The following is a 56,020-nucleotide window of genomic DNA, read 5'->3' as shown; positions in this document are numbered from 1 at the left end:
TGCGTATCTGGCTAGACCCCGCGCGCATGGCGGCCTTAAGCGTAACCGCCAACGACGTCGCCGGCGTGCTGAAAGCCAATAACTATTTATCCGGTATCGGCGCTACCAAGGGTAATTTCGTTAAAATCGATTTGGGTGCCACGACCGACGCGGTGTCGAAACGGGAATTCGAACAATTGGTGGTTGCCAATCGTCGCGGCGCGCTGGTTCGATTAAACGACATCGCCGACATCGAGTTGGGCAGCGAAGACTACGACACGGTTAATTGGTACAAAGGCAAGACCGCGATTTTCATGGGCATCGAGCAGGCGCCGAGCGCCAATCCGTTGAAGGTTGCGAAATCGGTTAAAGCCTTGTTGAAAGAGATCGAGCGCGACTTGCCCATCGAAATGCATATCTTGCTGCCTTACGACGCCAGCCAGTTCATCGAGGATTCGATCCACGAAGTCTTCGCAACCTTGTTGGAAGCCGTCGCGATCGTGTTAGGCGTGATTTTTTTGTCGCTCGGTTCGTTCCGCGCGGCGCTGATCCCGGCGGTCACGGTGCCGCTATCGCTGGTCGGCGCCTGCTTTTTCATGCTGGCAATGGGCTTTTCGATCAACTTGCTGACGATGTTGGCAATGGTACTGGCGATAGGTTTGGTAGTGGACGACGCGATTGTCGTCGTCGAAAACATCCACCGACACATCGAACAGGGTCACGGCCGTTTGCAAGCCGCACTGGCCGGCGCCCGCGAACTGGGACTGCCTATCATCGCGATGACCACGACGCTGGTAGCGGTGTACGTGCCGATCGGTTTCATGGGGGGCTTGGTCGGCACGCTGTTTACCGAATTCGCTTTTTCTCTGGCCGGCGCGGTACTGATTTCCGGGATTGTCGCGTTGACGTTGTCGCCGATGATGAGCGCGCGCATCTTGCCGGAAGCCGGGCGCGGCGGACGTTTCGAAGCCATGGTCGAACATTTTTTCGAAGGCTTGGCCAGCGGGTACCGGTCCGTGTTGCGCCGAATTTTGGAATTTCCGTACACGGTGCTGATCTTCGCGCTGTTGGTGTTGCCCAGTATCTATTGGATGTACGATTGGTCGGGCAAGGAACTGGCGCCGACCGAGGATCAAAGTTTTTTGTTCGCGATCGCCAGTAGCCCGCAAACCGCGACGCTGCAATACAATCAGACCTACTCCCGCGAATTGATCCGGCATTTCGAAAGCCTGCCGGAGCACGAAGAAAGCTTTTTGATCATGGGCTTCGGCGGGGATACCAATACCGTATTCGCCGGTATGAAAATGCCGTCGAGTTTCGAGCGCCAGCGCTCCCAACAAGCCGTCGTTCCGGAACTGCAAGCCAAGGTAGACAGTATCGCCGGCTTTCAGACCGCCGTCGTATCGCCGCCCAGCTTACCGGGCTCGGGTGGCGGATTGCCCTGCAGTTCGTCGTGACCAGCGACGCCGATTACGCCAAGCTGGATCAGGTGGCCGAGCAAGTGCTGGCGCAAGCGATGCAAAGCGGTCAATTTGCATTTTTGGTCAAGGACGTTCGCTTCGACCGGCCGAAATCGACGTTGGTGATCGACCGGGACCGTGCCGCCGATTTAGGTATCACGATGGAAGACATCGGCGCCAACTTGGCCGGTTGGCTGGGCGGACAGTACGTCAACCGATTCGGCTTGCAAGGCCGCAGCTACAAGGTAATTCCGCAAGTCGGCGACGCAGACCGCCAGGATTTGGCTAAATTGGACGGCTATTACTTGCGAGGCAGCTCCGGCGCCCAAGTACCGCTGTCGGCCTTGATTAAAGTCGTCGATAGCGTCGAACCCGGCAAACGCAGTCAGTTCCAACAACTCAACAGCATCACGCTAAGCGGGATTCCGGCGCCGGGTATCGGTCTCGGCGATGCGATGGCCGCGCTGGATGACATTGCCGAAGAAATCTTTCCGCGCGGGTTCGCCGCGGACTACACCGGCGAGTCGCGCCAATACCGTCAGCAGGGCAACGTGCTGATTCTGACCTTCTTCATGGCCCTGCTCATTATATACTTGGTGTTGGCCGCGCAATTCGAGAGTTGGCGCGATCCGTTGATTATCTTAATTTCAGTGCCGCTATCGATCGCCAGCGCATTGGCATTTTTGATGCTCGATTTCGCGACCGTCAACATCTATACCCAGGTGGGCCTGATTACGCTGATCGGCTTGGTTGCCAAAAACGGTATTTTGATCGTCGAATTTGCCAACCAACTGCAACAGCGTGACGGCTTGAACAAGCCGGCGGCCATCGAACAGGCAGCCGGGATCCGGCTTCGGCCTATTCTGATGACCACGGTCGCGATGATCGTCGCGATGCTGCCGCTGTTGACCGCCACCGGCCCCGGCGCCGCCAGCCGCTTTGCGATCGGTCTGGTGATCGCTTCCGGCTTGGGTATCGGTACCGTATTGACGCTGTTCGTCGTGCCGCCGTTTTACGTAATTTTGGCGAAAGATCGCAGTGCTGAGCAAACGTCCCCGCCCGTCGACGACAATAAAACACGGTAACGGTCATTCGGGCCTCCGCTGTGGCACAATATCCGGATCGGACCGATAAACAGGTCCTGACACCTTGCCATAAACCATAGAATTTGCTCGGGAGCAAACATGCGCATTGTTCGATTGAAAGTGTTGTTAACCAGTCTTGCACTCGGTATCGCGTTCGGCGGCCCGGTTCAGGCGGAAAATGCCGGGCCGCAAGATCATGCCGGCCATCACGGATCCGACAGTTTCGAGTGGCCGGGGATCTACAACGGTTTTCTGCCTTGCACCGATTGCGCCGGCATTAAGACTTCGCTGGCGCTGAACAAAAACAGCAGCTATATGTTGATGACTCAATTCGCCGGCAAGTCGGATCGCGAATTTGTCGAGAAGGGTAAATACAGCTGGGACGACAAGAGTAAAACCATCACGTTGACCCCGAAAAACGGCGGACCCAGCCATGTCTATCTGGTCGGCGAGAACGTGCTGACCCAGCTTGACGAACACGGCAATCGCATTTCCGGCAAGCAAGCTGAACGCTATCAATTGCGCAGGACCGACTTTACCCAGCAAGCGCCGTCTCACGGTGGACATTAAGCCGACTGCCGGGTTGCGGGTGCAGGTGGCGGCAACAATGGGCCGGTCTAGGAGATTCGCTTGACCCATCGATAGCGCACTTCGGAGCGACCGCTCATTCCAAGACAAGATTGCCATTGCAACTTTAGGAATCAGGGATATGCAACTGACTGCTCATACGGATTACGCGCTCAGAGTGTTGATTTATTTGAGCCGTAATACCGATAAATTGGTGACGATTAGCGAATTGGCGGAGTTTTTCGGTATCTCCAGAAATCACTTGGTCAAAGTGGTGCACAAATTGGGACTCAAGGGATTTGTGCGAACCGTGCGCGGCAAGGGCGGCGGCATCCGTTTATCCAGGCCCGCTGCCGAAATCAATATCGGCGCGGTGGTGCGGGAAGTGGAAGGCCGGTTTCAGATGGCTGAATGTTTCAACCCGCAAAAACAAGGGGTTTGCGCACTTCAAAACGGTTGCCGCTTGACCGGTTTATTGAGCGACGCGGTCGAACAATTTCTGGCGGTACTCGACGGCGCGGCGCTGAGCGATATGGCGCTGGAACCCTAAATCCCACTCGGTTAGCGGTAATGATCGCCGACGTATGGGTTGCTTTTGCGCTCCGCGCCGAACGTCGACATCGGCCCATGTCCCGGGATGAATTTTACGTCGTCGCCGAGCGGCCAAAGTTTCAGACGTATCGAGTCCAACAACGCCTGATGGTCGCCGCGCGGAAAATCGGTACGGCCGATCGAGCCCTTGAACAATACGTCACCGACAATGGCCAAACGCGCGTCGCTATCGTAAAAAACCACATGACCCGGCGTGTGGCCGGGGCAATGTAGGACTTGTAAGGTATTGAGTCCAACCTGAACGCTATCGCCGTCCCGCAACCAGCGGTCCGGTTTAAATATCTTGGTTGGCGGAAAACCGAACATCCGGCATTGCTCCGGCAACAGCTGTATCCAGAAATCGTCGTCTTGATGGGGACCGGCGATCGGCAGGCTCAGCTTTTCCGCTAGCGCCGCAACCCCGCCGACGTGGTCGAGATGACCGTGAGTGACCAATATCGATTCCAACTCGGCGTCGTGTTGCGCAACGGCCGCCAAGAGCAGTTCCAGGTCGCCGCCCGGATCGACCAAAGCGGCCTTGCGGCTGCGTTCGCAGACCAGCAGCGTGCAGTTTTGCTGGTAAGCGGTGACCGGGATAATCTGATATCGCATCGTTAAATGTTCAGTAACAAATGCGCCGGAGCCTCCAGGCATTCCTTAATGATGCCGAGAAATTGCACGGCTTCCTTACCATCCACCAAGCGGTGGTCGTAGGACAGGGCCAAGTACATGATGGGCCGGATCACGATTTCGCCGTTCTCCACGATCGGCCTGTCCTTGATCGCGTGCATGCCTAAAATCGCGCATTGGGGCGGATTCAGGATGGGCGTGGACAGCATCGAACCAAATATCCCGCCGTTGGTGATTGTAAACGTACCGCCGCTGAGATCCTCGACACTGATGGAGCCATTGCGGGCTTTTTGTCCAAAGTCGTGTATGCCTTTTTCGATGCCGGAAAAATCGAGTTGATCGGCGTCGCGCAGAATTGGAACGATCAGCCCGCGCGGGGTGGTGACGGCGATACCGATGTCGTAATAGCCGTGGTAGATGATGTCGTTCCCGTCTATCGAGGCGTTGATGGCCGGGAAACGCTTCAAGGCTTCTATCGAGGCTTTGACGAAGAAGGACATGAAGCCGAGCTTGATATTGTGCTTGGCTTCGAAACGGTCCTTGTATTGGTTACGCAAATCGATGACGGCTTTCAGATTGACTTCGTTGAAGGTCGTCAACATCGCCGCGTTTTGCTGGGCGTGCAGCAAGCGTTCGGCGATTTTGGCGCGCAACCGGGTCATCGGTACCCGTTGTTCCGGACGTAGACTGGCCACCGCCGACGTCGACAGCGGGGCGGGGGAGGCTTCGACGGCGGCGTCGACCGGCTTGCTTGGCTGTTGATCCTGCAAATAGTCCATTACGTCGCTCTTCAATATCCGCCCATGTTTGCCGGATGCTGGAATGGCCTGTGGGTCGAGTTCGCGTTCGGCGACGATTTTGCGGACCGACGGGCTCAGAACCGGCTCGACGCCACTAGCCGTCAGCGATCCGCCGGGTTTGTCGGCTTGTTCGTCCAGTAGCGCCAGGACCTGACCGGCGACAACCGTCGAATCGTTCGGGATCAAAATTTCCTTCAGGACACCCGATCGAGGTGCAGGCACCTCGAGAATGACCTTGTCGGTTTCCAGATCGGCCAGGTTCTCGCCGGCCTCGGCCCAGTCCCCGGCTTGCTTGTGCCAAGCGACCAAATTGGCATCGGAGATGGATTCGGGGAGGCTGGGGACCAATATTTCAAAGCTCATGAGTTGTTCCTTCGTTGCTACCGTAAAGTGCAGTGTGAACCACCGCTTTTTGTTCGTTGAGATGGGTTTTGTAATTGCCAACCGCCGGTGCGGCGGAAGCTACTCGGCCGGCATAGCCGATCGTAATCTCCGGGGAAACGTGTTCGATGAAATGGTGTCGGCTTTGGTACCAGGCGCCCTGGTTTTTCGGCTCTTCTTGACACCAAACGATGTGTTCGACGTTGGGGTATTTGTCCAGTTCCTGCTTGAATCGCTCATTCGGGAACGGATAAAGCTGTTCGATCCGGACGATGGCCACGTGATTCAGACTGTCTTGGCGCCGGGTTTCCAGCAGATCGTAATAGACCTTGCCGGCACACAGTATTAGTCGAGTCACATGAAACGGATCGATATCGTCGATTTCCCCGATAACGGTCTGAAACCCGCCGCTGGTCAATTCGTCCAGCGTCGATACCGCCAATCTATGGCGCAGCAGGCTTTTCGGACTCATCACGATCAACGGTTTGCGGTATTGGCGCAGCATTTGCCGCCGCAATAAATGAAAAATTTGCGCCGGCGTCGTCGGCACGCAGACCTGGATGTTTTGGTCCGCGCACAACTGTAAATAGCGTTCCAGACGCGCCGAGGAATGCTCCGGCCCCTGACCTTCGAAACCGTGTGGGAGCAGCATCACTAAGCCGCTGAGCTTGCCCCATTTGGTTTCGCCCGATGCGATAAACTGATCGATCACGACTTGCGCGCCGTTGGCGAAATCGCCGAATTGCGCTTCCCAAATCACCAATTTGTCCGGCTGCGTGGAACTGTAACCGTATTCGAAACCCAGCACCCCGGCTTCCGACAGTAGCGAATTGAAAATTTGCGGCCGGCCTTGCCGATCGCTCAAGTGTTTAAGCGGGATATAGTTCTCGCCGTTGGCCTGATTCAATAAAATAGCGTGGCGATGGGAAAACGTGCCGCGGCCGATGTCCTGGCCGGTCAAGCGAATGTCGTAACCGTCCATCAACAACGTGGCGTAGGCCATATTTTCCGCGAAGCCCCAGTCCATAGGCAAATCTCCGTCGGTCATTTTTTGGCGATCGTCCATCACCTTGGCGACCCGTGGATGCAATTCGAAACCGGGCGGCAAACTTTGCAGCCGTAAATTGCAGAAGCGGATGCGTTCGATGCTGACCGTGGTGTCGATCGGGATATCCCAATGTTTATTCAAGTAGGGTTCCCAACGTGCCGAGTAGGAATACACCTTGTTTTCGATGATCGGCCGGGAAACCGGCTTGCCTTCGTTCAACAACTGCATGTAATTCTGTTCGAGTTGCTGAATGCCGGCCTCGTCGATCACGCCTTCCTGCACGAGTCTTTGACCGTAGATTTGCGGCGGCGTGGCGTGTTGGTGGATGGCTTTATACATCATCGGCTGAGTCGCCGCCGGCTCGTCGGCTTCGTTGTGGCCATGACGGCGGTAGCAGATCAAGTCGATGACGACGTCCTTGTGGAAGGTCATTCGATAATCCAGCGCCAATTGGGTGATGAAGACCACGGCTTCGGGATCGTCGCCGTTGACGTGGAACACCGGCGCCTGAATCATGTTGGCGACATCGGTGCAATACAGTGTCGAACGGGCGTCGAACGGATTGCTGGTCGTGAAGCCTATCTGGTTGTTGATGACGACGTGCACGGTACCGCCGGTCGAAAATGCCCGAGTCTCCGCCATGTTCAAGGTTTCCATGACGATGCCTTGCCCGGCGAAGGCGGCATCGCCATGTATCAACACCGGTAGGATGACGTCGATACCGCCAATGCCGTGCCTATCTTGGCGAGCCTTGACCGAACCCTCGACCACCGGATTAATGATTTCCAGATGAGACGGGTTGAAGGCTAGCGTCAAATGTATCGGACCACCCGGAGTGGCGATATTCGACGAAAACCCCATGTGATATTTAACGTCGCCGGTGAGCGCGCCGGGCATTGAGGTGTGAGTGCCTTCGAATTCGCCGAATAATACCGCCGGACTTTTACCGAGTATGTTGACCAACACGTTAAGACGGCCGCGGTGAGCCATGCCGATCACGATTTCCGTGACCTTGCTTTCGCCGGCGCGCTGGATCAATTCGTCGAGTATCAAAATCAGCGATTCGCCGCCCTCCAGCGAAAAGCGTTTTTGACCGACATATTTACGATGCAGAAACTTTTCCAGGCCCTCGGCGGCAATCAGTTGTTTTAACAACCATTGGCGTTTTTCCGGGTGACTGGAGAAATCCGGTTTGGCACCTTCCAATTTGTTTTTGATCCAGCGTTTGGATTCGTCATCGACGATATGCATGAATTCGCTGCCGATGCTGCCGCAATAGATTTGCTGCAAAGTCTGGATGATCTCCCGCAACGGCAAACGATCCACCCCGCACAAACCGCCGGTATCGAACAGCGTGCTCATATCCGCGTCGGTCAATCCGTAATAAATCGGCTCCAAATCGGCGGGCATCGCCGCGAGTTTGCCCAAAGGATTATTACGGGCGATTTGGTGTCCCTTGACGCGGTAATGGTTGATTAAGCGAGCAACCGCGGATTGCTTTTTGACGCTTTGTTCGGTAAACCCGCGCATTTTGGCGAGGCGACCGGGTTCGGCGATCGCCAGCTTCTCGAAACGCTCGACGATGATGCTGTGCGGCGTATCCTCGGTGGAGCCGCGATGAATATCGTCGAAGCGCCGCCGCCAGACTTCAGAGACCGTACTGGGATCGTGCAGGTATTGTTCGTATAGGGATTCGACGTAAACGGCGTTGCCACCGTAAAGCGAAGATGATTCTTCGAACAGTTTCAAGAGGCTAGTCATATCCGGGGCGGCTGGAATCACAAGTAAGGAGCATTATGGTAGAGCTAAAATGATATATTACCAAGCAGTAAGTGCGGAACCGCGCCGGTCGATATTCCGGCTCGAGCGGTATTTCAGCCCTGGGAAACGTCGGTAAACACATGTCTGAAAATAAAGTCGTTATCAAAATAAACTACGATAAATCCAGAAGCGGTCAAGCACCCCAAACACCGAAGATGGTAACTGTTTGGCATACCGGGCGAATTGCCGCGGTAGCCGGGTTAATTGCGGCGGCTATCATGCTATCCGCGTGGTTACTCATCGACAATAGCGAGCAAACCCCGGCTAATCTTACGCCGAAAACCTTGCCAATGGCCCCGGAAACTAGTATGCGGTCCGACAACTCAATTGTGGCGCCGCAAGTTGAAACGTCGCCGTTGGCGGCGCGAAAATCTCCCGGAGAAACTCCGGTTTCTCCAAGCTCAATCTCGGAACAGAAACGTCAACCGGCCATCATTTACTCAAGGAAAGTGATCCGGGCATCGTTAACCTACGGTATAAAGGATACCGAGCCGACCGAGCAAGTCAAATCGGCTTCCGTTCAGATCAGGAAGGAGCCAATCGAGTTATATTACTTCAACGAGGTGAAAAACTTGAAAGGTAAGACCTTGTTTCATCAATGGTTCAAGGACGGCCAGCCGGTACTCAAAAAGACAATCGAGGTAAAAGATAATAAAGCCAAGGTTTGGACTGCTAAAAACTTGTCGTCCAGGGATAAAGGTCAGTGGCGAGTACAGTTGCTTGGAAAAAAGGCGAACTATACTCAGAGACGGGATTCGATGTAATCCAATGACGGTATTTTATTTATTACAAGTTGATGATAGAATCCGTTGCGTCATTTAATTATCTGAGGAATATATGACTGATTTAACTACTTTATCCGAATCTGAATTGCAAGCAGTTATCGAAAACGCCGAGAAAGTCTTGAAAGACAGACAATCCAGCAAACGCAAGGAAGTAATTGCACAAATCAAGGACTTGGCGACTTCTATCGGCGTTGGCGTTGAAATACACGAACTCGACAAAAAAGCCGAAAGAAAAATCGGTAAAGTTGCCGCGCGTTATCGTAATCCGGCGGACGCCAACCAAACTTGGTCCGGTCGCGGATTAGCACCAAAATGGATGCAGGAATTACTGGCCGCGGGTCGCGACAAAGCGGAATTTGAGATCGCTTAATCGATCGCTTCTGTTCCCTGATTTGCTATCCAGGTCCGCAACCGATTAACTAGCCAGTCAGGGTCGTCCAGCGGTAAGTCGTGGCCAGCCCACGGATGGCTATCATTGGATAATTGCCAGCGTTGGCTAACGGCACTAGAGCAGGCCGGAGCGACCAGTCGGTCGCCGAGGCCGCTCAATACCAACCAAGGCTTGCCATCGGGCGGGGTTTTCGGCCGAAATCGAGCCGCCGCGATCAATTGCTTGGCGGCGTTGCTCGGATTTACCGGGCGTTCGCTTTGAATATCGAGCCAAACCTTACTCAATTCCTCGATATTTCGAGTTTGATTCGAGACCAGCTCCAAAATTCGCCGTTCGCGGCGACCGATTTCCCGCTCCAGTAAAATATTTGCCAACGCCCCATAGCTTTGCCAGCGTAGCCGTCGATAAAACGGACTCACGCCCGCGAAACTCGTATTGATCAAGCACCCTGCGGCTATGTCTGCGGGATAGCGACACGCCCACTCCCAGGCCACCATACCGCCCAGCGACAACGCCAACAGTGTGACGGGGCGTTCAAGCGCGCCGGCTCGATAGGCTCGCTCACGGGTTAGTTCCAGGATGCTGCCTATCGAAGTCGGGCAGGCCTCACGAAAATGACTACCGGTACCGGGTAAATCCACACAGGTGACCGTGGAGGCTGGGAAGGCTGACCGCAGGCGTAAGGGAAAGTCGCCCCAATGCGCGGTTTCCCTCGCTAGACCGCGCAGTAGCAACCAACGACGACCGGCCTCACCCATACCAATTCGCCAAGGCTTGGCCGCGCAAGATTTGCTGCCGTTCCGGGTCCAGAATCGCCCAAGCGCCGGGATGCAGCAAACACCGGTATAAAAAATCGAACAATGTCAAGTGGCGGCGCATGATGCGTTGTTGACGATGCGGTAGTAACGGATGGAATAAGCCATGGCGTTGGAATAAATGGGTCGGATTTTTGCGCAACCACAACCAGGACCCCATTTCCAAGGTCAACGGTAAAAACAATTTGCCTCTGGCACGGCGCGTGACATGGTCGTCGTAAAGGTAATCCCATAAATCGCCGCTGATCACGTATTCCTGACTCATCGGTTCGATTTTGTAAACGTGATGAGGGTAGCAGGCGTCGAACAGTTGCTTCAATGCGCAGGCCTCGGCGATGTCCGGGTACGGGGTATGGTTGGAGGCATACGGAAACCACAGCCGGTCCTGGATCCCGAAGCCGGAATGCAGGTCCACGGCGATCGCTAGCGGAGCAGGAAACAGCTCGTCGTGGACGACTCGGCACAGTGCCTGGGCTTCCTTCTCCATCCGCGATTCGTCGCCTCGATACCAAGGCAAGCGCGCGCTTAGTCGCTGCCCGCTGTATAAGCGGGTTTTGCCGACGCTTTCGATCGGCGAATTGCGCATCAAATCGACCCCGTTCCCGTTGCAGCGCGTACCCCGGAATACGCCGACCGGATTTACGATCGGCATAAACACCAGCCGCGACTTGGTCAAGCGAGTGTTGAATTCCTCGTCCCAGTCCAGCAAAGCCGCTATGGTCTGCATGTAGGCCAGGATTACTTCGGTGCCGATTTTCTCCAGGCCGTGGATGCCGCCAAAAAAGGCCAGTACCGGAGCATCCGGGCGTTCGGAACCGAGGCTGATGCAGTGAATCGGGAATTCTCTACCCTTACAGGCTACGGTTTCGACAACGCGGCATCTGGCACGAGAGCCCAGGCGCGCGACAACCGTCTCGAGTTCGTCGAGTTCGGAAAAAGCACGTTGCATGATTGGCGTTACCCCGCCAAGGATCGCTCTATATAACGTTGGCGCTTTTTCGGCGCAATTTTGTCCACTTCGACCATGATCAGGCTGTCTATGCAGTTATTGAAGTCCGGATCGATATTGAAGTCGATGAAATGACAGCCGTTATCCACGCATAATTCCACGTATTGCTTGTATAAGGTTGGCACCTTGACGCCCAGCTTTTTCAGTTCGGAATTGAGAATCTTGAAGCTGGTTGAATAGTCGCCGGCGAATTCGGCGGCCGCGAAATTCTGACCGGTCTCGGAAATCGTGAACGGCATCCTGGCAATCGCGTGGGGAAGGGTGGCACCGAATTGCTGGCGGTAAAATCCCACGATTAACTCCTTGGCGGCGTAAGGATAGGCGTTACTGATACTGACCGGCCCGAACAAATATTTAATATCGGGACGTTCGCGCAAATATGCGCCGATGCCATACCAAAGATACTCCAGACTATGCTGCCCCCAATAACGCGGTTGCACGAAGCTGCGGCCCAGTTCGAGGCTGTTGGGCAGATAGTCGGCGAACTCGCTTTTCAAGTCGAACAAGGTTTGACTGTAAAAGCCCTCGACGCCATGATTGGCCAAAATGCGCGGACCGTCGCCGACCCGGTAGGCGCCGACAATTTCCAGATCGTTGTCGTCCCACAATACGATATGGCTGTAATACACGTCGAACTTATCCAGGTCCAGCGCCAACCCGGTACCTTCCTCGACAGTGCGGAAGGTCAGCTCGCGCAAGCGGGCGATCTCTCGCATCACCGGACAGTCGTCGCGAAATTCATATAGAAAGATCTTTTTGCCATCGCGGGTTTCGCCCAGCAGACGCGCTTGGAACAAGGCTTTTTTAATCGCCTTGGTATCGGACGGATGCACGACGGTCGCCACCGTGTCGAACAAGGCCAGTTGGTTTTTCTTGCCAAGATTCTGCACGTGCTTGCGAAAGCGCTGGCTCAGTTGTTTATTGGTTTGCTCGGTTTCGGCGTAAGCCGGGTAGGGGATAGGCGCTCCGACCCGAAAGCTGATTTCCTGGCCTTTCTTATTGAACATTTCCTTGACCAACAGAAAGGTACCGAGCGGTTTGTACAGCGTGGACATGCTGTAAAACAACGCGGAATTCTTGGCCTTGATATGGATGGGTAAGATCGGGCATTGGGCTTTGCGAGCCAGCTTCAAGAAACCGGTTTGCCATTTGCCGTCGCGTATGCCCTTGGGCGTGATCCGCGATACTTCGCCGGCCGGGAAGAAGATGATCGCTTCCTCGTTTTCCAATGCATCCAGCATAATTTTGTAGGTATTTTTCAGATTCTTTTGTTCGGACAGTACGTCCACCGGCAAGAATATCGATTGCAGCGGCTCCATGTGGTACAGCACGCGATTGGCAACGATACGCACGTCTGGTCGCACCGAGCGGATCAATTTCACCAGCGCCAAGCCGTCCAAGGTGCCGATCGGATGATTGGCGACGATCAGCAGCCGCCCCTCGGCAGGGATGTTGTTGTAGGATTCGTTACCGACTTGGTAGCTGAACTTAAAATAATTCAGCAATTTATCGAGAAACGCGAAGCCACGCAGATGTTGGTTTTTGCGAATGACGTCGTTGAAGTCGTCTTCATGTATCAGTTTTTTCAATGCCTTCAGCAGCAGTTTGTTGTCCTTGCCGAGTTTCAGGTCGGGGTAAGTCTCGTGCAAAATGCGTTCGGCATCGATCATGGGCGAATATCCTGGTCAAAACGGTAGTTGCCGGGATTCTAATGACAGAATATGTCAGAAATATGTCAACGCTTGGCGCGGCGGAAGCGCGCCGATTTGGATAGACTTGCTACTCGAGCGCGTTTTTCGCGCGCTCGAGTAGCGTGATCGCTTAGGTTTAATTTATTGAATGGCGCATTGCGTTCTGGTGCAGAGCAGGGCCTGGCGGCGGGCGTCCAGCAGGTTGATCACGCCGTTCCGGTCCAGATCGGCTGGGTCTTCGCTACCGCGCGCCGGTCGGTTACGTAACGCGAGCAGGGCGTTCAGATCCTGCTTGTCCACATCCTTGTCGGCGTCCAGGTCACCGGGTACGACCACGTTCTCGCAGCTATCGGGCAGATGATTGGCGTTGGTGTCGCCGGTTAGACGCAACTTGATGTCGCTGACATCGGAGACGCCGTTATCGTTACAGTCCGGATACACATTTAAATAATAGACGTCCTGTTCGCCGTTATAGGTCGCCGAGTACGCCACGTGAGCACCCAATGCGTCCGAAACCAAGTGAGTGTAATCACCCAGTTTTTGCGCTCCCAGCGGATAGGCGATGTGGGTGTTGAACACCGGCGTCACCGGCCGATTCTTGCTCCAGGTCAGGCCGCCGTCCCAGGAGTAGGAATAATACAAGCGCGACAGCGCCGGCCGCAGATTGTCGCGGGTGTCGTACCAGACCGCGTCTATCCGGCCGTTCGGCGCCACGCCTTGCATTGCGAACCACTGGTAGGCGTCCTTGTGCGGCGTGTCGTCGTTGATTTTCACCGGCACGGACCAAGTCAGACCGCCGTCGCTGCTGCGAATGAATTTGACATCCTGGTTATCGGCGCCGGCCGGATCGACCGAGGACATCAAATAAATATTGCCGCGCAGCGGCCCGTCGGATTGATCGACATTTACTTGGAGATCTCCCGGCGGACCGTATTGATTGGGATTGTTCTGAAACTGGAACATCACCGGCGAGCCGCCCATATCGACGGTTTGAGTCGTGAAGCTCGGCAACGCGCCGGGATCGCGGGCGTTCAGCGAGGTCGCCAACAGATACTTGCCGAATACCAATTTGGCGCCGACCAGTTCGCCATCCTCGCTACGGCCGCTGACATAGGTTTGACCCGCGGGGCCCACCGCGATCGTGCCGAACGCCGGACTCTCCGGAATGGCGACCGGCGCCTCGAAGCTGATGCCCCCATTGCTGGAACGCGTAAAACGGCGGTCGTCCAGGCCCTCGCGCCAGACCAGATAGACGTGGCCGTCGCTGGAGGTGCCGCTGCGATCGATGCCGATCCGGCCTTTATCGGCGCCTTCGCCGTAAGCGTGGATCGGTACGCCCCAGCTGATGCCGCCGTCCGTGGACTTAAGGACCTGAACGTCTTGAGCGTAGCTGCCGGTTGCATCGTAGTGGAGGTTTTGATAGTAGAAATCGCCGGCCGAATCGACGTCCACCATGATATTGGTGCGCTGTTCGCCCGGCGTGACAACGCCGGGGAAATGCCAGGATAGCCCACCGTCGTCGCTGTAAGCCCAACCACCTTGGCGGTTACCGGACGCGACCGTCGCAAACTGCTTCCAGCCGGCGACCAATCGTTTGGGGTTATTCGGGTCTTGGGCGATGGTCGGCTCGTGCGCGGCGTCGCCGGTAACATTGCGGCCGCCGGCATCGACGTTCATTTGCACACTAACGAACTGTTGGTAAGTCACGGCGTTTGCATTCGCCAGCGGCGCTTGCGCGCCCAGCAGCAGCAAGCACGCGGCCGCGATCGGATCGAGACGGCCGCCGGTCATCGTTTGACTCCACGCCGGCGGATGCCGGTCAAGCCAATCAATCCCGTGCCGAACAACCAAAACGCCGCCGGCACCGGCACGGCGGCCACTTGACCGCAACCGGCGAAACTGCCGACACCCAAACAAAAGTCACCGACATCGGCTTGGCGGGTACCGCCTAAAAAATCGGCATTCTCCGGGCTCATCAACAAGTCGCCGCTCAATTGCCAGTTATTAGCGTCGGCGATTATCAGACTCAAATTCGCCAAATCGAACAACACCATGCTAAAGCTGATGTTGTTTTGCAGGTACCAGCCGCCCGGTGTGCCGGCCTGTCCCAAGTCGTCCCAAGCGGCTTGCCGGTTGGCGACGCTGTAACGCAAGCTGAAGTCGCCAGTCACCAGCGAACCGTTGTAGTTGCCGCGAAACAATTCCACGCCGGTCATGCCCAGGCTACCTGTTCCGGTCAGAGTTTCGCTATCGATGGCGAAATTGGGCGTCGTCGCTTTTACGTAGCGATTTTGGGCCTGACCACTCGGATTGGCGACACTGATGGGCGTGATGTCGTGAACCAGATTCACCGCCGGAATTTCGGTTCTGCTGGTATTGCCGAGATAGAAGTAGGAATCGCTGAACTGGGTGTAGTCGGATTGCGTCGTGTCGAAGTAAGCGACCAGAAACTCACCCGGCGCGCTGGAGCTGCCGCCCACCAGCACCGCCAAGGCCTCTCGGTCGTATTGGGTCGTAAACGTGCCGCCCAAGTTGGCGTGCAGCGCGGTTGCGTTGGCCAGCGCCGGCATGCCGGCGCTCAACGCGGCTATCGCCGCCGCGCTATACCAGCGCGCTACTGACTGCTCGATGCGCTTAAACATGGCTAGCCTCCGAACCGAATATGGTCATTCGGCGGCCCTTGCCACCCAGAACCGCCAAGCCAGTGCCGAACAACCAAATGGCACCGGGTAGCGGAACCGCGCTCACTTGACCGCATCCGGCAAAGCTGCCCGTGCCTAAACAAAAGTCGCCGACATCGGTCAGTGCGCTGCCCAGCAGCATGCCGGCATTTTCCGGCGACATCGCCAGCTCGCCGCTAAATTGCCAGTTATCGGCATCAATCCAGCTAGTACTTAGGTTTATGAAGTCGTAAATCGCCATCGTGAAATAAATATTGTTGTCCAGATACCAACCGCTGCCACCATGGTTTTGGCGAGCGGCATCGAAACGTACCGCGAAATCACCGTTGACCAAGCCGGCGCCGTTGGGTGGGTAGTTTGGCGCGAAGAAGCCTTGGACGCCCGCCAAACCGACTTGACCGGCGGTGCCGCCGGCCAGATTTTCGGTATCGATGTGAAAGTCGGCCGACGTGGCTTGTTGAAAGCGTTGCGCGGCTTGACCGGCAATATCGCCGCCGATCGCGGTAATCGCGAAGGTTTGGTTCAGCGCCGGAATTTCGGCGGTAGCGACTTGGCCGACCAGGGCGCCGCCACTAGTGGCGGGATCGGTCGGGTCGGCCGCCACCGCGTCCCAATATGTGCTGAGGTAATAGCCACCAGCGTAAGGTGCCAGCGCGACAGTGTCCAGATTCATCGTAAACGTGCCGGAGTTCGGCGCGTTTAGAACCAAGGCCATCGCATTCGGCGACAGCGCCAACGCGGCAACCAAGGGTAGCCCGAGGCGGATTCGGTAAAAAGGCAAAATAGGCATCGCGATTCCTGTAAAAAACGGTGAGCAAGCGCCGCGCCGGCACAATCTGTCGCGGCGCTCTGATCGAACCAGCAAAAAGGTTGGCTTAAACCGCAAGGTTCTTACGGCGCGTCGCACCGACCAAGCCAATCAGACCACTACCGAACAACCAGACGGCGGTCGGCACGGGTACCGCCGCCGGAAGGTTCATCGAGAGGCTGCCGACGACCGTATCGGTGGCGGAAATCCCCAGGAACGATCCCCAGGTCAGGCCGAACGGGCTGGGATACTTATTGCTGCCGCTTCCAAAAATCAGGTCACCGCTCAAAGTCAGTTCGCCGCCGGCGTTCACGGTTTCGCTGGCATTGGTCAGTTGCAAAAAGGTGGTGCCCGAGAAAAATTGGTCGTAAGTCACCAGATTCCACACGCCACCGATTTTTTGCAGACGAAAATCGTAAGGTGTTAATGAGCCGCTACTGGTGCCGGGTACCGACATGCGCATGCCGCCGCTGAGACCGATTTGGCCACTGGCGGTGTTACCGACCTCCATCGTGGTCGCTTGTAGCGTGCGGTTGACGGCGGCGTAACTGACCGTCGTAAGATTGGTGTTAATCGCTAGCGTCATGTCGATGGCCGATGCAATGCCGCCGACGGTATCGGCGGTAATGGCGATCTGGTTGTAGCTGGCATCAAAGAAGCTATCGATCCGCCAACCACCGGTGACGGCGGCTAACGCCGCGTTGTCGATTGAAATGCCGACGCTGCCGGTAACGAGCGCGGCTTCAGCGCTGGCAGGCGCGAGAAATCCGCCCAACATCGCGATGGAAAGAGCACCGGCGGTGGCTAGTTGCAATCGGTAACTGTGTTTTTGTGTCATGGCATGTCCTTAAAGGGTCGAAATAATGAAAATGTCTGGCCGCAAGGCGCACGTTTCCCGTAACGCCGGACCGAGTTTTCGGTCCGGCGCTGGAAGCGAACATGGCAGTACGGGCAACCCGGCGGTCTTTTGGTCCAAAGATCCGTGGTTTTCCGGCTCCGTCTCGCGGCGGATGTGGCGTTTTTGCCGCCGGTCCCGGCGGCTTCACTCTAGTTCCTTAAGTGATCCGTCCTTTAGCTCCGTGTGTTCAGGCGACCTAATAGCGGTACGCGATGTTGAAATACAGTTCGGTATCCGCGCCGGGTGCGACCCGGCCGTCGAAATAATCGAAAGGTCGATAATAATGTTCGCCGCTAAGGTTTTTGACGGTGGCCGCCAATTTCCATGCCGACGTTTCGTACCCCAGACTGGCGTCCACACAGTGGTAGCCGGAGGTCTTGAAGCGGTTGTCCTTGGATAAATAGGCGCCCGCGCTTAAATTCACGCCAACCCCGATTCGCCAACCGGGCAGTAAGGAGGCCGGCAGTTGGTAATTCAACCACAGCCGCCCGGCCTGGTCGGGCACCTGAGGCAAACGGTTACCGGCCGGAACGCCGGCTTTATCGTCCTGGTAGCGCGCCAACGTGTACGCATAATTGCCAAGCAAATCCAGCCCTTCCGATAACCGCCAATTCAAGTCCGCTTCCACGCCCTCGGCGCGTTGACCGCCGGAGGCGGTCGAGCGTAGCAAGGTGTCGTTCCCATCGGTTACCGCTACCCGTTCGCGGTCGATTCGGAATACGGCAAATTGACCGCGCCAGATACCGTCGATATCGAATTTCAAACCGGTCTCGACGTGGCGCGCCAATTCCGGCAACGGCGTATCGGCAAACTCGACGAAGGGCTGGCCGCGCATACCTTCGCTGTAACCGGCAAACCAGGTCCAGGCTGAACCGATGTCGACGGCGACGCCCAACCGGGGCAACCATTTCTCGGTGTCGGTGCTGTTCGAGCGGCCGCTCGCGGTGTTTCGAAAATCGATGGCCACCTTCCCTCTACGCAAGCCGGCCAGCAAATGTAGCCGATTGTAAAAACTGCCCTGCCATTGCAGATAGCCGCCGTAGGTCAGATTACCGATAAACTGGTTTGGCTGCGCCGGTTCGGGGACGGCATACCTTAACCCGAAGTTGGGTTGGGCAAGATCCACCAAACCGGTATTCGCCAAATCGGCGCCGACGAAGCCAATATCGTCGAGTTCGCCGCGGTCGGCACCGATGACCAACGTGTGCTCGCTGTTTTCCGAGGCGAACTTTCCGGTCAGATAGCCGAGCACGCTGAACTCGCGTTGGCCTTGATACAACTCGGCGTTAACCAGCCCCCATGCCGACGCTCCCAATGCGCTCAGCGGCCGATCGGCTATAAAGCCATCGTCGCCGAATAGCGTTTGCACCCGCTGATCGAAACTGGCTCGAGACACCCGGCTTTTCAGCGTGATCGTCCAGTGCTTATCCCAACGATGCTCGAACTCGCCCCAAATCGCTTGGCTGTCCGAACGGCTTTGGGGCGCATCGGCCGGGCCGATAAAGCTGTCCGGTGGGAGCCGAAACCGGCCGGCTAAGGTGCCGGTGGCCGGCAAGCCTTGATACTCGGTTTGCCGCCAATGCGACAATTTCCCGCGCAAGGTAAGCTTGTTACGATGGTTGTCGGTGAAGGTCAGGGCCGGATTCAAGTTGTAACGCTGGGTCTCGACCGCATCGACGCGGTTGCCGGCATCGGTAAATTCACCGGTCATCCGCAGCCAAACCCGGCTATGCAAAGGCTGATTGATATCGAAATTCGGTTGAAAGTAGTCGTGAGATCCCGTTCGGAAGCCGAATTCGCCGAAAGCCTCGGGTCGAGCTTGCTTGGAAATCAAATTCACGACACCGCCGACCGGGGCGCCCGAGCCGCCGGCGTAGAGCAGGGCGTTGCTGCCCTTGAGCACTTCCAGGCTGGCAACGTTAATCGTGCTTTCCCGGTCGCCGGGATTGTAATACTGGGTAAAGCCGTCCAGCAGTTGCTCGGAGGGAAAGCCGCGAATGAGCGTCCCTTCCAGGACCGGCGAATACAAGGGATTGCGCGCCACCACGCCGCTGACGTTGCTTAAGGCCTCGCTAACCGTGACGGCTTGCTGGTCGTCCAGCAGGTCGCGGGTGACGCTGGCGACCGTTTGCGGAATCCGTCGCACCGGCGTGTCGGTCAATGTGGCGCTCTGCATTTGGTCGAGGGTATACGAGGCGACATCGTCGGCCGGTTCGGCAATCGGTTTGCCGATGACCGTGACTGGCGGCAACGCAACCGGAGCCCGTTGCGGGTTAGGGCTGCGCTCCCCGGCCTCGAGCGTGACCGTACGGGCGCCCAGAAAGCGGAACGTCAACCGGCTGTTTTGCAACAGGACGCGTAGCCCTTGTTCCACGCTCATGCGTCCCTTCAGTGCGGGAGCGTTCAGACTGCGTAAGTCGTCAACCGGAAATACCAATTCAAGGTTAGACTTGGCGGCGAATTCGATCAGCGCGTCGTTCAACGACTGAGCGGGTATGTTGTAGTCGAATCCAACCGGCTCGGCCAAAACCGGTATCCAAACCATCGTGCCGCTCAGTGAAGTGACCACGCACAGCAACGCGACTTTGTCGACGCCTGTGGCCGGCGTGGCGACTTGGGCTGAGTGGTAACGGCGGCTGGGTACGGGTCGGTGTTTCAAACGTCTTCCTGTTTTGACAATGACTGTCTTCAATAAGGAAGTCGTTCGAGCGAGAAAATCGACTACGAAAAAAACAAAAAAATATCCGAGAGCAACACAAGCGCCAAGATGAACAGGATTTCGCCGACTCACTATTCGAAACATTGCAGTCATGGCTTAAGTGCAAGCGGGAACGTAATCGTGGTGATCGGGCGGGGGCCGGGCCCGGCGGCAAGCGGGAGAGTAAGCGGGTTAACGATGTAAAACCGTCCAAAACGGTCCTAGCCGAGACGATTTCAAATTCAAGGCCAAGGTTAGCGTTTTCAGCGCGCTATCCGGATCGTCCAAGGCAAACACGCCGCTGACGCGTTGCCTGGCCAATTCGGTATCGCTAAGAAAAATCCTGCCGTAACGATAACGTTCCAATTCGGCAACCAATTCCGCTAAGGGCTTGTCGTTGATGATTAGGCGACGCTGCTGCCACGCGCCGGATTGATCCAGCCGCTCAGGGGCGGGTGCCGCCAAGGGCCGGCCCTCTCGTAGTTCGACGGCCTGACCGGCCGCGACTTCGAGTTTGGTCTCGCGGCCGGCGCTGACCGCGACGGCGTGTTCCTTGACTTCGATTCGGGTCAAGCCGGCGTCGGTTTTATAGACGTCGAATATCGTTCCCAGGGCGCGCACGGTCACATCGGCGGCCGCTACTTCGAACGGTCGCGTGCTGTCCGGGGCCACGCTGAAACTGGCCTGACCGTGATGCAATACAATACGGCGCAGCCCAGCATCGAACTGGACCGAAATCGCGCTGTCGGTGTTCAACATCAGCCGGCTACCGTCGCTTAAGCGGATATCGCGCAATTCGCCGGTTTGGGTACGATAGTCGCTAAGCAGCGCGTCCAGCCAGTGGGCCTGACGCGGCAGAATCAACTGCGTTGCCAGTAACCAGGCCGCGGCGATGGCCGCGGCGCCTAGTAACCGGCGCCAACGGTGTTTGCGAGGTTTGGGAGCGACCGAGCGCATCAAAGGACGTATACTCGAAATTGGGGCGGCACTGCTCGGTCGTGGCTGTTCACGTCCCGCTAGAACCATATCGTGGAAAAGCGCTTCCGCTAGGTTATACGCGTCGGCGTGAGCGGGGTCGCTGGCTAACCAAATCGCGAAGTCTTCCAGATCGGCGTCGGTCAATTGGTCGTCGCGCAATCTGACCAGCCAATTCAAGGCTTGTTGTTTAGGCGAAGTATCGGGGAGCGCGTCGGAGGAATCGGACATGCTGAGTTTAGAAGAGGTGGGTGGTATATGCGGCGTGGCCGATCACTCGGCCATGCGGTCTGCGCAGTGATGCATCGCTTGAGCCAACAGTTTATTAACCAAGGACTTGGATATGCCCAAGCGCTCGGCGATTTGCGAATAGGTGAGGCCTTCGACACCATGCAGCAGAAAGACCGTTCGACATTGTAACGGCAGCTCGGCTAATGAGCTATGAAGCGCTTGCAGACGCTCGCGCCCGATCAGAACACGTTCGGTACTGGAGGCGGGGCAAGCGACGGTTTCGGCGATTGTGTCGAACGCCTCCTCGGCGGTGTGACGGTCACGCACCATCATTTTACGCTGATAATCGACCGCCAGATTCATGGCGATTCTAAATGCCATGGCCCGCGTATTCTCCGGTGCTTGCTGCTCGACGACTCGCCGCAAGCCAAGATAGGTATCGTGAGTCAATTCGGCCGCGATGTCCGGACACTTGATCCGACCAGTCAAAAATCGCAGCAGTTCCGCGGCTAGCGAGTCGCTCCAATACGCATTGCTATCGGTTAGGTTTCTTACAGTCATGGATTTTAAGTAGCGGCGGCATTGGCTCTCGCCAATCCCGGTATCGGTGGCGGGGCATCACCGTCCAGCAAAAATGGGGCCGCTTAATTTAAAAGCCGCAAGATTCGGCCGTTTGCCGTTGTTGTGGAGCCGACAGACTTGCAAAAAACAAGGCAAATCACGGAACCAGGATCTGTCACATAACACAGATTAATTAACGGTAAAAAGTGCGGTGCCTATTTTGCCGCATAGCCAATCCGGTAGCGTTGAAATTGGCCTATACTTTGCCACTTTAAAGCTCAGGAGATCGCTAATGAAAAGCGTGTATTTTGTTCTTATTCCAACCTTAGTAATTGTGTTGCCGAACTTAGCGGTCGCCGAACTGTACAAGTGTAGCGAGAACGGTAAGATCACCTATCAAGCCAAACCTTGTCGGAACAAGTCCGCCGAAAAACAAGTGGATATTGAAATCAGCAATCCCGAGCGTAACGCCAAAGCGTTGGAAAGGCTGAAAGAAGTAGAAGCCGATTACCAAGCTAAAAAGGAACAAGAAGCCTTGCGGGAAAAAGCCCAACACGAGGCCGCGCTTAGGGCCGCCGAAGTGAAGGCACTGGAGCGCAACGCCAACGCCCAGGTCGATCAATCGGAAGCAATGCGCAAACAGGTCAAGGAACTTGACAGCGCCGAGAACGTGCGCGGCTCCATCGTCGGCGAAAAACTGCGCTGAATTCTTCCCGGCCGGACAGCCGCGCGGTTTGACCAGAGAGGCGGCGGGTTTACGCGTATTCGATATGTTGCAAGGTCAATTCGGCCTGTAGCCATTTCAACCAACCGTCCATGCCTTCGCCGGTTTTCGCGGAAACGGCCAACACTTTGATTTTCGGATTAACTTGCTTGGCGTAGCGTATGCACTGCTCGCTGTCGAAATCCAGGTAGGGCAGTAGGTCGATCTTGTTCAATAGCATTAAGTCGGCCGCGTAAAACATATCAGGGTACTTAATCGGCTTATCCTCGCCCTCGGTCACCGACAAAATTACCACCTTGTGAGCTTCGCCGAGGTCGAAGGCCGCCGGGCAAACCAGATTCCCGACATTTTCGATGAACAACAGACTGTGCCGCTCGAGTTGCAAGTGCTCGAAAGCGTGACCAACTCGGTGAGCATCGAGATGGCAACCTTTACCGGTATTGATTTGCAAAGCCTTGACGCCGGTGGCGCGTATCCGTTCGGCGTCTCGCGCGGTTTGCTGGTCGCCCTCGATGACCGCGATAGCGAATTGGCTTTTCAGGCGTTCTATCGTTTCGGTCAACAGCGTGGTTTTGCCTGAACCGGGGCTGGATACCAAATTCAACGCTAAGATGCCGCGCTCAGCCAAATAGTTGCGGTTTTCCGCGGCGTAGCGGTTGTTGCCCGCCAGAATATCCTGTTCGATCTGTACCATCCGCGCCGGCGTTAAGCCGCTGGCGTGCGCGTGCTCCGGACTCTCCGCGGGATGATGCGAGTGATGATGGTCGTGGTTGTGATCGTCTCCGTGACCGTGGCCGTGTGTATGAGAATGCTCGTGATGATCGTGGTCATGCGAGTGATTTAGGCCCTCGCCGCAGCCGCAGACGCCGCACATTATTCTACCTCCAGTTCTTTGATGCGCATTTGATGACCGTCGGTCACCTGTAATTGATGACTGCCGCAAAAAGGGCATTCGTCGTAAAGTTGCTGAACTTCGACGGTTCGGCCGCAGGGCAGACACCAAGCCATTCCGGGTACCGTCACTATTTCCAACCCGGCACCTTCCGCTAAAGAGCCTCGGACTACCAAGTCGAAACTAAATCGCAAGGCTTCGATTTCTACCCCGGCCAGCGCGCCAATTTCCAGCCAAACGGCTTTCACCTTGCGGTACTGTTGAATGGGCGCTTGCTGTTCAAGGGTTTGCAAAATGCTCTCGCAAAGCGACATTTCATGCATGTGTTAATCCGTTGAAATCTCGAACAACTAAAAATAAAGGATTCCGAAACCCGACCATGATTCATTCGTACGACAGGACAGGGCTTCGACCGGAGAACTTCTGCGACAGCCGATCAAGCGGGGCATACGGCAAACGGCTTAACAAGCGTCGGTATCGTAATCCCATTCCAATCGATATTCCACGCACGGATCGATGGCTGCTATCCAAAGTGAGGCTTGACGTTTAAGCGTCTCACTATCGCCGTGCAAACGATACAGTCCCTGGGCGACGACGCCGTCCGGATGAAAATTCCATTCGGTCGGCGCCACGATCCGGTAATCGTATACCCGGCCTTGGCGCAGATCCAATCGATGCAGCAACAATCCACGCGCGGCAACTACTTGGCTCAAGGCCAAGCCATCGGCCACCGGGAAAGGCGGTGGAACGATGCTGGTATCGTCCAACTGTTGAGTCAATGCCGACATTCGAATCGGCAATTCCGCCAGCTCGCGCAATCTGGCTGCGATTCGTACCAGCAAACCATTGCCGTAATGTTGAGATAAGCCGGCAATCGCCGGGCTGGCGGATTGCCGGTTCAGCACCGTGGTTTCCCAGCAACGGGCTTGCCACCGTGGCGCTCGGCAAAATTCCGACGGCGCTTCACCGATCTCCGTCGCCAGCTTGGCCGCAGGCAAGGGCGGTAGAAGTTCGACTGAATTTCGCCCCAAATCCGCCCATCCAAAATCGACGATCTCGCGCATTAGCCGAGCGGCGGGGGCCTGACAGTACCGCCACCAGTCTTTCCAGTCCTCGAAGTCGGCGATTTGCAAAACAGTTGCCAAACTGCCGGCGAATACGGCCTTATCCAGCGTGTATCGCAGATCATCGAGTAGTTCGATGACGTCTCCACTTGCGATGGCCGTGCTGCTTAAACTAAAGGCGTCGCCGTCCTTGAACAGTATGCGCTTCAGTTGGTCGTCGCTCCGCAACAGGGTTGCCATCGCTGCCTTCTCGGCTTTTTCGGCCAAGACCTCTGGCCAATCCAGCAAAATTCGCCAAGCCAGTTCCCGCATGCATTCGGCGAGAACCAATATTTGGCGGGCCGATTCGCTGGCTATGGTCTCTGGGTGATCCAAAACGGCCCGACAAACTTGTCGGGCCGCATAAGCCTGAGCATTGCCGCACACCGAAAACAACACTGGTAGCGTATGCAACAACTCCCGCGCCGACAGGCCGTGTAGAATCTGAGTTGCCGCAATCGGGCGGCTGGATGCTAAGCGAACGCCGCTTATGCTCTCGCCAGTAACGGTTAAATGAATATCGATGCGGCCGGCGGGTGTCACGACGCCGCGTTCTCCGACCATGCGCCACGCAACCAGTCGCGCCGACTCAGAGACGGCGGCTTCGGGCCGGCAAGCAAGGCTAGCAATGCCGATTCGGCGGTTGCTTGCGCGGCGGCTTGATCGGCAAATTCGAACATTGGGGAAAACAACGAGCATAACGCATAAGGGCCAACGCCGTCGGCATGGCTAACCAAAAAGCGGTAATTGCCGTAGGGGAACCGGCGTTCGAACGCAGCGCCCGGTAGGTAATCCCAGTCGTCGCAACTGATCGGCAGCATTGTCAAATTCATGCTCCACGGCGTGATTAATATACCGAGCCACTCGTTGCCGTAACGTTGCAATGCCGAGGTTTGCACGCTTAATAGCGGATTTATAATCGGTAATTCCCGCATTCGGCTTGCTAGTATATTCTCGAACGTTGCGGTCAGCGCGCAACGGATCGATTCTCCGTCTGGGGTAAGCATTTATTCGGCCAGTAATAGAAACCCTTGCTTAGGACTGTCGCATTGGGGGCAGGTCCAATGTGCCGGCAAATCGGCAAAGGCCGTGCCGGGAGGCGTTTGCGACTCCGGATCGCCGTCGGCAGGATCGTAAACGTGCCAGCAGATTTTGCATTCCAGTCGGGCGTCGGCGGGCAGGGTGCCGCAATCGCCGCCGTAGGCTCCACCGAAAAATGAGGCGTTCACGAATATGCTCCGACGATTTCCCGCAAGCGTTGACTGCTATCGGCAATATCTTCGGCTGAGGCTTGGGCCACGCTAGGAATGTCGCAAATTTCCAAGGTATTGAGTATCAGAGTATCTTGCGAATTGTAGTATTGCACCCACCAGACGTAAGTCGTAGCAGTAGCGGTTATTCGACAATTGCCGTAGCCGCGCGACAGTATCGTCACTTTACCGCGGCCGAGACTCTGGTCAAGAAAGACCAGGTCCTGTTCGGTTTGCGGTAGCAAACTCAGGTTGATTACATGCGCGTCATGGCCGGATTGGTAGCTCGCGATGTGAGCGTTGAGTTCGGCGATCAATGGCGGCGCGTTCATGACGCCTTCCGGCAAAGCGGTCATGTTTACATCGAGCGATGGAGCGGCGCCGGCGAAAGCCGTTTCCGCCACCGATGGTGGGAATGCGCCAACTTCGAGACTATCCTTGACCAGTTCGCCAAGTGAGTCGCGATGCTGTAAGCGCCAAACGCCGGCCAATATCGATTCCTGCACCCGGCCGTTGGCGCCTCCGTCAATCAACACCGCGACCTCGCCCTCACCAAGCAGTTCGTCGATGAATTGGCGATTTTCGTCATCCAAGCTCAGTAAATCGATGGTATTTCCGGCAGCCGGAAAGTTGTCCAAGTTCGCTTGAAGTTGTATGGAGAGTTGTCGCGCCGCTGAGAGAGCTGGCGAATTGAGGCTGGTTGAAATCCGCGGCATTGCATACGTCAGCATCTCATTCGGCATGGACAAATAGTCGAATTCAGCGCCGTCCGGTTCTGACGGTTGACTGCCGCGACCGAAAATAGGGAGAGTGTCTGTGGTCATGGATAAATAGGAATAGGACGGACGAAGCCAGTCGTTTAATTTTTGAATACACGCGAGAGACGATTATTCCCGCAGTAGCGCTAAGGTTGTCAGCTAACTTTGCCATAATAGCTGCCGAAGTCAAACTGTTTTTGCCAACCCAGTGACGTCTTTTCCACCGGAATTGGCGACTTAACGAGGGCAGCGCGAAACTGGCTCGACCACAAATGTCATTCATCTGACAAAAGACTTGTCATGTCTGTAAATACCTGTATAATTGCTCAAATCAATCGCGGGGTGGAGCAGCTTGGTAGCTCGTCGGGCTCATAACCCGAAGGTCGTAGGTTCAAATCCTGCCCCCGCTACCAGACAGATTAAAGGCCTAGGTTTAACGACTTAGGCTTTTTTTTGCACGAATTATTGCGTCATCATTGCCTTTAAAAGCAGGATAACGGCTAATAAACTATCGGAAAAACCGCTGATTTAAAAATTACTGGCCACTACAACGAATTCCGTTTCCGTGTTTTTTACTGATCGCCTCGGTTTAAATGAGTTGTGAATGCGCTATATTTGAAGACTGGCCGAAGGAGGAGCATTAGACCATCTGGTCTTCGTCTGAATACAGATTAGCAGCATCAAAAAAACTCAACTGTACAACACTGACGGTTTTGTCATCACTCCGTTTTAGGAAATCCTATGTATTCGTCATCCGATGAAATTGGCATTATCACAGCCTACGTTGAGCAACTGGAAAAGGAGTCGATTCCATATGCTTTGACCATCAAAAAGCGGGTTTCTGCTGGCGACACATTAAATGAAATCGAGATTATGCATTTCGAGCAACTATTATCCGAGGCGCGAATGATGATGCCGATGTTAAAGCACCATTCAGAGTATCAAAAATTAATAGCGGAACTCGCCAGCCTATATCATGAAATCTCGGAAGAAGCCTTGCGAAACGAACTCAACAAGAAAAATAACTAATCGTTGTATTCCACAGATATGGGATGCGGAACTGAATAGTTATTATTTAACATAATATACACACTATAGCGCCGGAAATGCTAGGCGTTAGGATTTTTGCGCTAAGTAATACGCTCGCGGCAATTCCCATGCGCCGCGCCGCCGCCGTCCAGGCTTCTTTCGTTTCTCCGTCGCTTCTCGCCATCGCTGCTGCGATTAGTAGCTCTGCTCTGTCCAGACCAAGATAATCGGCGATTTTTATCGCCGTTTCGTCGCTCATAAGTTCCCTTGAACGTATTTGCGCTATTGCGCCGCTTGATAGTTTTAGCTGTTTAGCGGTTTTGTAGTCGCTTCCTGTTTTTTCCTTTAGCAGGTCGAAAAACTGTGATGGGGTTCTCATAAATTCACCTATCTTACGCGTTGTGAGTGTTTTTGGTTGCTTACATCATGTGAGTTGTTCTAGCCTATGTCAACGACTTACGATTTGTAAGTGATTCTCGACACATAGGGCGACGCTATGACCATTCCAAGACACAAGCGGGCATTTTGGACCCGATCAATTCCAAAGCTCCTACAGCGCTTCCATCGCGAGAATTCGGCGAACCGTCGCCGCCACCCTGCCGGCGTCGCCGTCTTAGCTCCCATAGCGGGGCAGGGTGGCAACCATGCTTAACGACTGCCAAGCCGCCTTGGATACCCTTGCCTCTGCCGAGCAAAGACGAGGGCAGCAACACATGGAAAAGATCATTCACACATTTTCCGAAGTGACCGAAGCCGTTTTCCCGCCCGAGATATTGGCCGCCACGCATTACTGGTTCGTGCCGCTCGTCTGGGTCGGCTTCCTGTTCGCCTTGGTCTTATCGGCCGGCAATCGTCGCGACTAACACCGCAACCCGAGAGGTACTCATGATCGTCTCCGAACGCAACCTAAAAGACACCTGCGAATTCCTGGTGAACGAATACCGCGCCGGCCGTTCCGGCTACCAAGACGCCCGCCAAGCCTTTCGCGGTTTGTCGCTACTACTCGTTGGCCACCGCGAAAAGCGCCATATACAAGCCGCGTTAGACCTTATCGACAACCATCACGCCAAAACACCCAAACCGGAGACGGCTCATGCCTAACGACTGCCAACAAGCCATAGAAACCATTCTGAACGCCGATGTGTTCCTGACGGTGTTCCTTGCAATGTTCGTCTACGACGGTTTGTGTTTTATCGCGCATCGCTTGATTCGTTACGTTGAGCACCGTTCCTGGGGTGCAGCACCGGCTTCCGAGGATTCCGATCATGGCGCATAAACCCCGCAAACAACCCCGTGCCATCGGCCTAACCCATTGGACCCCCGAAGAGCATTGCTTCGTACTTTCCCTGGTCCGCATCGAACTGGCCAGCTTTGAAATCACCCCGTCCGCCAATGCCGGCGAGCGAGCCATTCAAATCATGTTGACCGGCATCGAACACAAGCTGACTTCGACACTACACGCCATGGGGGTGAAAGGATGATTCCTACTTGGACGATCAACAGCCCGTTACCGGTCAACCTCACCAGCTGCGTGCGCTGCCGCGCGTTGGTTGTTCAATCCGATTATCACTGCAAAGGCGCCGGCCATCCGGTCGGCAGTCCCGGCCGCCATGTGCGCCGGGCCGTTTGCCTCTGCCGTTGCTATGCCGTCGATACCTTCTTCATTTTCGACGCCGACAAAATCCGCCCACGAATTACGACCTCCCTCCTGTTCTTGCCCGCCTACGATTGGCGGGCACCTTTTGAAGGTTCGAAACATGGTTACGCTTGATCCCCGCGACTGTATCGCTCACTTAACGCCGCTGATCGACGACTTGGCGAAAGTGCGTTTGTTAATGCAATGGTACGGCGTTCCACTACCCAAGGCCAAAACCGAACAGGGACTCAAGCTGCGGCTGCTATGCCCGATCTGGTGGCGCCGGATGCTAAAGCGCCTGCAAAACCGTGCCGAGGAAAAGCAACAGATCGACAAGGGCCATGTTCGCAAGGGCCGGCAAATCTACGTCAGCGACCGCAGTCAACGCAAAGCCCAGCGGGCCTATCTGCAAGCGCTGACCTTCATGCAACAGATGAGCATGGTTAGCCACGTTGGCGACGTCATCGACATGGAAACCCTGATCGCCCGATCTCTGGCGAATCCCAACAACCGCCGCGCCGAGTTAATGATTCGCATGGCCGGCTTCGAAATCTTTGCCCAAGCCCTTGGCTGGGTCGGCGAATTCGTCACGCTGACGTGCCCGTCCGCCTACCATCGCTACAGCAACGGCCAACTCAACACCCGTTATAACCCGGCCTACACGCCACGCGTTGCCCAGGAATATCTGGTCGACCTGTGGGCCAAAGTCCGAGCCAAGCTGGCCCGCGACGGGATCAAAGTCTTCGGCTTCCGCGTGGCCGAGCCGCATCACGACGGCTGCCCGCATTGGCACATGCTGCTATTCGTGGCACCCGAACACGTCGAAGCACTCCGCGACATCATCCGGCATTATGCCCTGGAGCAAGACGGCGATGAACCCGGCGCCGCTGAGTTTCGCTGCAACTTCAAGGCTATCGATACCGACATTGGTAGCGCCACCGGCTATATCGCCAAGTACATCAGCAAAAACCTGGGTTTCAGCATCGACGACCCGGAACACGACCAAAACGACGACAGCCGCCACTACGGCAAACGCGTCAAAGCCTGGGCCTCGTTGTGGGGTATTCGCCAGTTTCAGCAGATCGGCGGGGCACCGGTCACGGTCTGGCGGCAACTGCGCAAGCTCGGCGAAGGCCAAGCCGACCCCATCTTGGAGCAAGCTCGCCAAGCCGCCGATCAATCCCGTTGGGCCGATTACCTACAGATCATGACCGGCGGCGACCTCCAGATTAAGCGGGTCGATATGGCGGTCCAGCTACTCAAGTTCGAAGAGGTCGGCACTGCCACTGGCGAACTGAAAGCCAACCGCTATGCCGAGATACAAACCGTCATCTACGGCGTATGCACGCTGGCGGCGATGGCGATCACCAAAACGAAATGCTGGACCCTTCAATCCAGCAAATCGGCACTTTCCGAGGTGGCGGGCCAAGTCCGCGGCGGCGAAGCCGCGCGGGCGCCCGCCATCCCTTGGAGTCCTGTCAATAACTGTACGCGGCCCCTAGCCGCGTGATGGCTCAACCACTACCCAACCACGACCCGAGGGGGTTTATATGTCCATGATTACCATGCAAGGCAAGCTTATCAATACCTATCAGGCTAACAGCCGGGTAGACCAGGCCACCGGCCTTGTAACCCAGGGCAAACACAAGATCCAGATCATGGGTCATATGCCCATGGAATCCGGTGAAAGTCGTCTGGAAATGCACGATTTGACCTGCAACGATCTCGAAACCTTCAAGCCCTTGCAGGGCAAAACCATCCGCTTCGCGCTCGGCATCATGTCCAGCGGCGACAACACCATCCTCTTCATCCCGCGCGGCACCAAACCGGAAGTGATTACCGAAGCGCCGCGCGGCGATAAGAACGCCGCCTAAACCATGTCCGCCGCCGTCTTTCAGCCGACCGACCAGGGCAGCAGTTACACGCTTCGCCCCGATCCGGTCCATTACACCGTCAACCCAAGGGAGAAACGCCATGATCGAGCGCCCCGACCATTGTCCCGAGTGTGGCTCGGACGACTTCGCCTTTACTGCCGATCGCTATCGCGGCGGCACGCAATACGCTTTTCACTGTTACGCCTGCGAGCATGAAACGGACGAAAACGTGGACGATGACGACGCCTCGGACGACGGCAATCCCTGGCATGCGGATTGGTACTGAAGTATGGCCAGTTATCTGATCGCCTGCGATCAACCCTTTACCAGCTCGGGCGCCTGCCTGGGCAACCTATCAACGGTGCAGCAAGCTGCGCCCTTTGATCCGACGCTAATCGATCCGGCGTTAGCGTTGGAATATTTTTCAGCCGGACTAACCGTAATTGGCGGCCCGCTCCTGTTCGTCTGGTGTTGCCGCCAGTTGTATTCAAGCCTTTTTCCTTAATAGGTGATTTATGAAAGTAGGACAAAAACACGCGGCCGCCCTGGGTGTGGCCTTGATGATCGTTTCCGGTTTCGCCGGTGCAACCAGTACCTTTGACTCGCTGACGGCGGTCGTGTCCTTCTCGGACTTCGTGACCGCACTGTCCGTGGTCTACGCCGGGATGATAACCACCGGCCTGTTCCTGAAGGGCGGCAACATGATCGCCCGCAAACTGGGCTTCCGTTAATCGGGGCATTGGGGGAGGCGCCGCCCCCCATTCCGATAGGGCTACTCGTTTCCAACCCCTCGTATTCCTGAGGCACTCGTCATGCTCGAACTCTATTACTGGACCTTTTTCGCGGCCGGCATCGTCGTGGCCTACGCCGCCTTCAAACCGCACCGCTAGCCATGAGCGTTTATGCAATCACCGGCAACACCGGCGGCGGTAAAAGCTACATGGCCGCCAAACTGATCGCCGACCAGATTAAGCGGGGCAGGGAAGTCGTGACTAATATCCCGATGCTGATTGAATCGCCCAAGCTCAAGCCGTTTAGCTGGGACGACATCAAAGACCCTAGCAAAGCCTTTGCCGCTGGCGCCCTGTACGTTATCGATGAAGTGTGGAAAGAAATTCCAGGCGGCACCGCCGTTAATAAGATTCACCTGCGGATCATGCACTTCTTCAAGGAACACCGCCACTACAAAGCCCCGGACGGCCAAACCATCGACATCTATTTGGTCACGCAAGATGCCGGCACCGACATTGCCAAAGGCATTCGCCAACTGATCAAACAAACCTGTCTTTGTCACGAGCCGCTTGACCTCGGCCAAAAAGACTTACGCGTGCGCTATTTCTACACCGGGGCCGTTGAAGGCGTGAATCCCGAACTTATCCGGGTCAAGTCCACCAAAACCGAACGCTTCAAGCTCGATTCGGCGGTATTCAAGCTGTATAAGTCCCACACCCAAGCCGAGGCCGCCATCACCGGCGACGTCATTGAACAAACCGGCACCGCCACCATTTGGCAAAGCTGGGAAGCCAAAGGCTGGGCGGCTGCGGTGGTGTCGGCCATTCTCATCGGTGGCTGGGGCATTTATCGTTCGGTGACGGTCATCGCGCCGAAATACCAACAGACGGCGGCTCAACAATTGAATGGTGACGCGGCCACCGATCCGACGGGCAACCTAACGCAATCAGCCAACCCTGTGCCATCGGCAAGCTCGCCAGCGGTCGCCGCCGCGCCGGCCAAGAAAAACGATTCGTTGAAATGGCGGCTGGTCGGCGATCTGACCATTAACGGCCAGCGCTGGGCCTTTATGGCCGACAAAACCGGGCGGGCTAGGCGGCTGCCTATGGAACAGTGCCGCGACGAATGGGACTATCTCGTCTGCGAATACGATGGCGAAACCGTGTCGATGAACACCGGGCCGTTGCCCAACGACAATACTGGGCAAATACCGACCGCCGCAGTATCGGGGTTTAAGTCATGATGGCCCGGTATAGGCCATTTGGCCTAATACTGTTCGGTTTGGTAATGGCATCGAATGCGAGTGCAGGCGCATCGGTAGTGCCAGGTGGCATGACGCCTACCGACTTGGCTTGGTTGAATTCTGCGATCGCTTCTGCAGGTTCGGCGGGTGATGCAATTTTGTCTCGTAGCGTGGATGGTTCGTTGTTGACGAATCAAGGTAAGAAGATTCCGCTCCCCGCGAACTGGTCGGCCGCCATCCCTCGCGCGACCGCTGCCCAAGCCGCCGGCAAGCTCTTGGCTCGCGCGACGCCGATAGGGTTGGCTGGACTTGCGCTTTATGAGCTGTTGCATAACGACGTCGGTCTTAATTCGGACGGCACTCGGACGGTTCAAGCAGATAATTACACGTATTCACAGGCCCCGTTCGGTATATTCAGCTGTCCGACGCATTCCTTCGGTCCCGGCACTACTGCGTCGGTCGGTTCCGCTTATCTCTCTTGGTTGCAGTCGTGCCATCCGGGTTATTCCGACACCGTTTCTGGTAATGTGGTGTCTCAAGGCTCGTATCATGTCAAACTGATGCTTGGTAGCACCAATACCGGCGAATTTACCGTTAATTTTTCGCCAGTGTCCGGTTCTACGACTACTGTTACTCCGACCGAGGCCGATCTCGGCACGGCAATACAGAACTCTTCGGTCCCGACTGCTGACATAGCGAAAGACGTTATTGCAGACGCGAAAACAGCGAATATCGACTTTGGCGGCCTCGGCCTTTTGACTCCTGTTCAGCCGACCACCATCACCGCCAGCCCTGTCGTTGCTGGGGAGGAAACGATAGCGACCGAAATAATCCCGAACGCCGATGGTACAACCTCTACGCGAACAACCAAGGTTCAGACCACCGCAACGCCGAAAGTTACCGGGACGACGGTCGGCGACCAAGCCCTAGAGTGGGAAACGTCCGATAAGCAAACTCGGACGACGACCAACAACGCAACCGGCGTGACGACGACGGAAACCACAACCACCAGCTACGGCACTACCACTACGCAACAAAAGCCGGACTATGGCACCTTCGCCGGCACCGATCCCGGTGACGGATTTACCGATGGCCGTAACAAAGTGAAAACTGCGCTTTGCGGCGGCAACTGTAACCAATCGTTTAACTGTGCCGCAGGTACATGCAGCGTTTCCGAGCGCATGGCAACGCTTAGGACGAAATACTCGCTAGCGCCCACCGCCTCCGGCACGTGTCCCGCCATCACGATGGACCTTAGCGCGGTCGGTTATGGTTCGCACAGTTCGACCGAACACTGTGATCTCATGGAAAGCGTCCGCGTTCAAGTGGGCATCATCATGTCGATTATGATCGCGCTCGGCGTTTTCACGATCATATTGGGGGCGTAAATGGGCGCGATACTCACCAGCTTTTTCAGCTACTTAACCAAGTGGCTGATGTACTGCGCCGCCTATGGCGCCGGTGTGGTCGCCGGCTTAGCTGACGGCATTCTGTATTACCTGCAACTGGTGTTTCTCAAAATTGTCAATGGTGTTATCGATGTTATTACGTCCACGTTGGATGCCTCCGGCGTTGCGTCGGCCATTACCACGATCAATGGCGCCTTCTCCGGCGCTCTGGGGTTCTATGCCGACTTCTTCCATGTCCCGCAAGCCGCCGCTGCAATGGGATCGGCCTATATGATCCGATTCGTCATTCGCCGGTTGCCGGTTGTGGGCTAACAACCGTGAACCGTTACCGACCAGGTAGCTCAAGTCCAGGCGCAGTAACGCCAACCGTTACGCTCCGGACTCAAAAGACGCCGGCGGGGTAACGTGCTGGTACTCTCGTTGTTTCCGGGGATCGGTTTATTGGATCGCGGCTTCGAAGATGCCGGCTTCTGCGTAGTGCGCGGCCCCGACCTGATCTTCGGCGGCGACATTCGCCGCTTTCGCGTGCCGGCCGGCCGCTTCGAAGGGATTATCGGCGGTCCGCCTTGTCAGGATTTCAGCAAGGCCCGCCGTTCGGCACAGACCGGGGAGGGCGGGGAAATGCTCCGGGAGTTCGTCCGCGTGGTCCACGAAGCCAAGCCGCAATGGTGGCTTGCCGAAAACGTCCCCGGCGTGCCGGATATTCGCATCGAAGGCTATAGTTGGCAACGTCTCGATCTGAACGCTGCCGAATTCGGACACGACCAACGCCGTTTGCGTCATGTGCAGTTCGGCTCATTGGACGGCGCCCCGTTACGCATCGATCGCAGAAAAACGCCGGCGAATAACGCCACCGTCTTAGCCAACGACGACCGGCCCTTAGCTGAAATGGCCGTCCTTCAAGGCTTGCCGCCCGATTTCGACATACCGGCGTTTACCCGTGGCGCACTCGCGCGGGCCATCGGCAACGGCGTGCCTTACGGTATGGCCTATGCCCTGGCGCAAGCGGTACGCAACCGAGCGCCCGGTGTTACCCTGTGCGGTTGTTCCTGCGGACGTCCGGTAACGGGGCGGCGCGTTTACTATGACGGCGCCTGCCGAAAACGAGTATTCGACCGAATGCTTAGGCGGATTAAAAACGTGTAATGCGTTACCGAAAATAAATAAGGTAACGTTACCGATAATGCTTGACTTATATATAGTAACGCGTTGCCATATATCCAACGTAACCCGCTGGATTCAAAGCCATGATCGACCAAGCCGATACCCAAACCGTTGACCTGTTCGCGCCGCAAAAACGGGGCAGGGGCCGTCCGTCCACCGGCAAAGCGATGACGCCGGCTGAAAAGCAACGGGCCTACCGGGAGCGCCTAAAATCCCGTAACGTTACCGAAAATAAAAACGGTAACGTTACGGATACAGAGATTAACGCGCATGCGGAAAAGGGAGCCTTGATGGCTCGCTGTCGCCTTCTCGAGACTGAGTGTGCCAAGCTGCAATCGCAGGTCACGGACTGGCGGGACAGGTATTATCAAAGGGACATTGACTATAATCGCGATCTTGAAGCTGTCATAAAGCAAAAGAACCAAGCCGTGGCCGCTCAAAAAGGCCTTGTGACCAAGTTCAAGAACGAGCGCAATGACGCGCGTAACCGCGTCGAATCCCTTGAGCGGCAACTCGCAAGCGCCTTTAAGGTCAAGCCTTTACGGTAACGTTACTGTAAGTTGTATAATATTGATCCATGAAAATAAGCGATATACTTAAACGATTGCATGACGATGGTTGGCGCCTTGATCGCACTAAAGGCAGTCATCGGCAATTCGTTCACCCGGAAAAGCCCGGCGTTGTGACTGTATCCGGAAAGCCAAGCGATGACGTGGCGCCAGGCACTTTAAACAGCATCTTTAAGCAGGCAGGTCTGAAATGAAATACCTCATCATCATTGAGCCGACAGATACCGGGTTTTCGGCCTACAGCCCGGATATTGCCGGCTGTATTGCGACTGGCGAGACGCAAGACGAAGTAAGATCGAATCTAATTGACGCAATTGAGTTCCACCTGGAAGGAATGGCCGCCCAGGGCGAAACAATCCCGAAAGCAACGTCGATAGCCGACTACGTCGAAATCGCCGCCTAAATTCGTAACGTTACCAAAAATCGCTTCTCGCAGACTGCTAGCGATAGCCAGCAGTCGCCCGCGCGGATCGCCGTTCCAGCTCCACCCATCACGCCACCTAACAAACCAACCTGGCCGCACCGGCTCCATGTGCCAGGATCGTCACCGAACCGCATAGAATCGCCTTGAGCATTCTCTACCGTTAACCCGGAAAATAAGCGGCGCTCACAGCGACACAACACAGCGGGAGACCATAACCGCCGCGCAACACGTGAGCCGGAAGGCGAAACGGCTACGCCATTGCTTTGCGGTCCTCGTTGTATTCAAGTCGTGATGTCGTTCTAATAGCAGCGCCCCGAGGCGCCTTTCAAGTCGGATAGGGAGCCGATCAAAAAAAGTGAAGCGATAGCGGAACGGTTCGCGAAGCGATTTTTTGATATTAGGCGACCGCCATCAATAGGGAGCGAAGCGACACACCTACAAACAAGACTGACAACACCAACGGCGCTAGCCGGCGAAGCCGAGGTTTTCGCATACTAGAGCTTTTCTGTTGAAGGAAATATGTAATCTAGCTCTCATTAATTGAAGTTGTTTCGTGCGTTTTATTGCAAAAAATTGCCTCCTTGCAATGGCATAATTACGGCCGTTAGATAAAAGGAGCAACTATGGGTATTCAAGACCGTGATTATTATTGGGAACGACACAGGGAGAACGCGCGTGCGTCGAATTTTGATCAATATGCAAGAAAGATTAATAGAGCGAACGCGACGCTTCCTTCTAACAACGGCTTCTTCAAAACTTTATGGAGTGTAATCTGTATTCTTCTTTCCTTTTACGTGTTCTTTTTTATAACGGGAAAAATACAAGATCGTTATAACGCCAAGTTTCCTTTTCAAGCTCCATCTCAAGGTGCTTTGCCGTTTACTCCGACGAAATTAATTGAAGGGGGTATAGAGATTAAGGCAGATGTTCAAGGCCATTATCGAGGAACTGTTGAAATTAATGGCGTTTCTATGCCGTTTATGATTGATACTGGTGCAACTGCTGTAACATTGCCGGTAAACCTCGCGATTAATGCAGGCGTGCCGATTGGCTCTCCTGTGGTAGCCAATACCGCTGGAGGGCAGGTGGTGCAAAACTCAGCGACTGTTCATACTCTTAAAATCGGTAACGCTGTGTTGCACGATGTTCAGGCAAGCACGAACCCTCATATAAATGAAGTGCTTATAGGAATGAGTGCATTAAAATATTTTAACGTAACTCATTCTAATAACACGATGACATTGGTAGGTAATGGCTCAAGTTCTAAGTTAATCGAACGGCCAAGCCCGGACTTTGCGTCAATAAGGCCACCGTCTGCGCCGGTTTTAATGGCACCTCAAATTAGCCCTGCGATTGCGTCGTTAATTCCATCGGTAGCGGCCCCAGTGGAAAAGGCGCGTGAGAAAAGGCCGCTTATTGTTCATAAGACAGTGACTTGTGACGCGAACAAGATTTGCACTACAAAATATAGCGATAAACCATAGTCGAGTTCAGAAAGTAGGCCGGCTAGCGCCGGCGGTGTTTGAATTTTGCGGTTAAGGTTTCGGCCATTCCGGATAGCGTTTTCAGCCGTTTGATTTCGGTTTCAAGTCGTTCTATCTGTTCGGCCTGGTCACGCCATAACAGTAAGGATCTTGGCGTCCATCGGTGTGACTTATATTTGAGTTTGCCGCGTGTAAAGATGAATCCTTCCCATCCTTCAACACCAACGTGTTTTTGATCCCATAACAACAGATGACGCTCGGCCAGCTCGTTTCCTTCCTGGTCCCATCGTTCGATGGTGTCCACGTCGACGCCCAGCACCTCGGCGGCTCGCTCTTGATTTAGTCCGACTTTATTCCAGCGAACGTGATAAAACCGGGCCTTGCTTGGCCGGCCGCGGCTACGGTTTGACATTTTTTCGACTCCATTTCTGAAAAATAGAATCATTAGCAGGAATCATTCCGACCGTTGTTATTTTACATAATATACATTATGCGAAGTCTCGGTCTTAGGAGGCGGGCGGCCGCGAGGCCGCTGGTTCGGCTCGGGTTTCGCGGCCGCTGGCAGCCTGGGCAACGCTGGCCGGCGTATCGCGGTAAGGATCGAACCGACCGTATTTGATATAAGCGCGGCATTGATCGGGGCTGACAAAGTAAGGCGTGGCTTGTTGCGTATAACACAGACAGCCTTCCGGCCGGCGGCGATCGACGACACAACTGGACAAACGCGGGAACGTGACCGGCTTTGCCAGGTCGGCAAACGCCGGCGCGGACTCGGGGACGTTCGCAAGCTTGGGGTTGTGTAGTCAAACTTGGCCAGGTCGTCACCGTCACGATGATCTGGCTGATCGAAAAATGGCCACCCGACGCCTGACCATCGCTTCCGGTGTTTCGTACACGTTCTGCACCTCGTTAAAGAACAACACGGCCTCGTCAGGCGCCCATTCATGCCAGGTTTTCGCAAAATCAAAAACCATCAGCGGTGATCCGACTGCCTTCCGGCTCCGGTGCTTCGCGTCCGGACAGTCTCCCAATGTAGCTACACGTCACGACGCGCTTCTGCCTTATCGAGGTTCGAGCCTTGTTGAAACGCGGAACGCGTGAAGCCCTGCGGTGTTGTAGATCCGGCTATCTGGTAATTGGCGTAGCGGACATGTTCGAGGCGCTTTCCCGTGCGGGCGTTCCTATGGCTGCGCTGGCCGGACAGCATTGAAGTTTGGCTGGTTTATCGTGACAGGTGACGATTATTCCGGATAGTAGGCAGAATCGGTGATTTGCGACCAATCCCAAGGGCAAATCACCGTAAAGACATCAATATCGATACCGGTTTCTTGAAAGGCTTCGCATCCACGCTCAGAGCCCCCACCCAAAAAACTAACGCCTAATCGGGCGGACAGTTATCATGAGCGACCATCGCGATAAACGCGCCGCTCTGCCCCAATAATCGACCCATTGTGAATACACCTGAATTTTGTTCCCTGTCGTTAAAGCCGGCTCTGCTGGAAAACATCGAATCCCTGGGTTATACCCGCATGACAGCCATCCAGGCCGAAACTCTACCGCATATACTTGAAAACAAGGACGTCATCGCCCAGGCAAAAACAGGTAGCGGCAAGACCGCCGCGTTCGGCATTGGCTTGTTATCGCGACTGGATTCGAACAGTTTTAAAGTCCAGGCAATGGTGATTTGCCCTACGCGCGAGCTAGCCGATCAAGTTTGTAAGGAAATCCGCCAGCTGGCCCGCCTTACCCAAAACATCAAGGTACTCGTATTGTGTGGCGGAGCGCCGTTTACGACACAACGTGCCTCGCTGGAACACGGCGCGCATGTGGTGGTCGGCACGCCGGGCCGCTTATGGGAGCATCTGCAAAAACACAGCTTACGGCTGGAGCACCTGAAAGTGTTGGTGCTGGACGAAGCCGACCGCATGCTGGACATGGGTTTCGCCGATATCATCACCGATGTGATTTCCCACGCGCCTAGCCACCGCCAAACCCTGTTGTTTTCGGCAACGTATTCAGAGGCCGTGCGAGCCTTGAGCCAACGATTTCAGTTCAGACCGGTGTCCGTCAGTGTCGAAGCCAGCCACCGTGACAACGACATCGAACAGCGTTTTCACCGGATCGACAAGAACAATCGGCTAAATGCCTTGGGTTATATGCTGGCCTATCATCGCCCCGAATCGACGGTGGTGTTTTGCAACACCAAACGCGAGTGCCAGGACGTAGCCGACACCTTGGCTCACTGCGGTTTTTCGGTACAAGCCCTACACGGCGACCTGGAGCAAAAGGATAGAGATCAGGTATTGGTGCGCTTCGCCAACAAAAGTTGCTCGATCTTGGTCGCCACAGACGTGGCGGCCAGGGGCTTGGATATTAAAGACATGCAAGCGGTGATTAATTACGAGCTGCCGTTCGATCCGGAAGTCTACGTGCATCGCATCGGTCGCACCGGCCGGGCCGGCGCCAAGGGGCTGGCGTTGAGTCTGGTCGGCGATGCCGAGTTAAACCGGGTCAAGGCCATCGAAGACTATATGAATGTCGGCGCGCGGTGGGACGAAGTCGCGCCGTTCCGACTCGACCGCGAGGAACGCTACGAGCCGCCGATGGTGACTTTGTGGATAGACGGCGGCCGCAAGGACAAGATGCGGCCCGGCGACATTCTGGGCGCCCTAACCGGCGCCGGCGGCATAGCCGGCCGCGAAGTCGGCAAAATCGACGTGTTCGATAAGCAGGCTTACGTCGCGATCAAACGCGACCGTGCCGACCTGGCATTGGCCTGTTTACGCAAAGGCAAGATCAAGGGCCATCGTTTTAACGTGCGCCTATCGCAATGGTAATCTGACACCGATCTTCATCCAGGCCTACCCTCGCGGCTTGACCGGCCGTAAGATTGTGCTCGAAAACCGCGATTGGGTAACGCCAATTTTCCGTTTCATAAACTCGGCGGACGTCGTCTCACCGGATACAAACGCCACCGGGCCAACAATTGAACATCCAATCGCCCGACGCCGTTGTTTCGGCGTTTGCTTTGCGATATGCTGCGAACCCAAGCAGTTTCGAGGCTTGCACTCGCCGTAGGCTTAGCCCTGGGATCGATATCGAACCACGACTAAACCCTTCGCCATACTCAAACATGGCGATATTCTCGTTTCCGGAATAATAACGGTAACTCGCGACAACACCCCAAAACCGGTGCCATCCAACCGAATAGGACAACCACATGACTCATTCCACAGCCGAGCTAGAAGAGCTGCTGATGCAGCGATCTCTCTCCGATCCGCAACTGTTGGCGGCGGCCGAGGCCGCCCCGGATTTTCGCATCCTGCCGGATGCCACCGTCATCAAAATCGGCGGCCAAAGCGTGATCGATCGCGGCCGCGCCGCCGTTTATCCATTGGTGGACGAAATCGTCGCCGCCCGCAAACACCACAAGATGCTGATCGGCACCGGCGCGGGCACCCGCGCCCGCCATCTGTATTCGATCGCGGCCGGCGTCGGCCTGCCGGCCGGCGTACTTTCGCAACTCGGCGCCTCGGTTGCCGACCAAAATGCGGTGATGCTGGGACAACTGCTGGCGAAATACGGTATTTCAGCGGTTGACGGCGCCGGCCTGTCGGCGGTGCCGCTGTACTTGGCCGAGGTCAATGCCGTCGTGTTCAGCGGCATGCCGCCCTACAACTTGTGGATGCGCCCAGCCCCCGAAGGCGTGATTCCGCCCTACCGTACCGACGCCGGCTGCTTCCTGCTCGCCGAGCAATTCGGTTGCAAAGCCATGATTTACGTCAAGGACGAAAACGGTCTCTACACCGCAAATCCCAAGACCTCCAAGGACGCCACGTTCATCCCGAAGATTTCGGTGGACGAGATGAAGGCCAAGGGCTTGCACGACTCCATCCTCGAATTCCCGGTGCTCGACCTGTTGAAAACCGCGCGCCACATTCGCGAAATCCAGGTGATCAACGGACTGGTCCCCGGCAACCTATCCCGCGCGCTCGCCGGCGAGCACGTCGGCACCATCATTACCGCGAGCTGAGAATACGACAATGGCTGAACATACTAATACCATCAAACACGTTGCTTCGCCGCTGGCCCGCCAGACCTTGCTGGACGGCGATCTTACCCGTCCGGTCGCCGGCAGGCGCCCTATCCGATTACTGCCTTGGCTGCAAGTCGTCAAGATCGGCGGCCGTTCCATCATGGATCGCGGCGCCGACGCCATCCTGCCCATCGTCGACGAATTGCGTAAAATCCTGCCGGAACACCGCCTGCTGATCCTGACCGGAGCCGGAATCCGCGCTCGCCACCTATACGGCGTCGGACTCGATCTCGGTTTGCCGGTCGGTTCGCTCGCGCCGCTCGCCGCCAGCGAAGCGGGCCAGAACGGCCACATTCTGGCTTCGTTATTGGCACCGGAAGGCGTGTCTTACGTCGAACATCCGACCATCGCCAGTCAGTTGGCCATCCACCTCGCCGCCGCCCGCGCGGTGGTCGGCAGCGCCTTTCCGCCCTACCACCACCATGAGTTTCCAACCTCGCGGCTACCGTATCATAGGGCGGATACCGGCGCCTTCCTGCTGGCCGACGCGCTTGGCGCGGCCGGCTTGACCATCGTCGAGGACGTGGATGGCGTCTACACTGCCGACCCCAAGGCCGACGGCGAGCAAGCGCAATGGATCCGCGAAACCAGCGCCGCCGAATTGGCCAAGCAGGCGGGTCCTCTGCCCTTCGATCCCGCCCTGCTCGAAGTGATGGCGACCGCGCGTCACCTGGAACACATTCAGATCGTGAATGGCCTGGTGCCGGGCCGACTGACCGCCGCTTTGCGCGGCGAGCACGTCGGCACCATCATTCATAGCGGCGCGAACCCGCGTTAAAGTCGCAATCAGCGATTCCCGCGCTTTCCGCCATGCGGAAAAACACGCGTTAATACCAGCCGGGCAACGCTTGCCCGGCCAACCTAGCCAGCCACCGCCACTGATTCCGATACAGTCTGCCGTATTTTGAACGCCGGAGATCGGCCAATTGACGACTATCGTGCTTTTCACGTCAATGGCAGTTGAAAGTCCCTGATCAGCCATTCAACTTAAAGCTAACTGGACACGGCCTGCGAAAGCATGAAATAAACAAAGCACTAAATGGCCGTGTTCTAGTTGATCGTTTTAGTTAGGCTATGAAGCTACCCTTTTTCTTATTCCAAGAAGAGCTAATAGACTAGAGCCAAATAACCAAATTGCAGCAGGAACTGGAACTGGAACAAGAGCTCATCCAACAAAAATATTACCACCATCATATGGAACAACAGGGAGATCAAACGAGTGTAAAGAGCCATCCTTTAAATCATACTTTGCCTCTCCTAATCCCGCCTTCATCGCACCTGGCACCTCAAATGAGAAAATTAATATTCCGCTAACTTTGGCGATTGTGCTGTCTTTAACTACCCAATCATACTTACCACCACCCATCCCATCAATGCCAGAAGTAAATCCCCAGCCATCTGGTATGCCACTAATGGTGGCAAGTTGACCAACCCCTCCAGAAATGTGAAGACTATTTACATCAATCCCCTTGGTATCTACTGTGTAAGTGAATATTGTAGTTAACCCATTGTATGCTGGGCCACTTACAAATCTACTAGATGTTTGGATAGTTTGAGAGAACGTTATAGAACTAAAAAGAAGTCCAGATAATATAATAATAAAATTATGAAGTTTCATTGAGTAATTCTCCAAAAGCTAAAAAAGATCACAAATAACAATGTTTGATCATCTTATTTCTCCTGCGACCCGATGATAAAGATTAACTAGCGAATGGGCGCAAAAAAGTTTAACGACAATTATATTGTTACTGTATTTCTAACACGAAAGTTGCTTCACAGCCAGTATAATCTTATAAGATGTTGGGCTTTTTTCTTTATGCATATCATTGAAAGCGTGATAACTGGTGGCTTCTTAGGCCAAATTGCTGCCGTTCACTTGTGATATGTCATCGGCAGCAACGGGTCGATTCCGGCATTTCACCACTTCGATGAACGGTTGCCAACATTGGCGCGATCTTATCGGAATCGATGGCCTGGTTTGCGTCGGAACCGATGGCGGTTTTCAAGAGGTAGGTTGGCGTTGCCGGGGACAAACACGCGTTCGCCGCGCTCAAGGATGAGCGATGACCAACAAGGTGTCGGCTCTGGCGAGCGCGCAACTCAAGCATTGTTCCATCGTCTCCGGATCGAGTGCCGCGAAACTCTCGTCCAATACTGTCAACGCGGTGTTCCGCAGCAACGCGCGCGCCAGGAAAATCCGGCTCCGTTCGCCGTGGGAAAGTTGCCAACCGGTTTCGCCGACCCGCTGATGAATACCGGACGGCATGCGCTGTAACAAGGGTTCCAGCCCCAACGCGACACACAATTCCTCGGCCTCCAGAAGATCCGGCTTGTCGGCGGGCCAATGGCGGCCCATCAGTAGGTTGAAAGCCAGCGTGCCGGTCAGGATGTGGTTCTCGTGAAATTGCGGCGCCTCGCCAGCCAGCTTGTGCCAGTTATCCCCCAAGGTGTATCGGTCCAAGCCGTTCAGCAGCAACAAACCTGACTCCGGTTGGCGTAATCCGACCAGCAAGGCCGCCAAGGTCGATTTTCCACCGCCGGACGCACCTTCGAGCAAGCAACGTTCGCCGCGCCGAATCGTCAGATTGACACCGCGCAAGACCGGCTCGCCGCCCGCCCGATACCGGTAGCTCAAATCGCTGGCATCCACCAGTTTGCCGGACCCGGAGGCACCGACTGCGCCGCGCAAATCGGCGGCCGATAAAAACGGCTGGCAGGGCGGCTCTCGATAGGCAGCATGAAACAAAACCGCCACCTGTTGCCAGGCAATAAAGGCCCTGGCAAGCACCGCCAAGCCGGTTGCGACGTTCGAGAAAGCCCGGCCGGCCAATAAAATGCCGCCCAAACTGATCGCCAAACCGATCGATGCGGTATCGCCGCTGACGAAAGCCGGCGACAGACCCAGCAAGGCCAGCACCAGCCAGCCCCTTGCCAGCGAGCCGATCAGCGGTATTAGCGCGGCGTCGGTTTCGCTGGCGCTAAGCAAATAGTCGTTGAGCAGGCTGTCATCGTCGGCATCGCGGCGTTCGGGTGATTCCTGGGCCAGACAGGTACGATGACCGACCATGCGCTCGACCAACTGCTCGGTCATGGTCATCCGCTGAACGGTGGTGTGTTTCAGCCGGCGCAGATAGCGTCCGGTCAGCCACAAGGCCAAAACCGTCCAGCCGGCCAGCATCAACAAGTGGCCGAAGCCTGCGACGCCGGCGCTCAAGATCCATGCGGCGAACAGCCACTCGACCAGGCCGATCACCGTCGAAAAACCGCCGTTCAAGGACAGCGACTCCAGTGCCTGCGATTCCATGACCCGTCCTAACAATTGTCCGCTGCCCTGCTGTTTAACCGCCTCCAGATCCAAACGCAACGCACCGGCCAGCAAGCGTTGCTTCAGCAAGGTTCCGACATCCAATGCAAAACCGGCGTCGAGCCAGCCGCTGATCCAATGCAGCGGAATCAGCGAAAACACCGCCAAGCCCCAAGCCGACAGCCAACCGAAATCCAGCCGACCGTTCAACGCCGCTTCGCCGATCAGGCGCCAACCGGCAATTTCCAATGCATAGACCAGGGCTAGCACGACCAGCAGGCCGAATGCCCGTCTCGGTAAACCCGATTCGGCCAATTGGCTGCGCAGACCGGCCGTCGCCGGCTGACGCAACAACCAGCAGTTTTCAATCTTTTGGGTTGCCAGGCGTTGGTCCAGCAGCAGCGCCGTCACCGCCGACCGCCGCCGGTTCGGCACTTTGGCCAGGGTCAGCAAGCCTTCGATTTCCGCTTGCAACGGCGCTTCGAACTCCGCGCACAGCGCATTGCGCAAACCGGTAACCGAGCACATCGACCAGTGTAAATCCGGCCCCAGCACTTGCAGGCGACCGAGGCGCGAGGTTGATAAAAACAGGAAGCGCGCTTCGCCGCCAGTATCGATTTGTAAGATCGCCGGCCCGATGTCGCGCAACCAGTCAGCGACCTGGGGGACGAAAGTTTCGATCGGCTCGGCTTCCAAACCCAAGCGTTCGCCAGCCCAACCGATCCAAGAGCCAATCTCGGCCTGGTCGTCGGGAGGTGAAGCAGCGGCGACCGGATTCCGAGAGCCGGCGGCCAGTAATTTGGCACCGCGCGCCAGTTCTTCAATACCCTCGCCCAAGCGTACGGCCGGCCAGCTCAGGGCCAAAATGGCCGGATTCACGCGCTGCTCCCGGCCCGATCGCACGACAAGCGACCATCGGCAAGTGCCAAACGTCGCCAATGCTTGCCTTGCCAAAGCCGGTCGTGCAAACGGCGTTCGCTGTTCAACATCTCGCGATACCGGCTATCCCGACCGGCCAGAACCCGCGGCGCGGCGTCCTCCACGATGGCACCGTTTTCGACGACCAACACCCGCTCGAAACTCAGGGTTTCCTCGACATCGTGCGTCACGCACAACAGCGTCGCGGCGCGCCACCATTGTCTGGCTTCCATCAGCAATTGTCGGCGCTGAGTGCGGTCCATGCCGCGAAACGGCTCGTCCAGCAAGGCTAGCCGCACCTCGGTTTGCATCAACGCCCTGGCCAGCCGGACGCGCTGGCCTTCGCCGCCGGACAACAAGGCGCCGCTTTCGCCCAAGTGAGCCTGCAAGCCGGCCGGCAAGTTTTGCAACACCGGGCGCAAGGTCGCCGCGTCGATGGCCTCGCCTATCCGGCCGAATCCGCCATGCTGGACACCGAAAGTCAGGTTTTCCAAAAACGAACGGTTCCAAAGCTGCACGGCCGGGTCCAGCCAGGCGGTTTGCCGGCGCAACGCGGCAAGATACTTGCCGCTCAACGGCTTGCCGTCGACCAACAACCTGCCGGCCGCCAATCGGTGCCAGCCCAACAACAAACCGACCAAACTGGACTTACCGGCGCCGGAAGGACCGACTATCGCGATATGCTCGCCGGGAGCGATGCTTAAATCGACGTTCAGCAAGATATCGTGACCGGCCGCGACCACGTGGCCTTCGTTGATGCGGATGGCGGGCGGCCGCGTAAAGCCGCCTAGCCGATGCGTCCGAATTTTGTCGGGGCTCCGCTTGTTGATTCCGGGCTGCTCGCCCCCAAGTCTGGCGAAGGAAGGCCGGGATGCGTCCGCACTCCTCCGCGCCTTGCCAAATCGGCGTTTGCCCGGCCGGCCGACACCGTAAATGAAGTGTCCATCAAGCGAAATGCCCGATTCGTTACCCGAAAGCGCGCCGTCCGCCAAGCCGAAGGGCCAACCCAGGACCGAGTCGAAGCGCGTGCCCTGAGCGGAGCCGAAGGGGCTGCCCCCGCCGCTGTCGCTGCCGCTGCCGCCAATAACCTCACTCGCCGACTGCGGCCGCGAGCCGACCACGGCGTCGAGGGTATCGAACGACGGAGACACTTCCGTATCATCCGCTTCTTCCGGCGTGGCTAACGGTTCCAGCAAACGCAACAGACTATTGCGCTGGGCCGGATATTGATGCGCCAACGTCGTCAATTTTTGACCCAGCGCCGGCAATTTCAAAGCCCAATATACCAATAACAAGTCAGAACCGGTGACGCTGCCGGTCCGAATAAAATGTTGGCACAGCATCACACCGATCGCGCTCAAACTGGCCGCTCCCTGCACCGCTTCTATCGTCAACGCCGAACGAATTAAACCGCGACTGGCGAGCGCCCAATCCACCAACAGTCCTTCATGTTCGCGGCGCACCGCCGGTTCGGCTCGGTGAGTGCGTATCGGCACCAAGCCCAGCAAGGCGTCGAGATAAAAGCCGATCATTGCGCCGGTGTGATTGCGCACCCGTAAATCGCGCTCGTTCAACCAGGCTTGACCAATTAAAGGCACTGCCACCGCCAGCCCCGCGGCGAGCGCCGCCCAAGCGAATCCGGCGCGATCCAGCAATAGAATGCCGATCAACGTCAAGCATAAGTCGCACAGGGTTTGCATGAATTGAATCGCCAAGCCCGGAATCTGTCGGGTTAGCGCAATGGCGTGGCTGCGTTCGGCCATGTCGGACACCGGCCGACTTTGAAAATAACGATCGGGTAAACGCGGCAGTTTACGCAGCAATGCCATACGCAGTTGAATTTCCAGATGCCGGCCGTAACGTAGCGTTTCCATCGCAATCGGCACTTCGATCGACAACAGCAACGTGACAAAGACCAATAAGCTACATAACGCCCCCAGACGTTGTTCGGCGGCTTTCAGTTCCCAGGCAATATCGAACACGCCCCGGAACAACAAGGTCTCCAGCAGTACCGCGGCCACCGCCACGCTCAAGGCCCCCAGCAAGGCTAGCGGCGACAGCAAGCCGTCGGCTTTCAACAAGTCGAAAACAGTTCGTTCCGGATTCACGGGGCGCTGATTCAGCGCGGTTGTCAATTCGGCTTCCAGCGCATCTTGCACCGGCGGATCGGCTTCCAACGCGGGTTGCCGACCTCGGATTTGCAACAACACCGCGCCGTGCAGCAGCAATAGGGCTTCGTCGGTCCCGGCATCGTACGGCGCCACCGACCAATACGCCGCCGGAACGGTACGGGTTAAATCCTGGCTGGAAACCGCGCCGAGCACGGTCCGCAGCAAGCGAACCGCCACCGCGCCGGCACCAATACCGCCGACGGATTGCAGTGTGGACGCCAGCCGCAAACCGGCGTCCAATTTGGCGAAACCTAACCAATCGGGGTCTTGTTCCGCCTGGTCTATGATCGCATCGACCACTGCCCTTCCGGCCCCAAGCGCGGCCAGGCGCTGTCTGAGTGGATTCACAAACTCCGCGGAGGCGGCCCAAGCCCGCCAGTTGTCCGCCGAAACCGGCAGTTTATGCTGCAATATCTCCTCGGCGAATGACTTGCAACGCAGCCAGCGCCGGCCCACCGCCGGGTCCATCACTTGCAGCCAATCGCCGTGCCGGCGCCAAACGACGACAAAGTGCGTCGATCCGTCGGCCCGGTGCGCCACGACCATCGCCGGCAAGACGGCGGCCTCGGACAAAAACACATGATCGACCGGCACCATCACTTGCTCGGCTTGCAGGCCCAAGCGATTGGCGACCAGTTCCAACATGTCGATCGAAGTGCCGTCCACATTAGTTTGGCAGGCTTCCCGCAAGCGCCCGTAACTGACCGGAATTCGAAACCCTTCGAGCAGAGATTTCAGCGCCGCCGGCCCGCAATCCATCGCCGAGGTTTGTACCACCTCTGGCACCAGCCAACACCGCTCGCCGAACCAACTCATGACTCGGGCGCACCAGCGGACGAACGCGGTTGGCGAATGCCGTCGTCAAACAATTGTCCAGCCTTGCGCAATACCAGTAGCGCCGGGCTGAGTTGTTCGATGACGACTTCGACCGAGCCCGGCAAGCCGTGTTGCAACACGATAGCGGAGTTCGCCGCCGGCTCCGGCGCGAATTCAACCCGCACCCGGTTGTCGCGAATCTCCGATCCGACCGTGTTCACTGTCGCCGCCAACGTACCGAATTGCGCCCACGGGAATCCGTCCAGCCGCATCGTCGCGGTTTGACCGGGTTTAATCCGCCCGATCACCGCCGCCGGCGGGAATTCGGCGACGATACGCAATTCGCTGTGCGGTACCACCGAACCCAGCTTGTCGCCGATCGCCACATAGCCGCCGACCTGCAACGGCGCGATATCGCCGATTTGCCCGGCGGCCGGCGCGCGGATCCGATGTTTTTCGATCTCTTCGCGTAAGCGGTCTATCGTGATGCGGCAGGTTGCCTGTTCGCCGCTCAATTTGGCGGCATCCTGTTTTAACTCTTCGATTTCGGCCAGTTTTTGGTGGGAATGGGTTTGTGCATCCATTTGCAAGCGCTGAATGTCGGCGGACAGCGCGGAGCGGGCGGAACTGAGTTTTTGCACTTCGGTGCCGGCTCGGAGTGTATCGATCAAAGCGCCCTTGCCGGCTCCCTTCAACTCGCTCAAGCGCCGCTCGTAATCCTTGGCGAACGACACCGCCGCGTTGGCCTCGCGCTGCCGGGAGCGAGCGCTGTCGATAGCCGCCAACGCCGCTTGCTGGTCGTCCAGCCTGGACTGCTCCAATGCAGCGATTTGCTTATGCAACGCCTCTATTTGCGGCGGCAAGGCCGTCAATCTCGCCTGTTCTTCTTGCAAACGCAAGGTTTCACTGACCGTGTCCAATGTTGCCAACACCTGACCGGCCTCGACTTGCTGACCTAACGAAAAGTCGATCGAGACGATTTTGCCGGCGACCGGTGCAGCGATCGGATGTACCGAGCGATTGACCTCAAGACGGGCTTGCGAGCTGATCTCGTAAATTGTCAACCGCGCCATGCAAAACCAAAACAGCCAAGCCACCAGCAAAACGCCTGCCAGCGACCAGACGAGAATGGCATGCCGCGCGGAATCGCGCGCCAGGGAGCGGGTGGTGCGAGAGAAACGGGTAGGCAAACGAATTCTCCGGTAACAGTCGTTGAATGCCCGGAGATTTCGAACGTTTTGCCGGCCCGACGCAATGAACTAATTCACAGCGGGGTAGGATTTGCTTGTGGTGTCGGTAAGGTTCTGTGCCGGCCACGACCGTCGGCGCCGTTCCCCCGGTTATTAAAGGTCCGCCGCTGCCGCGAGCTTACGGATCGACTGAGCGGAAGCTAGGAGTGCCGAGTTGGCGTTTATTACTGCGAGTCGCTATCGAAGCGTTTCAAAGTCTCGGAAGACTAGCGTTTCTCTGGACGATTTTGCGGAACATGCGGTAGCGCGCTGGCCCGTCTTGTACTGGAACTTGGCGGCGTGGTTATTTCCGCCGGCGCGCGGGCCCAAAACGATACACCAACGCCGAGCCTATCCGCCCAAATACTCGATAGTGACCTCAGCGGTACCGCGCATGCCGATTCGCTCGGCGGCCGCCTTGGACAAATCGATCAAACGATCTTCCGCAAACGGCCCCCGATCGGTGATCACCACGTCAACCTGGCGACCGTTACGTAGATTGGTAACTCTAACCTTGCAGGGTATCGGCAAGGTCTTGTGCGCGGCCGTCAAGCCGCGCGGATCGAAGCGTATCCCGCTCGCGGTCCGCGGGCCGGATTCGGCGCCGTACCAGGACGCCCTGCCCCGTTCCTTATAACCCACCGCGCTTTGCAACGGTACGTAGGTTTTACCCTTAACCCGATAGGGCCTGTTGTAGCGGGCACCACTACCGGCCGGCCTGTTCGCGCTATCATCGCTTTCTTCCAAATCGGGCAATAGCGAACAACCGGCGAACGCCAGTACCGTTAAGGCTAATACGCAGCGTCGCAACATCAGGCCGGGCCGAGTTAGCCGCTTCGATATAGACCTAGCGAGATTCGCACGGTGAAATCCCGCGCGACCAATCCTTAAACCGATGTCGGCGCGGGATAGCACGCGCGAACGGTCGCCGTGGGCTTCGACGACGGCTACGCGATGTTTGAACATGCTATTTCGGGCTATGACGATTCGCGGTAGCTGAAGACTTCCCAACCAGACAAAACGCACAAACTGGCAATCAGTTTAGTTGACAACGGTATGTCCGCGCTGCCGCAAACAACTGTTGTAAGCATTTTTGAAGCGGTCTTCGGATTGGATGCCTTGCTTGGCGCCGCCGCCGATACCGCCCGCCGCCGCGCCTATCGCCGCTCCGGTACCCGGATTTCCGATAATCGCACCCAAGGCCGCGCCGCCCGCGGCACCGATTAAACCACCGACGCCGGCGCCGATCGCGGCTTCCTTGGCGGTACCGCCAGAGGCTTGTTCAGCAAGTTGCCGGCATTCCTGCATGTCTTGATTCAGACGATAGCTGTTCCGGTCGTTATAGGTATCGACGGTTGGGGTCCATCCGGTTTGGGTAGCGCAGCCGGACGCGCCGAGCGCGACGATGATCAAGCACGAAAACGAACGTAATGTCATCATCTGTTCATCCCATTGCCCAGCCAGGAACCCGCCGCCGCGCCAATCCCGGCGGCCAGCGGATCTCCGCCGCCCATTCCGTATCCCAAGGCACTGCCGACCATGCCGCCGACCAAGCCGGATGGGTAGCGCTGATCGTAATATCCGTAGCGCACCGGTGGAGGTGGCGGAGCGTAATAAACCGGAGGCGCCGGTACGTATTGCACGACAGGCGCCGGCACATATACTCGTTCCACCGGATACGCCGGAAAATAGTCGCGCTGATAATGATGGTGGTGATGGCGGTGGTGATGCTCACCCCAACCGTCGTCGGCGCTGACGGTCGACGAAAACGCGATACCCAATATTGCTAAGCTTGTTAATCTGAACATTGCACTCCCTCTTTGGATAATTATTCAGTTGCGGAAAATTCTAAAGACGGGGGCTTAAAGCAAAATTAAGGCGGGATTATGAAACGATTAAGACGGCGAAACCGAGCTCCGCTCGGGACTAACGATCCTCCTCGGGAACGGCTGGTGCTTGCCAGCTTCCGCGCTCGCGGGCATCCATGACGGTTTTCCAGCCATCGGCAACATCTTGCCGGGTCAAACCGAAGCGTTCCAATATCGAATCCAACATACCGGGTGTCTCCAAACCGGGCAAGCCCGGTAATGTCGGAGCAGCCGCCTTGGCTTTCGGCGCGATAATCACATTCCCGGCTATCGGCAGTTTGTCGGCATTCCGGCAACGCGCCGCGTCGTCGGTATACAACATTTTACCGTCAACCAGACATTTAACCGGCGGCGCGGCGGATGCCGCGACGGCGATCAGGCTCAAGACCGGCGTTAAAAACCTATTTATCCGCATACGTCCTCCCACCGGCAATAAGCGCGTCAGGTCTCGTCATTCGCCAGCCACTGCTTGGTCGGTGGGGCTTGATACGCGGCATAGCGCGTCAACAGCGTTTCGGGATCGCCGGCGACCATCAACAACTCGCGTTGCTCGGGCTTGACGAATTGTTCGGCGCGAACATGATCCAGAAACCCGAGCAGACCGTCGTAATAACCGGCGACGTTCAATAAACCGCAAGGTTTGCGGTGAAAACCCAATTGCGCCCAGGTCCAGATTTCGAACAATTCTTCCAAGGTACCGATACCGCCCGGCAACGCGACGAAGCCGTCGGCCAATTCCGCCATCCGCATCTTGCGTTCATGCATCGACGCGGTCACGTAAAGTTCAGTCAAGCCGGCGTGCGCGACTTCCTTATGAGCCAGTGCCTTGGGAATCACGCCGACCGCTTCGCCGCCCAGCGCCAGGACCCGATCCGCCACCGCTCCCATGATGCCGATGCCGGCGCCACCGTAAATCAAGCGAACGCCCCGCCGCACCATCGCCTCGGCCAGCGCGTTGGCCGAGGCGGTATAGGCCGGTAAGCGGCCCGGACTGGAACCGCAATAGACGCAAAGACTGCGAAAGGACATCGTGACCCCAAGTGATCGGCAACGGTACTTGAAAGTGTAGTGCAAAGTCGCTTGCTCGCCGGCGCCAGGGCGCCGGCTAAATGGGATCGAACGATACACGCCGTTCCGTTATTTGTGGTAAAACCGGTCCAAGGCAAAGGCCTCGGCGACTCGACGCGAATCCGCCCGCGAGTGGCCCCGGCTGGCGTGGACCGGGGCAACACTAACCTAATAATAATGAACGTAACCCGCGGCTTATTTTTTCGTTTGATCTGGGGCATTGTCCTGATCGATATCCTCGCCGTTTCGGTAACCGCTATAGCCTTGCGCCACAGCTATACCGCCTATCGGCAGCGCGCCGAAGTGGCCACCGAAAACCTGGCCAGCGTCATTGCCCAAACGATCGAAAGCACGATCGACCAAGTCGATTTGGGTTTGCAACTGGCGGCCGAACGGATAGAACAGCAGCTTGCCACCGGCCATCCAGATTCGGCGGGTTTATCGGCGCACATGGCGTGGCTGCAGACCAAGCTGCCATGGGTTATCGGACTGCGGGCCACCGACGCGCGCGGCACGGTAGCGTTCGGTACCGACATTCCCAAGGAATCGCCACCGAGCATGGCCGATCGCCGATATTTTACCGAGCTGCGCGATCGCCCCGAGTTGGGTCTGTTTATCAATCAACCGGTCATGTCGCGGATCAACCGGACCTGGGTGATCAATTTCGCGCGCCGCTTGCGGATACCGAACGGCGATTTTGCCGGCGTGGTCTTCGCCAATATTTCGCTGGACAATTTCAACAAAATGCTCAGTCGGGTCGATGTCGGTCGGCGCGGCGCGATCAATTTGCGCGACGCCGACCTACGCTTGATCGCGCGCCTGCCGTTTTCCGGCGACATTGCTAGCACGATTGGTCGACAAGATATTTCCGAGGAATTCAAACACCAACTTGCCAAGGATTCCAGGCAAGGCACTTTTCACAGCCCACTCAGTTTCGACGGGATGGCCCGGATCGTGTCGTTTCGACGGGTCAATTTCTACCCGCTCTACGTCAGCGTCGGTCTCGCCGAAATCGATTATTTGGCGGAGTGGTATAACGAAGTCTGGCAAATCGCCGGCTTGGTGTGTTTGTTCATCGCAATATCCTGGATTGGCGCCTGGTTAATCGTCCGGGCTTGGCGCCAACAGCAACGCATCATCGAACGTCTGGCCGCCGAAGAAGAAAAATTCCATATCGTTGCCGACTATCCCTACGACTGGGAATATTGGCTAAACGAAAACGGTACGTTGAATTACATGTCGCCCTCTTGCAAACGGATTACCGGTTACCCGCCGGAACACTTCATGGAAGATCCCGTTCGATTGCACGACGTCGTGCATGCCGACGACCGCGAAAGCTATCATCTGCATCGTCACGACGCCGGACATGCCAGGCCGGCTGAGCTGGATTTCCGCATCGTGCGCCGGGACGGAGAAATCCGCTGGATTTCACATTGCTGCCAAGCGGCGTTCAGCCGCGACGGCCGTTACATCGGTCACCGGGTGTCTAACCGCGACATCACCGATCGACGCTTATTCGAACATGAGATCAACCGCTTGGCCCAAGCCGCCGATCAAAATCCGGTCGGTATTCTGATTACCGAGCGCAACGGCACCGCCATCTATACCAACGCCGCCTACACCCGCATCACCGGCTATCGATTCGGCGAAATCTACGGCAAAAGTCACCGCGAACTGATCGCCTCCGAGATGACCGAAGCCGAATTCGCCGACAGCCTAAAAACGGTCAAGGCCGGCCGGCTCTGGCAAGCCGAACTGGTCAACCGTCACAAAAACGGCGAAGCGCGCTGGGAGCAAATCATCGCCTCGCCTATCTTCGACAGCGAGTTTAAAGTCGCTAACTTTCTCTACCTGCGCACCGATATTTCCGAGCAAAAAACCCTCCGCCAGCAACTGCAGTTGCTGAACGACGCGATGGATCAAGTCGGCGAAACCGTGTTCTTGATGGCCGAAAACGCCGCCGACTTTTTGTACGTTAACCAAAGCGCCACCAGCGTGCTGGGTTACAGCCGCGAAGAGATGCTAGGCCACGTCACGGTATTCGACATCGATCCGAATTGGTCGCCGGCCAGACTGACCGAATTTTGGCCGCGATTGCGCAACGAACGCCGAATTCGTTTCGAAACCCGCCACCTGACCAAGGACGGCCTAAGCATCCCGGTCGAAATTACCGCCAATTTTGTCGAATACGCCGGCCAAGGCTACAACTTGGCGATCTGCCGGGACATCAGCGAACGCCAGCGTAACGAAGATGAATTGCGGCGCTTGAATCGGGAGCTGCAAGCAATCGGCAGTTGCAATCAAATCTTGCTGCGCGCGGACACCGAACAAACCCTGCTCGACGAAGTGTGCCG

At 56.5% G+C, this 56,020-nt stretch carries 58 protein-coding genes, 1 tRNA gene, 2 pseudogenes and 1 riboswitch (2 of these 62 only partly in view); of the genes and pseudogenes, 29 read left to right on the top strand and 32 right to left on the bottom strand.

Translation table 11 applies throughout. The annotated features are described in order from the left end of the window. The 3 genes and pseudogenes from ACP4CD_RS05155 to ACP4CD_RS05145 form a co-directional block, all read left to right on the top strand. Window positions 1-2,524 (top strand): annotated as a pseudogene (locus tag ACP4CD_RS05155) (efflux RND transporter permease subunit) (it extends 550 nt beyond the left edge of the window). A gap of 99 nt (window positions 2,525-2,623) precedes the next feature. Then, entirely contained in the window at window positions 2,624-3,094 is a 471-nt protein-coding gene (locus tag ACP4CD_RS05150) for a copper resistance protein NlpE (protein WP_071156887.1), read from the top strand. Window positions 3,095-3,233: 139 nt separating this feature from the next. After that, window positions 3,234-3,641 carry an Rrf2 family transcriptional regulator gene (locus ACP4CD_RS05145; protein ID WP_064027603.1) on the top strand — a complete coding sequence of 136 codons (408 nt, stop codon included), beginning with the start codon at window positions 3,234-3,236 and terminating at the stop codon, window positions 3,639-3,641. An 11-nt stretch (window positions 3,642-3,652) separates the two neighbouring features. On the opposite strand, the gene ACP4CD_RS05140 is transcribed toward ACP4CD_RS05145, so the two are convergent. Genes ACP4CD_RS05140 through ACP4CD_RS05130 form a run of 3 tightly spaced genes read right to left on the bottom strand, consistent with a single transcriptional unit; the run spans window position 3,653 to window position 8,302 of the window. Next, a complete protein-coding gene (locus ACP4CD_RS05140) occupies window positions 3,653-4,294 on the bottom strand; it encodes an MBL fold metallo-hydrolase (RefSeq protein ID WP_071156882.1) in 642 nt (213 codons plus the stop codon). Between the two features lie 2 nt (window positions 4,295-4,296). Beyond that, window positions 4,297-5,475 carry a 2-oxoglutarate dehydrogenase complex dihydrolipoyllysine-residue succinyltransferase gene (odhB, locus tag ACP4CD_RS05135; protein WP_426993823.1) on the bottom strand — a complete coding sequence of 393 codons (1,179 nt, stop codon included), beginning with the start codon at window positions 5,473-5,475 and terminating at the stop codon, window positions 4,297-4,299. After that, window positions 5,465-8,302, bottom strand: a complete 2,838-nt coding sequence (locus ACP4CD_RS05130) for a 2-oxoglutarate dehydrogenase E1 component (RefSeq protein ID WP_168030850.1) — start codon at window positions 8,300-8,302, stop codon at window positions 5,465-5,467. The genes odhB and ACP4CD_RS05130 overlap by 11 nt, the downstream gene beginning before the upstream one ends. A 140-nt stretch (window positions 8,303-8,442) precedes the next feature. Between ACP4CD_RS05130 and ACP4CD_RS05125 the strand changes: the two genes are divergently transcribed. After that, window positions 8,443-9,126 carry a DUF2914 domain-containing protein gene (locus tag ACP4CD_RS05125; RefSeq protein WP_426993822.1) on the top strand — a complete coding sequence of 228 codons (684 nt, stop codon included), beginning with the start codon at window positions 8,443-8,445 and terminating at the stop codon, window positions 9,124-9,126. A gap of 73 nt (window positions 9,127-9,199) precedes the next feature. Beyond that, window positions 9,200-9,517, top strand: coding sequence for an H-NS family nucleoid-associated regulatory protein (locus tag ACP4CD_RS05120; protein WP_064027593.1), 318 nt, complete (start codon window positions 9,200-9,202; stop codon window positions 9,515-9,517). Here ACP4CD_RS05120 and ACP4CD_RS05115 read toward each other — a convergent pair. The 10 genes from ACP4CD_RS05115 to ACP4CD_RS05070 all read right to left on the bottom strand — a co-directional run bounded on the left by ACP4CD_RS05115 (window position 9,514) and on the right by ACP4CD_RS05070 (window position 21,905). Further along, window positions 9,514-10,296 carry an alpha/beta fold hydrolase gene (locus tag ACP4CD_RS05115; RefSeq protein WP_426993821.1) on the bottom strand — a complete coding sequence of 261 codons (783 nt, stop codon included), beginning with the start codon at window positions 10,294-10,296 and terminating at the stop codon, window positions 9,514-9,516. The genes ACP4CD_RS05120 and ACP4CD_RS05115 overlap by 4 nt on opposite strands. Then, window positions 10,289-11,302 carry a M14 family zinc carboxypeptidase gene (locus ACP4CD_RS05110; protein ID WP_426993820.1) on the bottom strand — a complete coding sequence of 338 codons (1,014 nt, stop codon included), beginning with the start codon at window positions 11,300-11,302 and terminating at the stop codon, window positions 10,289-10,291. The genes ACP4CD_RS05115 and ACP4CD_RS05110 overlap by 8 nt, the downstream gene beginning before the upstream one ends. A gap of 8 nt (window positions 11,303-11,310) precedes the next feature. After that, on the bottom strand, window positions 11,311-13,032 hold the full coding sequence (locus ACP4CD_RS05105) for a lysophospholipid acyltransferase family protein (RefSeq protein WP_426993819.1): 1,722 nt from the start codon (window positions 13,030-13,032) through the stop codon (window positions 11,311-11,313). 162 nt (window positions 13,033-13,194) lie between these two features. Continuing rightward, window positions 13,195-14,844 carry a hypothetical protein gene (locus ACP4CD_RS05100; protein WP_426993818.1) on the bottom strand — a complete coding sequence of 550 codons (1,650 nt, stop codon included), beginning with the start codon at window positions 14,842-14,844 and terminating at the stop codon, window positions 13,195-13,197. Beyond that, entirely contained in the window at window positions 14,841-15,695 is an 855-nt protein-coding gene (locus ACP4CD_RS05095) for a VPLPA-CTERM sorting domain-containing protein (RefSeq protein ID WP_426993817.1), read from the bottom strand. The genes ACP4CD_RS05100 and ACP4CD_RS05095 overlap by 4 nt, the downstream gene beginning before the upstream one ends. After that, the gene (locus ACP4CD_RS05090; protein WP_426993816.1) at window positions 15,688-16,524 is read right to left on the bottom strand and encodes a hypothetical protein; all 837 of its coding nucleotides are present in this window, start codon (window positions 16,522-16,524) and stop codon (window positions 15,688-15,690) included. The genes ACP4CD_RS05095 and ACP4CD_RS05090 overlap by 8 nt, the downstream gene beginning before the upstream one ends. An 85-nt stretch (window positions 16,525-16,609) precedes the next feature. Beyond that, window positions 16,610-17,380, bottom strand: a complete 771-nt coding sequence (locus tag ACP4CD_RS05085) for a hypothetical protein (protein WP_426993815.1) — start codon at window positions 17,378-17,380, stop codon at window positions 16,610-16,612. A gap of 109 nt (window positions 17,381-17,489) precedes the next feature. Beyond that, window positions 17,490-17,569, bottom strand: a riboswitch (cyclic di-GMP riboswitch). 67 nt (window positions 17,570-17,636) lie between these two features. Then, on the bottom strand, window positions 17,637-20,099 hold the full coding sequence (locus ACP4CD_RS05080; RefSeq protein WP_426993814.1) for a TonB-dependent siderophore receptor: 2,463 nt from the start codon (window positions 20,097-20,099) through the stop codon (window positions 17,637-17,639). A 231-nt stretch (window positions 20,100-20,330) separates the two neighbouring features. Continuing rightward, window positions 20,331-21,344 (bottom strand): FecR family protein, encoded by a 1,014-nt coding sequence (locus tag ACP4CD_RS05075; RefSeq protein WP_426993813.1) that lies wholly within the window; start codon window positions 21,342-21,344, stop codon window positions 20,331-20,333. Window positions 21,345-21,386: 42 nt separating this feature from the next. After that, the gene (locus ACP4CD_RS05070; protein ID WP_426993812.1) at window positions 21,387-21,905 is read right to left on the bottom strand and encodes a sigma-70 family RNA polymerase sigma factor; all 519 of its coding nucleotides are present in this window, start codon (window positions 21,903-21,905) and stop codon (window positions 21,387-21,389) included. Between the two features lie 292 nt (window positions 21,906-22,197). Between ACP4CD_RS05070 and ACP4CD_RS05065 the strand changes: the two genes are divergently transcribed. Continuing rightward, window positions 22,198-22,611, top strand: a complete 414-nt coding sequence (locus tag ACP4CD_RS05065) for a hypothetical protein (RefSeq protein ID WP_071156858.1) — start codon at window positions 22,198-22,200, stop codon at window positions 22,609-22,611. A gap of 49 nt (window positions 22,612-22,660) precedes the next feature. Here ACP4CD_RS05065 and hypB read toward each other — a convergent pair whose 3' ends face one another. The 6 genes from hypB to ACP4CD_RS05035 all read right to left on the bottom strand — a co-directional run bounded on the left by hypB (window position 22,661) and on the right by ACP4CD_RS05035 (window position 26,512). Further along, a complete protein-coding gene (gene hypB / locus ACP4CD_RS05060) occupies window positions 22,661-23,503 on the bottom strand; it encodes a hydrogenase nickel incorporation protein HypB (protein ID WP_426993811.1) in 843 nt (280 codons plus the stop codon). After that, window positions 23,503-23,844: a hydrogenase maturation nickel metallochaperone HypA gene (gene hypA / locus ACP4CD_RS05055; protein WP_168030830.1), complete on the bottom strand. Its 342-nt coding sequence runs from the start codon at window positions 23,842-23,844 to the stop codon at window positions 23,503-23,505. The genes hypB and hypA overlap by 1 nt, the downstream gene beginning before the upstream one ends. Before the next feature lie 138 nt (window positions 23,845-23,982). Further along, window positions 23,983-25,188, bottom strand: a complete 1,206-nt coding sequence (locus ACP4CD_RS05050; RefSeq protein ID WP_426993810.1) for a Ni,Fe-hydrogenase I large subunit — start codon at window positions 25,186-25,188, stop codon at window positions 23,983-23,985. Beyond that, on the bottom strand, window positions 25,164-25,631 hold the full coding sequence (gene hybE, locus ACP4CD_RS05045) for a [NiFe]-hydrogenase assembly chaperone HybE (RefSeq protein WP_426993809.1): 468 nt from the start codon (window positions 25,629-25,631) through the stop codon (window positions 25,164-25,166). Before hybE ends, ACP4CD_RS05050 begins: the two co-directional genes overlap by 25 nt. Beyond that, window positions 25,632-25,853, bottom strand: a complete 222-nt coding sequence (locus ACP4CD_RS05040) for a rubredoxin (protein ID WP_064027576.1) — start codon at window positions 25,851-25,853, stop codon at window positions 25,632-25,634. Next, window positions 25,850-26,512: a hydrogenase expression/formation protein gene (locus ACP4CD_RS05035; protein ID WP_426993808.1), complete on the bottom strand. Its 663-nt coding sequence runs from the start codon at window positions 26,510-26,512 to the stop codon at window positions 25,850-25,852. The genes ACP4CD_RS05040 and ACP4CD_RS05035 overlap by 4 nt, the downstream gene beginning before the upstream one ends. 456 nt (window positions 26,513-26,968) lie before the next feature. Between ACP4CD_RS05035 and ACP4CD_RS05030 the strand changes: the two genes are divergently transcribed. Beyond that, window positions 26,969-27,045: transfer RNA gene (locus ACP4CD_RS05030), tRNA-Met, on the top strand. A gap of 328 nt (window positions 27,046-27,373) precedes the next feature. Next, window positions 27,374-27,661 carry a hypothetical protein gene (locus ACP4CD_RS05025; protein ID WP_071156846.1) on the top strand — a complete coding sequence of 96 codons (288 nt, stop codon included), beginning with the start codon at window positions 27,374-27,376 and terminating at the stop codon, window positions 27,659-27,661. 46 nt (window positions 27,662-27,707) lie between these two features. On the opposite strand, the gene ACP4CD_RS05020 is transcribed toward ACP4CD_RS05025, so the two are convergent. Continuing rightward, on the bottom strand, window positions 27,708-28,040 hold the full coding sequence (locus ACP4CD_RS05020) for a hypothetical protein (RefSeq protein ID WP_426993807.1): 333 nt from the start codon (window positions 28,038-28,040) through the stop codon (window positions 27,708-27,710). Window positions 28,041-28,305: 265 nt separating this feature from the next. On the opposite strand from ACP4CD_RS05020, the gene ACP4CD_RS05015 reads away from it, so the two are divergent. The 17 genes from ACP4CD_RS05015 (at window position 28,306) to ACP4CD_RS04935 (ending at window position 38,196) form a co-directional block, all read left to right on the top strand. After that, window positions 28,306-28,524: a hypothetical protein gene (locus ACP4CD_RS05015; protein ID WP_426993806.1), complete on the top strand. Its 219-nt coding sequence runs from the start codon at window positions 28,306-28,308 to the stop codon at window positions 28,522-28,524. Window positions 28,525-28,546: 22 nt separating this feature from the next. Continuing rightward, entirely contained in the window at window positions 28,547-28,762 is a 216-nt protein-coding gene (locus tag ACP4CD_RS05010) for a hypothetical protein (RefSeq protein ID WP_426993805.1), read from the top strand. Further along, the gene (locus ACP4CD_RS05005) at window positions 28,755-28,937 is read left to right on the top strand and encodes a hypothetical protein (protein ID WP_426993804.1); all 183 of its coding nucleotides are present in this window, start codon (window positions 28,755-28,757) and stop codon (window positions 28,935-28,937) included. Before ACP4CD_RS05010 ends, ACP4CD_RS05005 begins: the two co-directional genes overlap by 8 nt. Next, the gene (locus ACP4CD_RS05000) at window positions 28,927-29,142 is read left to right on the top strand and encodes a hypothetical protein (protein WP_426993803.1); all 216 of its coding nucleotides are present in this window, start codon (window positions 28,927-28,929) and stop codon (window positions 29,140-29,142) included. The genes ACP4CD_RS05005 and ACP4CD_RS05000 overlap by 11 nt, the downstream gene beginning before the upstream one ends. A 276-nt stretch (window positions 29,143-29,418) precedes the next feature. After that, complete coding sequence (locus tag ACP4CD_RS04995) at window positions 29,419-30,807, top strand: replication endonuclease (RefSeq protein ID WP_426993802.1); 1,389 nt, start codon at window positions 29,419-29,421, stop codon at window positions 30,805-30,807. A 40-nt stretch (window positions 30,808-30,847) separates the two neighbouring features. Next, on the top strand, window positions 30,848-31,171 hold the full coding sequence (locus tag ACP4CD_RS04990; RefSeq protein ID WP_426993801.1) for a hypothetical protein: 324 nt from the start codon (window positions 30,848-30,850) through the stop codon (window positions 31,169-31,171). Window positions 31,172-31,271: 100 nt separating this feature from the next. Then, window positions 31,272-31,457, top strand: coding sequence for a hypothetical protein (locus tag ACP4CD_RS04985; protein WP_426993800.1), 186 nt, complete (start codon window positions 31,272-31,274; stop codon window positions 31,455-31,457). A gap of 3 nt (window positions 31,458-31,460) precedes the next feature. Next, the gene (locus ACP4CD_RS04980) at window positions 31,461-31,676 is read left to right on the top strand and encodes a hypothetical protein (protein WP_426993799.1); all 216 of its coding nucleotides are present in this window, start codon (window positions 31,461-31,463) and stop codon (window positions 31,674-31,676) included. Between the two features lie 10 nt (window positions 31,677-31,686). Beyond that, on the top strand, window positions 31,687-31,902 hold the full coding sequence (locus ACP4CD_RS04975) for a hypothetical protein (protein ID WP_426993798.1): 216 nt from the start codon (window positions 31,687-31,689) through the stop codon (window positions 31,900-31,902). A gap of 161 nt (window positions 31,903-32,063) precedes the next feature. After that, window positions 32,064-33,146 (top strand): zonular occludens toxin domain-containing protein, encoded by a 1,083-nt coding sequence (locus ACP4CD_RS04970; protein ID WP_426993797.1) that lies wholly within the window; start codon window positions 32,064-32,066, stop codon window positions 33,144-33,146. 44 nt (window positions 33,147-33,190) lie between these two features. Beyond that, a complete protein-coding gene (locus ACP4CD_RS04965) occupies window positions 33,191-34,534 on the top strand; it encodes a hypothetical protein (RefSeq protein ID WP_426993796.1) in 1,344 nt (447 codons plus the stop codon). Continuing rightward, window positions 34,535-34,867: a hypothetical protein gene (locus ACP4CD_RS04960; protein WP_426993795.1), complete on the top strand. Its 333-nt coding sequence runs from the start codon at window positions 34,535-34,537 to the stop codon at window positions 34,865-34,867. A 93-nt stretch (window positions 34,868-34,960) separates the two neighbouring features. After that, the gene (locus tag ACP4CD_RS04955) at window positions 34,961-35,701 is read left to right on the top strand and encodes a DNA cytosine methyltransferase (RefSeq protein WP_426993794.1); all 741 of its coding nucleotides are present in this window, start codon (window positions 34,961-34,963) and stop codon (window positions 35,699-35,701) included. Between the two features lie 101 nt (window positions 35,702-35,802). Then, complete coding sequence (locus ACP4CD_RS04950) at window positions 35,803-36,267, top strand: hypothetical protein (protein WP_426993793.1); 465 nt, start codon at window positions 35,803-35,805, stop codon at window positions 36,265-36,267. 29 nt (window positions 36,268-36,296) lie between these two features. Then, window positions 36,297-36,482 carry a type II toxin-antitoxin system HicA family toxin gene (locus ACP4CD_RS04945; protein ID WP_083385774.1) on the top strand — a complete coding sequence of 62 codons (186 nt, stop codon included), beginning with the start codon at window positions 36,297-36,299 and terminating at the stop codon, window positions 36,480-36,482. Next, window positions 36,479-36,691, top strand: a complete 213-nt coding sequence (locus ACP4CD_RS04940) for a type II toxin-antitoxin system HicB family antitoxin (protein ID WP_071156818.1) — start codon at window positions 36,479-36,481, stop codon at window positions 36,689-36,691. Before ACP4CD_RS04945 ends, ACP4CD_RS04940 begins: the two co-directional genes overlap by 4 nt. A 644-nt stretch (window positions 36,692-37,335) precedes the next feature. Beyond that, the gene (locus ACP4CD_RS04935; RefSeq protein WP_426993792.1) at window positions 37,336-38,196 is read left to right on the top strand and encodes a retropepsin-like aspartic protease family protein; all 861 of its coding nucleotides are present in this window, start codon (window positions 37,336-37,338) and stop codon (window positions 38,194-38,196) included. Window positions 38,197-38,218: 22 nt separating this feature from the next. Here ACP4CD_RS04935 and ACP4CD_RS04930 read toward each other — a convergent pair whose 3' ends face one another. Beyond that, complete coding sequence (locus ACP4CD_RS04930) at window positions 38,219-38,608, bottom strand: hypothetical protein (RefSeq protein ID WP_426993791.1); 390 nt, start codon at window positions 38,606-38,608, stop codon at window positions 38,219-38,221. 94 nt (window positions 38,609-38,702) lie between these two features. Then, window positions 38,703-38,918: a hypothetical protein gene (locus ACP4CD_RS04925; RefSeq protein ID WP_426993790.1), complete on the bottom strand. Its 216-nt coding sequence runs from the start codon at window positions 38,916-38,918 to the stop codon at window positions 38,703-38,705. Between the two features lie 729 nt (window positions 38,919-39,647). Between ACP4CD_RS04925 and dbpA the strand changes: the two genes are divergently transcribed. The 3 genes from dbpA to ACP4CD_RS04910 all read left to right on the top strand — a co-directional run bounded on the left by dbpA (window position 39,648) and on the right by ACP4CD_RS04910 (window position 43,070). After that, window positions 39,648-41,033: an ATP-dependent RNA helicase DbpA gene (dbpA, locus tag ACP4CD_RS04920; RefSeq protein ID WP_426993789.1), complete on the top strand. Its 1,386-nt coding sequence runs from the start codon at window positions 39,648-39,650 to the stop codon at window positions 41,031-41,033. A gap of 383 nt (window positions 41,034-41,416) precedes the next feature. Further along, window positions 41,417-42,229 (top strand): hypothetical protein, encoded by an 813-nt coding sequence (locus ACP4CD_RS04915; RefSeq protein ID WP_426993788.1) that lies wholly within the window; start codon window positions 41,417-41,419, stop codon window positions 42,227-42,229. A 10-nt stretch (window positions 42,230-42,239) separates the two neighbouring features. Further along, window positions 42,240-43,070, top strand: coding sequence for a hypothetical protein (locus ACP4CD_RS04910; protein ID WP_426993787.1), 831 nt, complete (start codon window positions 42,240-42,242; stop codon window positions 43,068-43,070). A 294-nt stretch (window positions 43,071-43,364) separates the two neighbouring features. Here ACP4CD_RS04910 and ACP4CD_RS04905 read toward each other — a convergent pair. The 10 genes and pseudogenes from ACP4CD_RS04905 to ACP4CD_RS04860 form a co-directional block, all read right to left on the bottom strand. Then, window positions 43,365-43,439: pseudogene (locus ACP4CD_RS04905) on the bottom strand (hypothetical protein); the annotation flags it as partial. 18 nt (window positions 43,440-43,457) lie between these two features. Further along, window positions 43,458-43,910, bottom strand: coding sequence for a hypothetical protein (locus ACP4CD_RS04900; RefSeq protein WP_426993786.1), 453 nt, complete (start codon window positions 43,908-43,910; stop codon window positions 43,458-43,460). 432 nt (window positions 43,911-44,342) lie between these two features. After that, complete coding sequence (locus ACP4CD_RS04895) at window positions 44,343-46,475, bottom strand: ATP-binding cassette domain-containing protein (RefSeq protein WP_426993785.1); 2,133 nt, start codon at window positions 46,473-46,475, stop codon at window positions 44,343-44,345. Next, window positions 46,472-49,501, bottom strand: coding sequence for an ATP-binding cassette domain-containing protein (locus ACP4CD_RS04890; protein ID WP_426993784.1), 3,030 nt, complete (start codon window positions 49,499-49,501; stop codon window positions 46,472-46,474). The genes ACP4CD_RS04895 and ACP4CD_RS04890 overlap by 4 nt, the downstream gene beginning before the upstream one ends. Then, window positions 49,498-50,691 carry an HlyD family secretion protein gene (locus ACP4CD_RS04885; RefSeq protein ID WP_426993783.1) on the bottom strand — a complete coding sequence of 398 codons (1,194 nt, stop codon included), beginning with the start codon at window positions 50,689-50,691 and terminating at the stop codon, window positions 49,498-49,500. The genes ACP4CD_RS04890 and ACP4CD_RS04885 overlap by 4 nt, the downstream gene beginning before the upstream one ends. Before the next feature lie 390 nt (window positions 50,692-51,081). Next, entirely contained in the window at window positions 51,082-51,696 is a 615-nt protein-coding gene (locus ACP4CD_RS04880; RefSeq protein ID WP_426993782.1) for a septal ring lytic transglycosylase RlpA family protein, read from the bottom strand. Between the two features lie 75 nt (window positions 51,697-51,771). Further along, the gene (locus ACP4CD_RS04875; RefSeq protein WP_396641977.1) at window positions 51,772-52,170 is read right to left on the bottom strand and encodes a glycine zipper family protein; all 399 of its coding nucleotides are present in this window, start codon (window positions 52,168-52,170) and stop codon (window positions 51,772-51,774) included. Continuing rightward, window positions 52,167-52,538 (bottom strand): hypothetical protein, encoded by a 372-nt coding sequence (locus tag ACP4CD_RS04870; protein WP_426993781.1) that lies wholly within the window; start codon window positions 52,536-52,538, stop codon window positions 52,167-52,169. Before ACP4CD_RS04870 ends, ACP4CD_RS04875 begins: the two co-directional genes overlap by 4 nt. Before the next feature lie 118 nt (window positions 52,539-52,656). Continuing rightward, on the bottom strand, window positions 52,657-53,013 hold the full coding sequence (locus ACP4CD_RS04865; RefSeq protein WP_426993780.1) for a hypothetical protein: 357 nt from the start codon (window positions 53,011-53,013) through the stop codon (window positions 52,657-52,659). Between the two features lie 26 nt (window positions 53,014-53,039). Then, a complete protein-coding gene (locus ACP4CD_RS04860) occupies window positions 53,040-53,627 on the bottom strand; it encodes a TIGR00730 family Rossman fold protein (protein ID WP_426993779.1) in 588 nt (195 codons plus the stop codon). 216 nt (window positions 53,628-53,843) lie between these two features. Here ACP4CD_RS04860 and ACP4CD_RS04855 point away from each other — a divergent pair, with 216 nt between their 5' ends. Continuing rightward, window positions 53,844-56,020, top strand: partial view of a PAS domain S-box protein gene (locus ACP4CD_RS04855; RefSeq protein ID WP_426993778.1) — the 5' portion only. 1,090 nt of this gene lie beyond the right edge of the window; only the first 2,177 of its 3,267 coding nucleotides appear in the window; its start codon is at window positions 53,844-53,846; its stop codon lies beyond the right edge, outside the window.

Origin of the sequence: Methylomonas stagni (genome assembly GCF_050154735.1) — a bacterium.
In the GTDB taxonomy this organism is placed as follows: Bacteria; Pseudomonadota; Gammaproteobacteria; order Methylococcales; family Methylomonadaceae; genus Methylomonas; species Methylomonas koyamae_A.
This window is presented reverse-complemented; position numbering and strand designations above follow the sequence as displayed.

Bases quoted from the DNA above. Each gene is read 5' to 3' on its own strand.
- odhB (WP_426993823.1), bottom strand. From the start codon at position 5,475: ATGAGCTTTGAAATATTGGTCCCCAGCCTCCCCGAATCCATCTCCGAT.
- hypA (WP_168030830.1), bottom strand. From the start codon at position 23,844: ATGCATGAAATGTCGCTTTGCGAGAGCATTTTGCAAACCCTTGAACAG.
- hypB (WP_426993811.1), bottom strand. From the start codon at position 23,503: ATGTGCGGCGTCTGCGGCTGCGGCGAGGGCCTAAATCACTCGCATGAC.
- ACP4CD_RS05015 (WP_426993806.1), top strand. From the start codon at position 28,306: ATGCTTAACGACTGCCAAGCCGCCTTGGATACCCTTGCCTCTGCCGAG.
- ACP4CD_RS04960 (WP_426993795.1), top strand. From the start codon at position 34,535: ATGGGCGCGATACTCACCAGCTTTTTCAGCTACTTAACCAAGTGGCTG.
- ACP4CD_RS05110 (WP_426993820.1), bottom strand. From the start codon at position 11,302: ATGCAACGTGCTTTTTCCGAACTCGACGAACTCGAGACGGTTGTCGCG.
- ACP4CD_RS05085 (WP_426993815.1), bottom strand. From the start codon at position 17,380: ATGACACAAAAACACAGTTACCGATTGCAACTAGCCACCGCCGGTGCT.
- ACP4CD_RS05025 (WP_071156846.1), top strand. From the start codon at position 27,374: ATGTATTCGTCATCCGATGAAATTGGCATTATCACAGCCTACGTTGAG.
- ACP4CD_RS04910 (WP_426993787.1), top strand. From the start codon at position 42,240: ATGGCTGAACATACTAATACCATCAAACACGTTGCTTCGCCGCTGGCC.
- ACP4CD_RS05000 (WP_426993803.1), top strand. From the start codon at position 28,927: ATGGCGCATAAACCCCGCAAACAACCCCGTGCCATCGGCCTAACCCAT.
- ACP4CD_RS05065 (WP_071156858.1), top strand. From the start codon at position 22,198: ATGAAAAGCGTGTATTTTGTTCTTATTCCAACCTTAGTAATTGTGTTG.
- ACP4CD_RS04890 (WP_426993784.1), bottom strand. From the start codon at position 49,501: ATGAGTTGGTTCGGCGAGCGGTGTTGGCTGGTGCCAGAGGTGGTACAA.
- ACP4CD_RS05005 (WP_426993804.1), top strand. From the start codon at position 28,755: ATGCCTAACGACTGCCAACAAGCCATAGAAACCATTCTGAACGCCGAT.
- ACP4CD_RS05010 (WP_426993805.1), top strand. From the start codon at position 28,547: ATGATCGTCTCCGAACGCAACCTAAAAGACACCTGCGAATTCCTGGTG.
- hybE (WP_426993809.1), bottom strand. From the start codon at position 25,631: ATGCTTACCCCAGACGGAGAATCGATCCGTTGCGCGCTGACCGCAACG.
- ACP4CD_RS05120 (WP_064027593.1), top strand. From the start codon at position 9,200: ATGACTGATTTAACTACTTTATCCGAATCTGAATTGCAAGCAGTTATC.
- ACP4CD_RS04860 (WP_426993779.1), bottom strand. From the start codon at position 53,627: ATGTCCTTTCGCAGTCTTTGCGTCTATTGCGGTTCCAGTCCGGGCCGC.
- ACP4CD_RS05145 (WP_064027603.1), top strand. From the start codon at position 3,234: ATGCAACTGACTGCTCATACGGATTACGCGCTCAGAGTGTTGATTTAT.
- ACP4CD_RS04870 (WP_426993781.1), bottom strand. From the start codon at position 52,538: ATGTTCAGATTAACAAGCTTAGCAATATTGGGTATCGCGTTTTCGTCG.
- ACP4CD_RS04970 (WP_426993797.1), top strand. From the start codon at position 32,064: ATGAGCGTTTATGCAATCACCGGCAACACCGGCGGCGGTAAAAGCTAC.
- ACP4CD_RS04915 (WP_426993788.1), top strand. From the start codon at position 41,417: ATGACTCATTCCACAGCCGAGCTAGAAGAGCTGCTGATGCAGCGATCT.
- ACP4CD_RS04995 (WP_426993802.1), top strand. From the start codon at position 29,419: ATGGTTACGCTTGATCCCCGCGACTGTATCGCTCACTTAACGCCGCTG.
- ACP4CD_RS05115 (WP_426993821.1), bottom strand. From the start codon at position 10,296: ATGGGTGAGGCCGGTCGTCGTTGGTTGCTACTGCGCGGTCTAGCGAGG.
- ACP4CD_RS05075 (WP_426993813.1), bottom strand. From the start codon at position 21,344: ATGTCCGATTCCTCCGACGCGCTCCCCGATACTTCGCCTAAACAACAA.
- ACP4CD_RS04965 (WP_426993796.1), top strand. From the start codon at position 33,191: ATGGCATCGAATGCGAGTGCAGGCGCATCGGTAGTGCCAGGTGGCATG.
- ACP4CD_RS05070 (WP_426993812.1), bottom strand. From the start codon at position 21,905: ATGACTGTAAGAAACCTAACCGATAGCAATGCGTATTGGAGCGACTCG.
- ACP4CD_RS04880 (WP_426993782.1), bottom strand. From the start codon at position 51,696: ATGTTCAAACATCGCGTAGCCGTCGTCGAAGCCCACGGCGACCGTTCG.
- ACP4CD_RS04935 (WP_426993792.1), top strand. From the start codon at position 37,336: ATGGGTATTCAAGACCGTGATTATTATTGGGAACGACACAGGGAGAAC.
- ACP4CD_RS04945 (WP_083385774.1), top strand. From the start codon at position 36,297: ATGAAAATAAGCGATATACTTAAACGATTGCATGACGATGGTTGGCGC.
- ACP4CD_RS04985 (WP_426993800.1), top strand. From the start codon at position 31,272: ATGATCGAGCGCCCCGACCATTGTCCCGAGTGTGGCTCGGACGACTTC.
- ACP4CD_RS05150 (WP_071156887.1), top strand. From the start codon at position 2,624: ATGCGCATTGTTCGATTGAAAGTGTTGTTAACCAGTCTTGCACTCGGT.
- ACP4CD_RS05125 (WP_426993822.1), top strand. From the start codon at position 8,443: ATGTCTGAAAATAAAGTCGTTATCAAAATAAACTACGATAAATCCAGA.
- ACP4CD_RS05100 (WP_426993818.1), bottom strand. From the start codon at position 14,844: ATGACCGGCGGCCGTCTCGATCCGATCGCGGCCGCGTGCTTGCTGCTG.
- ACP4CD_RS05130 (WP_168030850.1), bottom strand. From the start codon at position 8,302: ATGACTAGCCTCTTGAAACTGTTCGAAGAATCATCTTCGCTTTACGGT.
- ACP4CD_RS04930 (WP_426993791.1), bottom strand. From the start codon at position 38,608: ATGTCAAACCGTAGCCGCGGCCGGCCAAGCAAGGCCCGGTTTTATCAC.
- ACP4CD_RS05050 (WP_426993810.1), bottom strand. From the start codon at position 25,188: ATGGTCGGAGAACGCGGCGTCGTGACACCCGCCGGCCGCATCGATATT.
- ACP4CD_RS04990 (WP_426993801.1), top strand. From the start codon at position 30,848: ATGTCCATGATTACCATGCAAGGCAAGCTTATCAATACCTATCAGGCT.
- ACP4CD_RS05020 (WP_426993807.1), bottom strand. From the start codon at position 28,040: ATGAGAACCCCATCACAGTTTTTCGACCTGCTAAAGGAAAAAACAGGA.
- ACP4CD_RS04900 (WP_426993786.1), bottom strand. From the start codon at position 43,910: ATGAAACTTCATAATTTTATTATTATATTATCTGGACTTCTTTTTAGT.
- ACP4CD_RS04940 (WP_071156818.1), top strand. From the start codon at position 36,479: ATGAAATACCTCATCATCATTGAGCCGACAGATACCGGGTTTTCGGCC.
- ACP4CD_RS04980 (WP_426993799.1), top strand. From the start codon at position 31,461: ATGGCCAGTTATCTGATCGCCTGCGATCAACCCTTTACCAGCTCGGGC.
- ACP4CD_RS04865 (WP_426993780.1), bottom strand. From the start codon at position 53,013: ATGCGGATAAATAGGTTTTTAACGCCGGTCTTGAGCCTGATCGCCGTC.
- ACP4CD_RS04875 (WP_396641977.1), bottom strand. From the start codon at position 52,170: ATGATGACATTACGTTCGTTTTCGTGCTTGATCATCGTCGCGCTCGGC.
- ACP4CD_RS04950 (WP_426993793.1), top strand. From the start codon at position 35,803: ATGATCGACCAAGCCGATACCCAAACCGTTGACCTGTTCGCGCCGCAA.
- ACP4CD_RS05095 (WP_426993817.1), bottom strand. From the start codon at position 15,695: ATGTTTAAGCGCATCGAGCAGTCAGTAGCGCGCTGGTATAGCGCGGCG.
- ACP4CD_RS05140 (WP_071156882.1), bottom strand. From the start codon at position 4,294: ATGCGATATCAGATTATCCCGGTCACCGCTTACCAGCAAAACTGCACG.
- ACP4CD_RS05105 (WP_426993819.1), bottom strand. From the start codon at position 13,032: ATGATCGATGCCGAACGCATTTTGCACGAGACTTACCCCGACCTGAAA.
- ACP4CD_RS04975 (WP_426993798.1), top strand. From the start codon at position 31,687: ATGAAAGTAGGACAAAAACACGCGGCCGCCCTGGGTGTGGCCTTGATG.
- ACP4CD_RS05090 (WP_426993816.1), bottom strand. From the start codon at position 16,524: ATGCCTATTTTGCCTTTTTACCGAATCCGCCTCGGGCTACCCTTGGTT.